The sequence below is a fragment of the Allobosea sp. NPDC055332 genome (assembly GCF_053645455.1).
In genome coordinates this window covers 585,524-642,715 of sequence record NZ_JBSHMO010000005.1, presented here as the reverse complement: position 1 = coordinate 642,715, position 57,192 = coordinate 585,524, and the positions used below count along the sequence as shown (strand labels likewise).

The window sequence follows — 57,192 nt, the reverse complement described above, 5'->3', positions numbered from 1 at the left end:
TACTGGGGTGACGTGATGCATGCCAAGACCATGAAGGCCGGAACCATTCTCGTCGTGGGCGCCCTTGCGCTCGGCGGCTGCACCGGTTCGCAGGAACGTGTCGCCGCGGGCGGCGCGTTGGGCGCCGGCGCCGGTGCGCTGATCGGCGGCGCGGCCGGTGGCTGGCGCGGCGCAGCGATCGGCGCCCTGATCGGCGGCGTGGCCGGCCTCGTCATCGCCGACGCGATCGAGAAGGAGCGCGCTCGCGAGGCGGCCTACATCGCCGCGCGCTCGGGCGGGTCGAACACCCAGCGCTTCCGCAATTCGAGCGGCCAGGACGTCACCGTCCGCGCCCGCACGGTGCGCACCTACAACAACAGCCAGGGCCAGCGCATCCGCGTCGTCGAGCGCAGCGTAACCCGCGAAGGCAAGGCCGCCGGCACGGATACGGTCGAGGTCAACCTGGCGACCAACGAAGCCTCCGGCATCTGAGCCGCTGGCGAAACGCGAACCGGCCCTCCCTCGTCCGCGAGGGAGGGCCCCACGAGTACCGAACCGAGATGACTGCTCAAGCGCTGACGAGACGAATCCTCTGCCTGACGGTTGCCTGCCTTGCGGCAGCATCGCCGGTGGGGGCTACGGCGCAGACGCAGATGATGCCGGGGTTCGATCCGTACAACCCGTTCGGCTCCGCCGCCCAGCTGCTCTGGCAGCGCATCCAGCAGCAATGCCCGCAGCTGAAGCTGCCGGTCACGATCGGCATCGCGTCGCGCCCTGCGACGCGCGATGCCTTCACCACCGATCAGGGCAACAACATCATGCAGCAAATCCGGGCTGCATTCTCGAACATTCCCGGCGTCTCGATGGCGCCCTGGCTCGACCTCGACCCGATCAAGGGCATCGTCGACACCGGCGTTCTCGACAACCCGCTCGCCGGCGACAACAAGGAACAGCTCAGCAAGATCCAGCTTGAGATCCGCGCCTCCGGCCAGAAGGCCGGCGCGGCGGCACGCTTCAATCTGTCGGCGCATGGCTGGAACGGTTACGAGAGCTGCTCGCCGAGCCTCGACCCCTTCACCGTCTCGCAGGATTTCATCGGCGAGGAGTACACCTCGACCGACGAGCTCTTCAACAAGGTCGCCGCCGGCGTCTGGGCGGCCTCGGTCGACACCTCGAACCCGTTGACCCTGTCGGTCCGGATGCTGAGCGGCCTGCCCGTCACCGAAGGGTGGCAGGGGTACTTCTCGGACAAGATGGCGCGGGCGCTCAGCAAGCAGAACGCCGAGGAGAAGGAAACCAAGATCCGAGCCGAGCGCCACGTCACGCTCGTCATCGCGCATGATCCGTCCGGTACCGAGGACAAGCGCTGGGACGGGATGGTCACGGTCGATCCACGCCCGCTGGGCTATCGGATCTCGGTCAGCGTCAATCGCCGGAACACGACGCCGGTCTCCGAGGACGGCCTCGTCACGCTCGACGAATTGCCGACGATGCAGCAGTGGACGGCGCTCGGCCCAACTGCCCAGACGCCGCGGCTCGACCAGACGCCGCTGCGGGTCAATGTGCGGATCGAAGGCGGCAGGGCTCTGCAGCAATATCCCTTCCTGGTCGCGCAGGAATCCTATGTCGAGGTCGACATTCCGACCGGCAGCGTCCGCGGACCTCACCCGGCCGTCCCTGTCGACGTCTTGGGCCGCAACAACGTCGTGCTGAAGACGATCCATATCGCCAATCCGAGCCGCCCGAACCTGCGGCGCTACAAGCTCGGGCCCGGCGAATACACGATCCGGGTCGCCAGCGCCGGCCCTGTCGCACAGGACTTCCAGCTGCGGGCCCGCGCCGTCGACACCAACGACATGCTGATGCCCGAAGCGCCGGGCAGGCTGCTGCGCCGCTTCCAGGACTGGTACGCCAGCGTCTCGGAGGACCCGCGCACCGGCCAGCGCACCTGCTTCGCCTATACCGCCGCACAGGAGGCCGGACCGCGCTACTGGCGCGAACAGGCACCGTTCATCCTGCTGCAGGCCGGCAGCGCCGGCACGGGCGAGCTGCAGCACCTGATCGAGGACAAGCGCTACTACAAGCCGGGCGCCCCGTTCGAGGCGGTGATCAGGGAGGGCGGTGGCATGGTGCGCCGGCTCAATGCAGCCCCGACCACGGCGGGCAACTTCATCCGCCCAATGAAGCAGGGCTCGAACGGCCAGCCGATCCTCGATATGGACGCGGTCGCGGGCTACAACAGAGGCACGACGCTCGAGATCAGGGGCACCGCGCCTGATGGCCGGCCGGCCCATGTGATCTATTCGCTGCAGGGCTATCGCGCCGCCGTCAATGCCATGTCGCTGGAATGCGGCCGGCGCGACCTCGCCAACGCCCTGGTCTGGAAGTAGTCGCCAGCGATGCTTTCAGGCCAGCGCGAGCGCCGCCTGCGCCGGCCCCGTTCCCTCGCCAGCGGTTTCGAACCGGATCAGGCCGCGACGGACATCCTTGGCTGTATCGAGCACGGTGGTGAGGGAGCGCGCCGAGCGCTCCAGCACCTCGAGCAGGGACGGCACGAGGCGCGGATCGCTCCAGACGTCCTGCGCGCGGCGCCCGAAGGGAGCCAGGAAGGGCTCGAGCCCGCTCCAGGCGAAGGCGATCTCGCGGGGACGCGTCGCAGCCACATCGAGTCCGAGCAGGATGCGCTCGATGATCGGCGCCCAGACACCATCGTCATAGCGGCCGGCTGGCAGAAGAATGATCAGCCGATCGGCGCTGGCGAGCGTCGTTTGCGCTTCCGAACCGGCCTGAGACGGCTCGCGGAACAGTCGCGGCAGCGAACGCGGCGCGAGGAAGCTCGCTTCGACCTCATGCATCTCCGTCCCGGAGGCTTCCGACAAGACCAGCCGTCGGCTCGCGACGTCCTCGCCGGCCGTCGCCTGAGCCAGCGCAGCCGGCAGGGCATATGGCAGGGCGGCGAAGCAAATCGTTTCTACCGTCATTGCCCCACGCTCCGTCTCAGCATTTACACCGCCCTCTCCGGCAGGCCGGTCAGGCAGGTTTCGCAAGTCACGACCGACCCGGCGCAAGCTCAGGTCCGCACGACGAAAGTCGAGCTTGGACAATCTCTTGCAAGACGCCGGACCATCGCGCAAGGTCCGCACGCGTCATCCCGCCTCATTCGTCTTTCGCGGAGCCTGCTTTCGTGACTCCTTCCATGGCGCCTGTCGCCGTCATCTGGGACGGATCGCGCCATGTCGCGGCGATCTGGCGACAAAGCGCTCCGATCCGTTTCCTGGCGGCAGAAGAGGCCGGCGGACGCGTCAGCCTGATCGCCGCCGCCGATGCCGGGACCGCAGCGCTTCATGGCAAGCTGCCTGCGGGAAGCCGGGCGCTCCATGCCGTGACGCTGGCCGCCGACGGCAGGCTGACAACGATCCCGATCCAGCTCGACGAAAGGCTCTCGCTCACCGAGACCGACCGGCGCGCCCCCGGGCTTTCGCTGGTGCAGGTGCGCCGCGATGCGAACGGCCCGCTCTCGCTGCAGGATGGCCCGGCTGGCGAGCAAGCCATGGCTTCGCCCCTCGCCTCGGGCTTCAACCAGAGCAGCGGCTCGGAAGCGGATGGTTTTCGCCTGCTCGTCGGGCCCTTCCTGCACCCCGAGGATGAACGGGCCGCGCTGACGCAGATGGCAGCTCAGCGGAGCGGTCCGACCGAGGGGTTGACGCTCTCCTTCAGCGGCGACGATGCCGTAGCTACATCCGAAGGGCTTCTGGTGGCGCATCTGCCGGCGGCGATGCGCGAGGCCAGGCAAGCCTTGAGCGAGATCGATCAGGAGCTCCGGCTCGCCGTCGAAGCCGAGCTCGACCTGCTCGCCGCTTCGCTGACCGACCAGCGTGACATCGACGCGACCGGTCTCGGCCGCCTTGCCGCATTGCGCCGCGGCTTTCGCCTGCTCCGCCCGGCGGCGGAGCCCGGTGGCAGCACCGGACTTACCCTGCCTGATTGGCGCGCGGGCGACGAGATCATCGTCTTCGCCGCACCGCGCCGCCAGCTCGTCTGGTCTGGCGAGGGCGAGGCAATCACAGGTGCACCGATGACGCTGCGCTGGCGGGATGGCGCCTTCACTGCCGTTACCCATCGCGAGGGCTATGCCGCCTCGACGGCAACCGGGCTGACCTTGGGCGGCAATGGCGGCAATGCCCTTGTCGTGGCGGCCGCCGACGCAACTGTACCATTCCATGACGACCTCGCACTCGCTGCCGGCCGCCTGGCGGAAAGGCTCTGGCGCACGACCAGCGCGCTTCGGCCGGCACGTCTCGGTGCCGCACTCGACGAGATCGCCAGCCGCGCCAGCGACACAGCTACCGGGCCGCTCTCGCGACTCGATGCACGCGCCAAGGACGCCGCGCCGGCAAGCCTGCTCGACGCTCTGGCGGCGAGCGCGGGCATCGATCCGGCGCGGACGGACGAGCTTAGCGAGCGCGCGCTCGACGAACAGATCGCCATGCTGCTGCGCGCCATCGCCCAGCCGCAGCTGGCGAGGCGCGCCTGCGCCGTGCGGCTTACTCTGCCCCTGCCGGGATCGCCCGAGAACGAGGCCCGGCTGGAGCGACTGCTCGCCTGGTACGAAGATCCTGCCCTCCCGCAATCCCTCGCCCGCGAGGCGATGGCGCTGGCCGGCCATGACCGGCGGGCGATGCGCCTGCTGCACGACGTCGCCGCCAGCGCCCATCAGAGCTGGCTCGATACCGGCCTCGCGACCGAAGTCGAACAGGCCATGGCGGACGCGGCGACGCGCAGCGGCCAGCGCCGGCTCTCGCCGCTCGATACCTTGCTGCTCGAATTGCGCCGACAGCCGCAACGGCAGCCTGCGCCCGGCTTGGAAGTGGTCGCCCGCATGCGCAGCGAGCTCGCTGACGCCGCGCGACAGGCCAGCCAGCCGGCGGCGATCACCGATGAACTGGCGCGGCGGCTCGGCGAACTGACCCCCGGCGAGATCATCCTCCTGCATGGCCATTTCGCCGCCCTGCGACGCGAAGTCGAGCGGGCAGCGGCCGCCGCCGACCTGATCCGCAACTGGGAGGAGATTGCCGGATATCCGGGCCTCGCCGCGCGGGCGCATCGCGGCGGCGACCCCGTGCGCGGCGCGCAGCGGCTGACGGCAACGAGCCGCCATTTCGCCGACTCGCTGACGCCGATGGAGAGCCTTGCTCCAGCCCTGGCCGGTCTTTCGGCGCAGATCGACGCACTGCTCGGCCCGGCCCGCGAAGCAACGGGCAGGAACCAGACGCTGCGCGCCACGCTCGAAAGCTATAGCCGCCTGCTGCTGGCGCAGATGGTGCTGCGCGAGGCCGATGCCGCCTTCGCCGAGGTGCCGTTCGCCGGTCGCGCGCTGGCCGACCCTCATGATACCGGCTTCGGCGCCGCCTATCGCCGGCTCAGGGCCGGCTCTGGCGACATGCTGCCACGCTATCTCGCTGCCGCCGCCGCACTGACCGGGCTCGATCATCATTGGGGGACCACGCTCGGCGGCAACTCCGGCTACACCGTTTCGAGGCAGGACGCATGACCACTCTGCCCTGCTACAATCTCGAGACCCGGCTCGGGAGCTTCGCCGCGACCATCGCGCTCGACCGCAGCGGCGACCTGATCGACCTCCTCGCCTTCGAAGCGCCGGAGGACATGGTCAAGGCCGTGACGGTCTCGCTGGTCTCGCATGCGCCGAGCCTGACCAGCGGCGTCGACATCGGCTGGCTGCAAGGCGACGCTCTGCTCGACAAGGCTGCGATCCGGGCCGGCGAACGGCTGGTGCTTGGCTTGCGCCGCGAGGCGGTGATGCGCGCGGTCGCGAGCCATCGCGCCCAGGCCGATGTCGACAGCGACGCCAGCCTCGAAATCGCCTTCTCCACCATCGTCGAGACCGGCAGCGGCACCCGCGCCTCGCCGCGGCGCCTCATCAAGATCGCGGCGCTCGCCGGCGCCTCGCAGCCGGAATGGCGGATCGAGCCGGTCGAGATCGACCTTGATTCCCTGCAGGCCGGCAAGCTGCTCGCGGTCGGTCAGGTCGCGATCGACATCCCCAGGGACATCGTGCTCGAAGGCCGGCGCGGCCTGACCATCGAGGCGAGCTGCTTCGGCATCAAGGCCCAGCATCTCTCACTCGGCGTCGCCGCACCGATGGATCATTCGGTCTCGCTCAGACGTTTCCCGGATTCCGGCACCTCGACCAGCCGGCACCTGATCTGGCTCGCCGACGCACCGGCGCTCGCCGGCCAGGAGGTGCGCCTCGACGTAACGCTGACGCGCGACGCCGTGCTCGATTTCGTCGACGAGACGAGCCAGGCTAATCCGAAGGCGCCGCTGCAGGTCAGGCTCACCGCCAAGCTCGGCGGCTGGGTCGGCCAGGATGGCGCCGGCCATGATCCGGACGGCCCGGCCAAGCCCTGGTCGAGCGCGCTCGAATCCCGCTCGGTGCCGATCCTCAGCCAGAACCGCGGCGAGGTCGCGCTGACGATCGCTGGGCAACATTTCGCCTGCCCGCTCGGTGGCACCGCGCAATTCGAGATCACAGGCGGCCTCAACGCCGAGGTCGACCCGGACGACGAGACCTCGATCGTGCGCTGCGACGGGCTGGTTATCGACCTGCGCCGCTGGCCGCTGACCCGGACCGCGCCGCTGACTGTCGAGGTCAGCAGCCGCATGGGTGAGAGCGAGATCGCCGAGCCGCCGACGCCCTTCCCGCTCGAGATCGTGCGCGAGGGCGATTTCGGCCGGCGCGGCCGCGCCGTCGTGCCGATGCAGAACCTGACGACGACACTGTCGCGCGCCGTGCGCACCAGCGGCGCCAATGTGCTGCGCGGTGAGATCACGGTCTCGCTGGCGATCAAGGCCGGCGACGAGGGCGGCAAGGCCTTCGCGCAGGCGAGCCTGCCACTGCGCTATAGCCGCCGCGTCCACCGCCTGCCGATCTGCATAGACCTCGGGGCCTCCGCCACCTCGATCTGGTCGGGCGCGCCGCGCGCCGCCGGCCGGGCGACCGAGATCAAACCGCTGGCGCTCGGCACCTGGCTCGCCGCCCATGTCGATCCGCGCCATGGCGAGGCCGCCCTGCAGGACGCCGGCGCCGCGCCGCTGATCCCGAGCCATGTCGGGCTCGATTCCGGCAACAATCTGCGCGCCGACCACGCGCCGCACAGCCTGCCGGACCTCGCTTTGATCGGCTCCGACCGAGCCAGCGTGGCGCGCCGCCTCAAGGCGTTCGCACGACGTTATGACGTTTCTGCGCCGGCCCCGCCGCCGCAACCCGGGCTGCCCGAGAGCGGCAAGCGGATCGATTCGCTCAAGCACGCGCTGACCTCCGGCGCGGTCTCGCTGACGCTGAACGAGCAGGTGCATCGCTACGATGCCGCCACCGATCGCGTCGTCGCCACCAACACAGTCGAGATCGCGCCTTTGGTCGCCGACGTGCTCGACGAGCTGGTCGACCTCTATGTGCTGCGCCTCGGCGAGGATCGCCTGCGCGTCGAGGACCAGGCGCCGCCACCGGTGGTGCCGCGCATCCTGGTCTCCTGCCCAAGCGGCATCGGCGACGAGATCGCCTCGCGCTATCGCGCCGCACTCGAGCTCTTCGCGCAGCGGCTGGAGCGCCTATTCCCCGGCGCGACCAGCTTCCCGGATGCCGCCGTCACCGTACCCGAGGCGGTCGCGGCGGCGCGCTATGTCGCCAGCCTGCCGGAGGTGCGTGCCGCAGTGCCCGACCAAAGCGAGGCGCTGCTGGTCACGCTCGACATCGGCGGCGGCACCAGCGACGTCGCGCTCGCCTCGCTGCGCCGCGACGGCGACCGGCTGAACCATGCGACGCTCGCCACCTTCGGCTTGCCCGTCGGCGGGGACCTGATCGACGAGGCGCTGACCGGCATCGCCGCAACGCTGATCGACCGGGCGATGGAGGGCCAGGACGCGCATTGGCAGCCGGCTTTCGCCGAGGCCTCGCTCGCCCGCGCCATCCAGCGCGAGGACGCCGCCGCGCTGGCGGCGCGCAGCTGGCTACGCAATGCGGTGAAGCAGGCCAAGGCTGGTCTCGCCACCCGTCTCAGCGAAAAGGCACAGAGCGCCGGCACGCGCTATCGCTGGGATGCGGACGCGCCCGACGAGACCTTCGACCTCGTCCTCGCCGAGGTGAGGTCCGACGGCGAACCGGCGGGCCTCTACGTCGCCCAGAACGAGCCCAAGCTGGCAAACACGACGCAGCGGCCAGGCCTGCAGCTCGCGATCGACGGGCCCGACAAGGCCGGCACGCACCGCCTCATGCTGAAGCTCTCGCGCGCGGCGCTGGAGAAAGGCACCGGCGAAACCTCGCAGCGCCTCGCCGAGATCGGCGCCGTGCTCGGCGGCCTGCTGCCGCGCCTGGCCCGCGCCGCCGGCCCGAACCCGGCGCGAAGGCCGACCGTGATCATGGTGCCGACCGGGCGCGCCGCGCTCTGGCCGCCGATCTTCGAGGCGATCGCGGCCGAAGCGGAAGCCAGCCGCGCCGCCTTCCCGTTCGAGCGGCCGTTCTCGCCGGCGGCGATGAAGAAGGCGGTGATCGCGGGAGCCGCCATCCTCGGCATCGAGGGCGACATGGCCGGCAGCGCCGTGCTGCACAAGAACCCGCTCGGCATCGCCGCAATGGCCGTGCAGATGCGCGATCTCGGCGCCACCGGCCTGCGCACCGAATTCGCGGCCGAGCGCATCCATTATCTCGGCTACGACATCGCTTCGGGCGCGCGCGTCCATGCCGAGCATGACGAGGCGGCACCAAGCCTGGGCGGACGCGCCAATCTCGGCCGCCGCTTCCAGTTCGTGCGCACGATCCCGGGCCTCGATCCGCAGGGCAAGGCGCTGGCACGCCTGCGCCCGCTGCTCGATGGCCAGGATCCGATGGTGCTGCTCGAAGGCGATTCGATCGTCGAAGCCCACCGCGAAGGCCTCGACGGCTTCGGCGTCTGCGAGATCATCAGCGAGGTGCTTTCGCCGGTGAGCCGCAAGGTCACGGTCGTCGCCGCCAATGAGGGCTGGGAAGCCTGCTGGCGGATCGAGCACGACCGCGTCTCGCGCATCTACTGAAGAGGTCGCAGGATCGTCATGGCCCGCACGCGAAAACGGCTCTGGCGTTCACAAGAGCGGGCTCGGCCCGCTTCGTTGCGACCGCATGTCCATCACGCCTTCCCTGCCCGAGTGAGCTGACGCCATGGCCCTGCCCGATCTCATGGACCTGGTGATGCACGACCCGCGGCAGCTGACCTCGCTGCGAGCCGTCGCCGGCGAGCCGGGCGAGGCCATGCCCGGCATCGAGAACCTCTGGCGCAAGCCGGTGTTCAGCCTGACTGCAGGCGGCCAACCGACCAAGGACGGCAAGGCCTCGCTGGAGGATCTGATCGACCGCCATCGCAGCATCGCGCTCACCGATGGTGGCAGCGGCCCGCAGCCGATCGACGTGCCCTTCACCTCGCTGGTGGTGCTGACTGCCGAGGCCCTGCCGGGCGCCCAGGAGCTCGGCCGCTTTCTCGCCGACCGGATCGAGCAGCGCTTCCGCGACGTGATCGACCCCGATATCGGCGTCACCGTTCATGTCGAGCAGAGCCTGCACGCAACCGCGCCGGTCGCGGTCTATCTCGGCCATGGCGTCTACGCCCCGCCGGCCGACAACCGGCTGCCGCATGGCGAGGTGGTGATCCGGCAGGATGCACAGACCGCGATCGGCCAGCCGATCATCGGCGTCAACACGGCGGGCGGGCTCTATTCCGGCCAGGCACGCTTTGCCTTCTCGCGCAGCGAGATGCTGACGCCGGCGGTGCATCCCGATGTGCCGGGCGGCACGATCTTCTTCCTCGGCCGCTATCCGGTCGATGCCTCCGCCCGCGATGCCGGTGGCTTGCCATTACTCACCGCCCTGCCGCAGACGCCCGAAGCGCGGGGCCAGGCGATCCAGGTCGAGACCCTGGCGCTGCCCGGCGGCAATGTCGACGCCCGCTTCGAGATCCTCGGCGTGCGCCCGCAGGTCGGCCGCGTCTCGCTCGGGCTCGTCGACGTCACGCTCGACCGCCGGCCGTCCCGCCTGCAGGCGCAGCCGCCCAAAGGCCCGCATCTTGCCGTCACCGGCCTCGCCATCCCCGAGAATTTCGGCGGACGGCGCATGGCGCGCTACTGGGTCGAGCGGAGCCATGGCGGACGATTGATGTCGTCGGCCATGCTGGCCCAGCGCGACAGCATCGTCGTGCAGGGCCGCGATGCCCGCCGCTACGACCGACGCGAATTGCGCTACAGCCGCGTCGGCGGCGAGTTCCGCGCCGAGAGCATGAGCTTCGACGGCCGCCGCCGTTCGCTGCTGACGCTGGAGGATGGCGAGTTCGGCTATATCGGCCTGCCGCGCGAGCAGACCGCGATCGCCTTCGGCCCGGACCAGTCCTCGCGCGGCTACGGCACCTTCGACTGGCTCGGCGAAGCCGTGCGCGTCCAGTTCGGCTCCGGCGTGGTCGAGCGCCTCGACGATCTCTATGATCACAACCCGGTCGGCTTCATCGCAGCGGCACCGGGCGGCGTCGCCGTGCAGTCGGCCGGCGATATCTGGCTCCTCGGCGGGCGCAAGCCGCAGGCGGCCGGCACCTGCATCATCCCGCCGAACGGCCCGTTCGTGCTCGGGCCGCTGGTGGTCGAGCTCCGGGAGGCGACGCCATGAGCCATCCGCTCTTCCGCGGCCTGAAGCGCAGCGTCACGGCCGTCGCGGTCGGCACCGTCACCATCGTCGGCTTCCTCTGGCTCTCGGGCGGGCTGATCGGCGAGCTCGCCGCCAGCCGCGCCTGGATCAAGCAGCCCGATTTCACCGAGACCAGCCGCTCGAACGAAGACCTGTTCCAGCAAGGCGTCGCGACCGGGCTGATCTGGCTCGATGCCGCCGGCCCGGTCATCCGCTCGCAGCCCTGCGAGGCACTCTATGACGCCTCGCTGACCATGCCGACGCCGCAGGGCACCAAGGAATTCTCGCGCACCCTGCTCGACCGGCTGTGCAACCTGCCGGCCGGCGCGCAGATCCGCTCGGAGATGCTGGCCTGGAACAACTCCTTCCTGATCGCCGGCGCCCGCGACGACCGCGCGCCGGACCGACGCTGCGCCGACGGCACGCCGCTGACGCTGCCGGTGGTGCCGGCCGGCTGCCGGCCGTCGAGCTGGACCGCTCGCGTCGCCCAGACCACCGACCTCGCCGCGCCGCTCAATGTGATGCCCAATGCGGTGCCGCCACCGCGCGACTTCGCCGATTTCGCCAAGCGCCGGGGTAACCAGCTCTCCGACTGGGCCCTATTCGGGCCGTTGCGGGCGCCGGACGACCGGCTCGTGCTCTCGACGCGGCTGCCGGCGGGCAATCGCCGCGTCACCGTCGACATGATCCTGGAACCGGCGCGCGTCGTGGTCGGCAATGAGCGGGTCAACCTCGATCCGAAGCGTGACGAGCAGACCGTGCGCATCGCCGGACTTTCGATCGCGGCCGAACGGGTCTGCTCCGACAGCGACGAATTCGCCACCTGCTCCGAGGAGGCGCAGCAAGGGCTGCCGCATGGTTGGCGCTTCACCATCACTGGTGCGCGCCGCCGCGAGGTCGAGATCGGCTTCGAGGGCCAACCGGTTCGGGCCGTGCCGCCGCGCGCCCGCGAGATCCTCGGTGGACCGGGCGTCCAGAGCGAGGACGGCAAGGTCAAGCTCTGGCGTTCCTCGCATATCGAGGCCGATTGCGAACGCGCCAAGACCAAGCTGGTCTGCGAGCTCGGCTGGCGCGGCGCGGTCACGCAGCGGCGCAGCGGCGCGGCCCGCGCGCTCTACTTCGCCGACGGCACGCCGGTGCTCGACAATAACGGCGTGCCGCTGCCGATCGTCGACGAGCTCGGCCTGACCGCGGTGATCGGCTATGGCGCCGGCGATGTCGGCTCGCTTTCGGCCGCGCTCGGCCGGGCCCGCACCCGCGAGAACCTGACGCTGACGATCGAGCCGCGCCTGCAGAAGCTGGTGCAGGAGGCGGTCTACGAGCATATGGGCGAGCGGCTCGGCCGCGGGAAGCGCCCGCGCAAGCCCGGCCCGCTGCCGGTCAACCTCGCTCCCGAGCAGGAGCCACCGGACCAGGGCGACGGCCGCGCCGTCGTGCTGCTGATGGACGCCGGCGATGAGCCCGGCGCGCTGCTCGGCCTGGCGAGCTGGCCCGATTTCGTGCCCGGCATGCACAGCTGGGACATCCAGGCACTCTCGACCGGGCGCGACAGCGATTCACCGCTCGCCGGCCATGGCTGGCGCGCCGGCGACGTCCACACCATGCCGGGTTCGACCTTCAAGCTGGTCACCGGCCTCGCCAGCATCCTGGGGATCCGCGAGCAGCCTCGCTTCGCCGACATGATCATGGGCCGCACGCCACCGGCGCAGCAGGCGCAGATCTTCGGCATAGCCGGCGGCGGCGGCCTCAATGTCGACGGCGTCGGCATCGCCAACTACGGCGGCGCCGGCTTCAACTATGGCATCCTGGCGCCGGCACAGAGCGGCTGCCCCGATGCCGGCCGCGGCGGGCAGATCGGCTTCTGCGAGGCGCTGATCAAGTCGTCGAACCTGTGGTTCGCCGGCATGGCGCTGACCATGGACGGCCGCAAGGTCGGTGGCCGGCCGACGACGGTGCCGGGCCGTACCGGGACGATCCTGGCCGAGATGACCGAGCATCTCTACCCGATCACCCAGCCGGGCAGCCTCGCCCAGCCCGGCGTCGACCTGACGCGCGGCATCGTGCCGGGCGCACAGCGGCTGACCGGCGAGGCGCTCGACCTCGCCGTCGAGGACAAGCGCAACGCCCGCCGCATCGACCTCGCCACCAACTCCTATGGCCAGGGCGTGCGCGCGACACCGATCGCGATGGCCTCAATCTACGGCTCGCTCGGCGCCCGCAAGGTGATCCGCCCGCGCGTGCTGAAACCGGTGTCGGACGTCGCCGAGACGCCGCAGCCGAACGAAGGCAAGCCGATCATCCCCGGCATGGACCCGCGCCAGGCCGAACCCTTCCTCGACGATGCCCAGCGCGGCCTCTATGGTGTGGTCAACTCGCCGGGTGGCACCGCCGCCGGCGTGATGGCCTCCCTGCCGCCGGATATTCGCCGGCGCATCTTCGGCAAGACCGGCACCGCCGACACCACCGACGGCATGAACTCGGCCTGGTTCGCCGGCTGGATGGACAATGTCGCGGGCAGGAAGCGCGTCGCCTTCACCTGCTTGGTTTCGCATACGCGGGAAACCGGTGGGCGCGCCTGCGGACGGCTGATGGCCGGCCTGCTCGGCAAGGTCGCCGCGCTCGGAGACAAGAAGTGAGCGAGACCACCGCGCTGCGCCAGCTGATGGGCCGCTGGCTGACCTTGCGCCCCTTCCGCCTGCCGCGCATCCGCATCGGCGGCGCCGGCGGGGTCGTGACCGGCCTCGTCCTGCTGGCGCTGTGCCTCGCCGTGCTCGGCTTCTGGTGGCACAATACCACCCATCTGATCGCGAGCGCGCGCCCGGTGGTCAGCCTGGAGCGGCTCGATCTTGCCCTCGCCCGCGGCGAGACCGTGACGATCGGCCGGCGCGAATTGCTGCAGCCGCAGCGCTTCGACGCGGCCGAGGCGCGCCATGTCGCCCTCACCCGCCAGCCGGACGGGCGCGTCACCATCCGCAATGTCGCCAATACGCGCCGGCTCTGGCTCGACTATCTCAACGGCGCCGGCAGCTTCTCGGCGCGCTGGCGCTTCCTGCCAGGCGACCGCATCGCCGCAGGAGCGCTCGCGATCGCGGTCGACGAGGCCCGGCCCGGGCGCCTGGCACTGACCCTGACGGAAGCCGGCAAGCCGGCCCGCAAAATCACCATCGACTCGACCGGCCCGCTCTCGACGCTGCGGCTCGACGGCAACGCGCTCTCCGTCTGCCAGCCGCGCAGCGGCGCCGACCGCATCCGCGAGATCGTCACCGGCCTGATCGCCACCGACGAGCGCGGCGAGGACCGCATCGTCTCGCTTGGCGGCCGCCTGACCTGCTCGGTGCGCGAGGAGGCGCATGTCGGCGCCAGCGCCCTGCCTTTCAAGGCGCTGACCGTCGTCGCGCGCGGCGGCAGCTATTTCCTGGCGCCGGGCGATGCCGTCGATGCGCCGCGCCCGCCGGTGCTGTTTGCGCGCGGCAATCAGCGCATCACCGATTTCACCGACATCGCCTGGGAACTCGATCCCGAAGGGCCGGCGCGGCTCAGCCACATGATCATCGGCCGCACCCGCTATGCGGTCGACATCGGCCAGGAATCGAACGGGCGCCTGCCACTGCGCCTGACGCCGCTGAGCAAGACCCACCGCTTCGCACCCGACGACGCCGAGGCCCTGCGCGCATCCGCGACCACCGACAGTGTCCGGCCTGTAGTGACGCCGCCACGCCAGCCGATGTCGGCCGCCGAGCTCGGGAACCCGCTCGCCTCGCTCAACGGCGTCGAGCGCATCGTGCGCCTGCTGCTGACCCTCGGTGTCGCCGTGTTCGGCGTGCTTGCAGCCATGCACCACGCCACCCTGTTCCGGCGCAGCGCCATTCTGGTCCGGCTCGTTGGCGCGCTCGGCTCCACCGCCTTCATCGGCGCGACCACCATGCTGGTGCTGGCGCCGGAGCTGTCACGACTCGGCGGCGCCTCGATTTCCTATGAGGGGGCGCTGCACGCCACCATCCTCGCCTATGCGATCGCCTGCATCGCGATCATGGTCGGGCCGCGCTTCACCACGCCGCTCAGGTTGACCTGGCTCGGCCTCGTCATGCTCTGCTGCCTGGGCAGCCTGACCCTGCTCGCACTCGGCCTCGACGCCGAGAAGACCGACTTCACCATCCATGCCGAGAAGAACAAGCTCCTGTTCTTCGACCTGATCCCGGTCGTCGCGGTGGTGATCGTCTTCCAGCCGCAGCGCTCGATCGCGGCGCTGCCGCGCTCCTTCTTCATGGGCGTCGGCTTCAAGGACCAATTGCTGCGCGCGGTGCCGGCGATCCTGATCCTCGCCGCCTTCGTCGCCTGGGGCGTGCTCGGCACCGAGACCGGCGTCGCCGGCTTCCAGCCGGTCGAGCTCGGCAAGATCGCGCTCGTCCTGGTGCTGGCGCACATCTTCCTCGGCTTCTCGCGGATCGACTATTTCTACAACCAGCGCCACTACATCTCCTGGCTCACGGTCAGCCTCGCGACCGTGCTGGTCTTCATCCTGTTCCTGACCGCGGTGCCGTTCCTGAAGAGCGACTATTCGCCGGCGCTGATCATCATCATCACCACCGTCGTGCTCGCCTTCGCCTTCCTGCTGCCCAGCACGCTGAAGCGCCTGTTCGAGATCATGCGCGTCTTCCTGCGCCGCGCCGACGCACCGCAGCGCAAAGTCCGCCGGCTCGGCTGGCCGCGCGGCGGCGTGCTGGCACTCGTCCTCGTGATCCTGCTCGGCATCAACGCGGCGCTGATCTACGTCTTCCCCGGCCTCGTCACCTATGCGATCTCGGGCCAGTGGAGCCTGCCGAAGGAACGGCTTGCCGCCATCGACACGCTCGAGAAGGCGCGCGGTGGCCTGTTCCGCGTCCCGGCCGAGCGGCTACTGACCTGGTACGACCTCGACCACGCCACCAAGCGCACGCAGACGGCCGCACAGGATCGCAGCCCGGACGTGATCCACCGCGATCTCGGCTTCCAGCTGCTGCAGTCCAAGGTCGCGCTCGCAGAGATGCCCTGCACGCTGGCCAGGCTCGATCTCGGCCTCGACAAGACACCGGTCGAGGTCCGCCGGGCCCTCGACGAATTGCCACCCTCGCCGGTCTCGCTCTGCGCCATGCTGCCGGGCGCGCGCGTCACGCCGATCGCCGAACGCAAGGGCGAGGAGCAGGACGAGACCGTCAGCCGCTTCACCGTCAGCGATCTCGTCCGGCTGCCGGTGGTGCAGAACGACTTCATCGCCACCTTCCTGATGGTGCGCTTCGGCCTGCCGGCAGGACTCGCGCTGCTGGCAGCGCAAGTGATCACCGTCTTCGGCCTGCTCTCACTGGCGGTCAGCCTGATGCGTGAGCGCGCCATGGGCTCGGCCCAGGAAGGCGCCAACAAGGGCATGGCGATCATCCTCGTCGGCATCGCCACGATCTTCGCGCTGCACTGGAGCATTTCCTGGGGCAACGCGCTCGGCCTCTTGCCAGTGATGGGCCAGCCGATGACCTTCATCGCCGCGGCGACCTCCCATCACATGCTGATGGCGCTGCCCTCCATCGCGATCGCGCTGATCGCCGGCCGCCTCGCGGCAATCCGCCAGCTCTCGCCGACAAGCGACCCGCCGCCCTGGGGCCTGTGGCGCGGGCTGACGCGCGGGGGACTGTGAAGCAGGGCTGCGCGCCGTCGTTCTCGGCCGAAAGAAAGGCCGAGAATCTGGTGAAGGGACGACGGTGGTTCCAGAGCTCATCCGGCCTGAGATGCTCGGGCCAAGCCCGAGCATGACGGCTGGGCCGACTTAGCGTCGCAGGATCTGGATCGAGAGTGCCTTGGGCTCTTCGACCTGGATCACAGGGAAGGCCGTGATGCCGCTGCGGATCGCATTGGGATTGAAGACCACGCGGGTCGGCGTCGACTTGGAGGCGACGACGGCCGGGCCGGTCCCGTTCTGGAACTTCGCCTTGGCCGGCGCGACCGGGTCGAGCGCCAGTCCGCAGATATCCTGGCCATCGATCGCGACGCTCGCCATCTCGCCGACATCGACCGAAGCCTCGCTGTAGCGCGGGCGGAGCTCGTAGATCTGAGCCTCGCAGGTGCTGCCGGCCGGTGGCGACAGGGTAACCAGCCGCGCCAGAGCGGAACCTGACATGACGGCAGGGCCGCCTTGGGCGCCGGCGCTTTGCTGTCCCAGCGAGGGCGCCGTTGCGTTCTGCCGAGTGCTGTTCTGCTGGGCGTTGGGCGGCTGCGTCGTCCCGCTGGTCCCGGGCTGGGTCAGCGTCGGCGGCACCTGATAGGGGTCCTCGGTCGCAGGACCGCGCGTCAGGTACCAGCCGGCACCGGCAGCGCCGGCGAGCAGTACCACCGCCGAGGCGGCGATCAACGGCAGACGGGACGAGGGAGAGCTCGAAGCCGGCTTGTCGCCGAGCACCGCGCGGCGTGGCCGTGGCGCCTGCGGGCTCTTCAGCACATCGGCGATCGAGTGCTCGTCCCCGGCGGGGCGCGGCTGAACGAGGGTCTGCTCCGGCTGCGATGCGCCTGCTTGCGCGGGCTGCGGCTGAGGCGGCTGTTCGGTAGTCTTGGGCTCGAACGGTTTCAGGGCCATCGAAGACGATCCCGGTGCGGCCGGCCGCTCCGGCGCGGACGCCGCGGCCTGCGGTTCGAAGGAGCCGCTGCGCAGGAAAAGGTCGATCGGCGCAGCGATGTCCGCGAGGGAAGAGACCACCACGATATGATGCGGCTGACCACCGAGAATCTTACCGAGGATCGCGACGGCGCGGTCAGCCTCCTCGCCATGCGGCACCAGCGCCAGCACCGGCGTCGCGCCATGCTCGGCGTCGGCGAAGAGGTGGCGGCAGCGGTCGAGCTTGGTGGTGAGGTGGTATTCCTGCCGGGTGACGCGCGCCTCGCTCGCCGTATCGGCGACGGAAAGGTCGATCGCACCGGTGCCCCAGATCACGAGCTTGGCCTCGGCGGCCTTGTGCGTCACCGCCTCGCCATGAGCGAGCGCGCAATGGGCCGCGAGCGTTGGCACCATCCAGCTCTTGCCCTGGTCGATCGAGCCGGACGCAGCGAGGCGATAGCTGCCGCCATCGGGCAGGCCGAGAATCTGGCGCAACGGCTCGCCCGGGCGCAGCAGATTGCTGTACTGCGTGCTCCAGGGCTCGCAGACCTCGGAGCTCTCGGTCGCCAGCACGACACGCGAAACCGGCACGCGCGCCGACCAGGCGAGCTTCTTCAGGATGATCGGCTGGTCGGTCGTCGGCACGACGACGAAGACACCGGAGCGCCTGACGTTCTGATCTCCCGCCATCATCTTTCTCGCAGGCCCTGCCGTCCCTTATGCCGGGCAAAAGCGCAGCTTTCCGCTGCGCTCCCGACCTTAGAGCAGATAAACGCCCGCGAGCGGGTTGGCGAGCATCAATCGCAAGAGGTCGCGCTCGGCGTCCTGGCGCGGCAGATCGATGACGATGTGCTTGTCGACCGGCGCCGGCAGCGGCAGACGGACCACGCCCTCGATCGAGACGACCTCGATCATGGTCGGGGCCGGGTCGGTCTCCGACAGGCACTGGATGACCAGGGCCGGCGGCGCATCGTCCTCCTCGATCACGTCGAGCTCGAACGAGCCGATACGACGATGAGTCGCGCTGCTGTCATAGGCCGCGGCCGCCAATTCGCTACGCGCCACGGCCTGGAAGGAGAGCAAGCGGCGATAAAGCCGCGCAGCCTCCGGGTCGGTACGGATGGCACGCTCGGCCGCGAAGTTGACCGGCTCGCCGCGGACACGGCGGGCATGCGCCCAGAGGTCAGCGCGGCTGATGCTCGCAGCCGCAGCCTCTTCCGGCTCGGCGCTCGCGATTTCCGCGAGGACCAGGCGAGCCGTGGCGCGGCCGACACGCGGGTCGTCCTCGATCGGAACCTGGTTGAGGAAGTCTGTCATGGCCGTTTCGATCGCCCTTGATAGCGCTGCGAGAAGACGTCGGTGAACCGCGCCTCGTCGCTGGCGGCCTGGGCGACCAGGTCCGTCGTTTCTCCGAAGCGCTTCTGTTGCCTGTTGATCCGGTGCAGGGCTGCTGCGACCGTTCTCAGTGCTCCCCCATGCCTTGCGAAGATCAGCGCCAGTTTCGCATCCTCGATCCGGAAGCTGGCACGATCATGACGCCAGCGCCTGAGCAGCTTCTGTCCCTCGGCCGTTGCTGCCTCGCTCTGCGGCCCCTCGATCGCCTCGAGGGCATTGCCGATCAGCAGCAATTCGTCGAGCCGCTTGCCCAGCGCGGCGAGCGCCGCGCCGATGCCGGCATAATCGAACGCCTCCGGGCTCTGGTCGACCTGGCCGCGATTGGAGCCGGCGATGCGGCGGCTCGCCTCGACCAGCCGGTTCTCCCAGGGCGCGACGGCGCGAGAGCGGACCAGCGTCAGGGGCTGCTCATGGGCGAGCGGCAGGATGGCGAGCGCCCGGCCGATCGCTTCGCGCTCTTCCTTGTTGAGGAATTTCGGCTCGGTCGGCAGGCGCATCAGCGCGGCATAGACGCGCTCACGCACGACGCCGTCCTCGTCCTCCTCCTCAGGCTCATCGTCCTCCTCCGGCTCGTCCATTTCGAGCTCGCCGAGGATCGCCTGATGGTCGAGCCAGGCGATCAGGGCTTCCTCGGGGTTCTCGGAGGGCTGACGTGCCATCAGCGTTTCCATCGAGGCCGGCGCCATGAAGTCGCGGCGGCCGACGCTGGAGCGCTCCTCGCGGACGAGCGCGCTGAAGCGCTCGGCGAAACGGGCGAAGCTCCAGGTCTCGCCGTGCAGCAGGGCGAAGCTCCAGAGCGAGATTAGATCGTCCGGATCGAACTCGCGCTGCCGCTCGCGCCGGCCGGAGGCATTGAGGAAGGCCTCGCGCTGACGGATCAGGTCGGCGAAGGCGAGCAGGGGCAAATGGCGCCGGCGCCAGGCGCGCATGAAGCGAGCCGGCTCCTGGACGGCGCGCTTCATGCCGTCCTCATCGAAGGAGGCAAGCGCGAAGACGGCATCGAGCGCGGTGCGCAGCGCGACGAGCCCGCCTTCCGAGCGCTCGTCCGCTTCGGCCGCGAACAGGAAATCGGCGAGGCCGAGTGCGCGCCGGATCCTGCTCCAGGAGAAGGAGCGGCTCTTCGCCTCGCCCTTGCCGCCATAGGACAGGACAACCTCGGCTGCCGAGGCTTCGACGGTGGCCCCGGCGAAGGTCGTGCGGACCGGTCCTTCCTGGCGCAAAGGCCGCAGCAGGATGCCGGTTTCATCAAGCATGCAGCCGATCGCGGCATCGCGCGCCGGCATGCGCGGGTTTGCCGTCAGCGCGCCGAGCGAGAACAGCACCTGCAACATGTCCCAGAGCGGCAGGTCGGCATTCTCCGAACCGCCGCCCGTGATCGCGAGAACGAACTTCTCGGTATCCCGCGCGGAAAACCGCCGCGAAGACGCAATCGTGCTGATCTCCGCGACCCGTGCCGGGTCAATGCCCCAATCCATCTTTCAAATATCCGCATCGAACACCGGCTCAGTTGCGGCGAACGGAACCCCTGCCCATTCCGTTCGCGCCAGGCCGGCGCATATTGCTGCCATAATTAAAGTAACAAGCCGCCCGGTCCGTGTCGACCGGGCGGCAATTTTGCAAGAACGGGCCGGAATTTATGGTTACCCGGCCGTCCAATCCGATCAGCGCGTGGCGACCTTGCTGACCACCAGCCGGTTGCCGGAGAAGGTGACCTGACCGTTCAGACCGACGAGCTCCAGCATCAGGCGGAAATTGCGGGTCAACCGGGCCGAGTCGGCGGACGTGCTGTAGAAGAAGTCGGCCGAGGTCGAGGTCATCTGCGTGGCGCGGTGGGCGCGATAGCAACCCCAGCGGACGAACTCGCTCTCAACCCGGTCGACTTCCGTGGCGGTGAAGTCGCGTAGCTGGATCACGAAGTCGGTCGGCAGGCTGTTGCAGCCATCGGCATTGGCCACGGCAGGCGCTGCACCGCCAGCACCACCACCGAGAACGATACCATCCTTGCCGGCGGCAGCCGCACCACCGCTCGGACGGGCAAAGCCCTCGAGCTTCTGGGCGATCGCCGCGCCGAGATCGGCGGCGAGGATGCGCGACTGGCTGCCGACGGTTTCGAGCAGGCACTCGGCGCTGCAGGGGTTCGGCAAGGCAGGCAGCTGGAAGCCTCCGACCTCGAAGGCCGCGATGAACTGGCCGGAGCGGACATTGAGCACGCGGCCGGCGATGCGGATCTCGGGGAAGCGGATGTCGGCGGCGACGGCGCGACGGGCCGAAGCGTAGATCTGGTAGACGACCATGGCGTCGACCGGCGTCGAGACGGCGCGTGCGATCTCGATCAGCTCGGCGTCGCGGCGGCGGACCCGGGCGGTCTGGGTGATGCCGAGCGCCAGGCTGGTCTCGTCATAGACCTGGAAGCCACGAGTGTTCAGATACTCCGAGAGCTGGAGCTGAACCCGGTTGAAGATGCGGTTGTTGCGCGGAACGGTGTCCGGATCGGCGTCGTCCGACATCACCAGGAGGTTGATGCGGGAATTCGGCGATTGAGCCTGAGCGACGGCTGCGAAGGACATCAGCAACGCGAAGCCGAGCATGAGACGCTTGAAGAAAGCCATGACGGTGCCCCCTGAGGCGAGCGGTTGTTTCGGGAAGACGGTAGAACTCAGCCGGTGATGGCGATGACCTCGACGCGGCGATTGACAGGCGAATAGGGGCTGCGCGGATTGCGCAGCATATCAGGGCCGAAGCCGTGGGCGACAAGGCGGCCTGGCGCGATCTCGCCATAGGAGACCAGCCAGTCGCGCACCGCGGCAGCCCGCTCCTGCGAGAGCTCGACATTGTAGTCGTAGCCCCCTTCGGCGCTGGTGTGGCCGGCGATCAGGAAGCGCTGATCGAGCAGGATCGGATCGCGCAGCGCCAATGCAAGCCGCATCAACGTGGCTTCCGCGCCACGGCGCAGCGAGGCCGAGTCGTTGTCGAAGAAAACCGTGACCTCGACACGTCGGGTCAGGTCGATCACGACATCCGAGCCGTAACCGCGCGGGTGGACGCGACGCGGCACCGGTGCGACGCGGCGCACCACGACCCTGCCGCCACCACTTCCGCCACCGCTCGAGCGGCCCGGCACCCGATCATGCGGCGCCAGCGAGCGCAGGATATTGGTTGCCCCTTGATCGGTCTGCGCCAGCGCAGGAAGAGCGCTCAGCAGCGGCAACGAAAAGACGAATCCACCGAGCGCACGACGAGACATCATCTGCGGAAGCTCGCTATTGTCCTTGCGCTCATCTGCGTTCTTCATAGCCAGACCCCCTGTTTACCCTCTCTTCGCATAGTCCTGTAGCCTCGACAATGCGACGGCCGACTCGGGCGAGACGGGACGCGGCAATGGCGTTGCCCGAGCTTTGCCACCGTTTGCCGCATTTTCGCTGCGAGCTGCATTTTTTGCTGAACAGTGGATGAATGCCCGGCCTTCTACGCGCGCGCGTTCATCATTCAGGCGCCGCCTTTGCGCCGGCATTCGCGAAACCGGCTCAAGGACCGCCAAGGGCCTGACAACGCGCCCAGCGCACACCCGTTCATGAGGAGACCCGCCATGGGCTTCCAGCTCGATCAGACCGTCCGCCAGCGCAGCAACCGTCTGCGTTTCGCCGTCGCCGCGCTCGCGCTCATCGTCTCGTCCGGTGCGGCTTTCGCCCAGGCCGACACCGCTCCCGCGTCCCAGATGGCGCAGGTCAGTGGAGGTAACCCCGATGCGCCGAAGGTTGCCGAGCGGCCGCAGTCGCTGAAGCTGGAATTCTCCGCGCGCACGGTCTCGTTCGGCGTCGCCCAGGCGGCTCGCGAGATCATGACAACGCGCCAGATCCCGTTCGCGCCCGGCAGCTGGGAGGTCACCTCCGATGCCCGCCGCGCCATCACCCAATTGCGCGACGTCTTCCGCGGCAACGCTCCCAAGGGCGCGCCTTTTGCCATCCTGGTTTCGGGCGGCGACGAAGTCGTCAACTATCGCCGGGCTCGCGCTCTGCGCACCCAGCTGATCGAGATGCAGCTCGAGGACGCTGCCAAGGTCGTCATCGCCGCCCGCGCCACCGGCGAGGGCCAGGCCAATGACGATGGCAAGGCGCGCGTCGACCTCGTTCCGCTCGACCCGGCCCGCTGCGGCGGCTGCGGCGACGCTTCCTTCCGCACGCTCGCCCTCGATACCGGCGTCCAGAAGTTGGTGCGTGCGACTGCCGAGGACGTGGTCGTCCCGGCCTCGCAGGTCGCCGGCAAGGACGCGACGGACGTCGCCGCGGCGCCCGTGCCGCCGGTGCGCCAGCAGGCCACCGAAAAGGCCCCGCAGCGGACCCAGGCCACAGCCCAGGCGCCGCGCCCTGCCCAGAAGCCGACCCTCGACCGGGCGGAGCCGCGCTATGACGGCCGCACCGTCTGGGCCGAGCCGGACGATTACGGCCAGCAGCGCCGCCGCATCTCCCGCAGCGCGAGCCGCGGCGGCTGCCAGATGCCGGACATCATCATCGACGACTACTATCCGGGCGGCCCGCTGGTGGGTTGCGACGGCAGCTACGGTCCGCGCCCGCGCTGGTAAGCAGCGGAGCCTCTACGAAACAGGCGCGCTAGCCGACCCGTTCGGCGAAGCGCGCCTTCAGCTTTGGCAAGGCGAAATCGGCGAAGGCGCGGACCTTGGCGACCGAGAGCCTGCCCTCCGGCGCGACGAGATGGACCGGCAGCGGCTCTGGCTCGCAATCGGTCAGCACCAGCCTCAGCCGGCCACTGCGCACCTCGTCGGCGACCTGATAGCAGAGCGGGCGCACCAGCCCTCGCCCCTCGACTGCAGAGGCGATCGCCGCTTCGACCGAATTGGCCATCAGGCGCGGCTTCACCCTGACCTGACGTAGTCGACCGCCCTCCGAAATCGGCGGAAAGCTCCAGAGATCGCCCGCCAGCGCGTGAATCTGCGCGACGCAGCGATGGCCGGCGAGATCGCCCGGCTCCTGCGGCGTACCATGGCGCTCGAGATAGGATGGCGCAGCGCAGACCACATGCCGGACGCTGCCGATGCGCAGCGCGATCAGGCTCGAATCCGGCAGATGCGCGATGCGCAAGGCGAGATCGACGCCCTCGTCGATCAGGCTGACGACGCGATCGAGCAGCAGCATCCTGACCTGAACCTGCGGCTGCTCATCGAGGAAAGCGTCGACCAACGGGCGCAGCAGGCGCGTGCCGGCGACGACCGGAGCGGTCAAAGTGAGGAGGCCACGCGGTGCAGCACGTTCGCCGGCCGCCTGCAGCTCGGCCTCCTCCAGATCGGACAGTACCCGCCGACAGGCGACGGCATAGCGTTCCCCCGCCTCGGTGAGCCGGATCATCCGCGTGGTGCGGTCGAGCAGCCGGGCCCCGACATGGCCTTCGAGCGCGGTGATGGCGCGTGTCACCGCCGGCGCCGAGCGCCCGAGCCGTCGTGCCGCGGCAGCGAGGCTGCCCTCGTCGAGCGCGCTGACGAAGACGCGCATCGCTTCCAACCGATCCATCGTCATTCCATTTTCTGGAAGAATAGCTTTCTCCTGATAGCCATTCTGCCGAGCTCCGTCAGCCCCTAGCTTGGCGTCACGAAATCGGCCGGCCGCTGCCGGGCAAGGCAAGGAGCCTTCAGATGACGCAGGATTCATTCAGCCGCCGCGACGCCTTCGTCGCCCTGTCGGCGACCGCGACCGGCGGAGCCTTCACCGGCCTTGCTGTCCCCGCCGAAGCCCGGACGCCGGCGCGGCCGACGCACCACCGCACCATCAGCATCGACGGCATCGAGATCTTCTACCGTGAGGCCGGCCCGGCCGATGCGCCGGTGCTGCTCCTGCTGCACGGCTTCCCGAGCTCCTCGCGCATGTTCCGCAACCTCATCCCGGCGCTGTCGGATCGCTACCGGGTAATCGCGCCGGACTATCCCGGCTTCGGCCACAGCGCAGTGCCGGACCGGACGGGCTTCAAGTATGGCTTTGCCCGTTTCGCCGAGCTGATCGACGCGTTCCTGACGCAGCTGAAGATCGATCGCTTCGCGCTCTATGTGATGGACTATGGCGCACCGGTCGGCTTCCGCCTGGCGCTGAAGCGCCCCGGCCAGGTAACGGCTCTGATCGCCCAGAATGGCAACGCCTATGAAGAAGGCTTGCGCGACTTCTGGATCCCGGTGAAGGCCTATTGGGCCGATGACACGCCGGCCGGCCGCGACAAGATGCGCGGCGGGCTGACGCTGGAGGCGACGCGCTCGCAATATCTCGACGGCGTCGCCGACAAGAGCCTGGTCGACCCCGACAGCTGGCTGATCGACCAGATGCTGATCGACCGGCCCGGCGTCAGCGAGATCCATCTCGACCTGTTCAAGGACTACCGGACCAATGTCGAGCTCTACCCGCAGTTCCACGCCTTCTTCCGCGAGCGCAAGCCGCCGACGCTGATCGCCTGGGGCAAGAACGACTTCATCTTCCCGCCGGAAGGGGCCCGCGCCTATCTGCGCGACCTGCCCGAAGCTGAGCTCAACCTGATCGACAGCGGCCATTTCGCGCTGGAGGACAAGGGCGAGGAGATCGCAGCGCTGATCCGCGATTTCCTCGGCCGCAAGCTGAAGGCGTAAACACGAAGCGACCTCACCGTCATGGTCGGGCTTGTCCCGACCATCCACGTCTTGGTGTTCAAGACGTGGATGCTCGCCACAAGGGCGAGCATGACGGCGGAGCCTTAGCTGGTCGTTCAGACGACCTGGTTGAGCAACTCGCCTTCGCCGCGCTCCAGCCGGCCGAGATTATCGATGAGGACATCGATGACGTTTTTCTCGTATGCGCGGGTCTCGCCGGCGCTGTGAGGCGTCAGCAGCACCTGCGGCATTCCCCAGAGCGGCGAGGCAGCCGGCAGCGGCTCCTCATAGACGCAGTCGATGCCGGCGCCGGCGATGCGGCCGGCCTCGAGCGCCGCGATCAGCGCCGGCTCGTCGACGACGCGGCCACGCGCGACATTGATCAGATAGGCTGAAGGCTTCATCGCCGCGAGTGCTGCGGCATCGATCAGCCCTTCCGTCTCCGGCGTCAGTGGGCAGGTCAGCGCAACGAAATCAGCTTCGGCAAGCGCCTTGTGTAAATCAGACGGCGGCACGATCCGCTCGACATTCGGCTCCGAGCCCGGCCGGCGGCGCACGCCGATGACGCGCATGCCGAAGGCCGAGGCGATCGCCGCGAGCCTGAGGCCGATGCGGCCGAGCCCGACGATCACCAGCGTGCGGCCGCCGAGCTCATCCTCGCGGCGGGAGCGATCGCCGATCATCGGCCGCCAGTATGCCTTCGCCTGGTTGTCGCGGGCGAGATGAAGCTGGCGCGCCAGCGCCAGGATCAGCGAGATCGCATGCTCAGCCACGGCGCGTTCGTTGGCACCCTGGGCGCTGGCGAGCGGGATGCCCGCCGCAGCCAGCTTCTGCTTGTCGAACTGGTCGGTGCCGGCGCTGATCGACTGGATGAAGCGCAGCTTGCCCAAGCCATCCAGGATCTCGTTGCGCCAGAGGCCGGAGACAACCAGGACGTCGGCCTCCGCCGCGCGGGCCTTGAGATCGTCGACGGTCCGGACCTCGAAGCTCGCCGCCGCGCCATTGCGAGCGAGATACTCGTCGCGCAGTTGATAGGCCGCATGGGCGAAGCCGATGGTGAGGGCGGACTGCTTCGGCCAGGGCTGCATGCGTCTTATCTCCGGATCGCTGGAATTGCCCGACGATAGCGTCGGGGCGCCGCTTCGTCCCGCACTCCCCCGCATGCGCCGGCTGCAGGGATCGCGCAGCAAGGCTCAGGCCGGCGCGAGCGCCCGTGCCAACCGCACCCAGGCCATCTCGTCCCCTGGCAAGCCGAAGCGCAGGCGCGAGCGATCGTGCTGGAAGCGGCGGACATAGATGCCGGCGCGGCCAAGCCGCTCGAACAGGTCCGGCGCCTGCGATGTTTCAAGCAAACGATAGAGCACCGTGCCGCCGATCATCCGGCCAAGCGGGACGAGAAGATCATCGAGACGCCTGCTGTCGGCAGCGCGGGCCTCGCCTGCTGCCGACAGCCACTCCGCATCGCCGAGCGCGACCGCTCCGACATGCAGCGCTGGCCCCGCCACGGCCCAGGGGCCGAGCATCACCTGCAAGGCGTCGGTAAAGTGCGTCTCACCGACCGCGAAGCCGAGCCTGAGGCCCGCCAGCCCATAGGCCTTGCCGAAGGAGCGCAACACCAACGCCCCCTTCGGCAGGATCGGCAACAGGCTCATCTCGGGCGCAAAGTCGGCAAAGGCCTCATCGACCACCAGCAGGCCGCCTTGCGCCGCGAGCGCACCGGCCAGCCTGACCAGCGTTTCCTGTGCAACGATGCGCCCGTCCGGATTGTTCGGGTTGACCAGCACGACGACATTGGCATCGCCGGCTTCGACGAAATCATCGATCTCGCGCACCGTCGCTCCCGCCTTGCGCCAGGCCGGCGCATGCTCGCCATAGGTCGGCCCAAGCACGGCGACATTCGCGGCCGGGACCAGACGCGGCAGCAATTCGATCAGGATCTGCGTGCCGGGCGCCGCGACGATGCCGCTTTCAGCGCGAATCCGGTAGGCCTTGCGGGCCGCTGACAGCAGCGCCGACTCCTCCGCCTTGCCCGGCAGGCGTTGCCACAGGCTTAACGGCAGCTCCGGAAGCGGATAGGGGATCGGGTTGATACCGGTCGAGAGATCGATCCAGGGTTTTGGCGCCTGCGGAAACAGCGCCTGGGCCGTGGCGAGATCGCCGCCATGCCAGATCGCTTCCTTCGTCTCCCCAGCCGCCATGTCGCTCTCCGCAAGCCTGCCGCTCCTCCTCGCCGCCCTCCTGATCGAGGCGGCGATCGGCTATCCGGCGCGCCTGTTCGCATGGATCGGCCATCCCGTCACCTGGATCGGCGCGCTGATCGGCTGGCTGGACCGCAGCCTCAACCGCGAAGCCATGAGCTTCGCGATGCGGCGAATGGCCGGCGTCGCTGCGCTCCTGATTCTGCTTGGGGTGACGCTCGCAGTTTCGCTTGGGCTGGTCGCGCTCTGTCGCCTCGCTGCACCGTTCGCCCTGCTGCCACTGGCATTCCTGGCCTCGTCTCTGCTCGCCCAGCGCAGCCTGCACGAGCATGTCGCCCGCGTCGCTGAGGGACTGGAGCAAGGCGGCCTCACCGGCGGGCGCGAGGCGGTCGCGATGATCGTTGGTCGTGATCCGGAGAGCCTCGACAAAGCCGGCGTCGCCCGCGCCGCGATCGAGAGCCTCTCCGAGAATTTTTCCGACGGCATCGTCGCGCCGGCCTTCTGGCTCGGCCTCGGCGGCCTGCCGGGCGGGGCGCTCTACAAGGCGATCAACACCGCCGATTCGATGATCGGCCACAAATCGCCGCGATACCTCGCCTTCGGCTGGGCGGCGGCGCGGCTCGACGATCTCGTCAATCTGCCGGCTTCGCGGCTGACCGCCTTGCTACTGACTGCCGCCGCGGCGCTCGACCGGCAGGCCGATGCCGGCGCGGCCTGGCGCGCGGTTCGCCGTGATGCCGGACGCCACCGCTCGCCCAATGCCGGCTGGCCGGAAGCGGCGATGGCGGGTGCCCTCGGCCTGCGATTGGCCGGCCCACGCATCTACGGTGCGGTCAGGGTCGAGGATGGCTGGATGGGCGATGGCCGGGCGGAAGCAACCGCCGCAGATATCCGACGGGCGCTCGCCCTCTACCGGCGCGCCTGCCTGCTGCTCTGGGGGCTGGCAGGAATTGGAAGCGCGGCTGCGCTCGCCCTCTAGAACTCGATCCCCTCCTGCGCCTTCACGCCGGCGGCGAAATGATGCTTCACCAGCGTCATCTCGGTGACCAGATCGGCGGCCTCGATCAGCTCCGGCTTGGCGTTGCGGCCAGTGACGACGATGTGGAGGTCGGGTCGGCGGGCCTGCAGCACCGCCACCACCTCGGCCAGCGGCAGGTAATCGTAGCGCAGGGCGATGTTGAGCTCGTCCAGCACCAGGAGCCGGATGCTCTCATCCGCCATCAACTCCCTGGCTTTCTCGAACGCTCGCGTCGCGGCGGCGATGTCGCGGGCCTTGTCCTGCGTCTCCCAGGTGAAGCCCTCGCCCATGGAATGCCAGGAGACCTGGTCGCCGAAGGCGTCCAGCGCCTTGCGCTCGCCGGTCGACCACGCGCCCTTGATGAACTGTACGACGCCGATGCGCCAGCCATGGCCGAGCGCGCGCAGGATCAGGCCGAAGGCGGCGGTCGACTTGCCCTTGCCCGGGCCGGTGTTGACGATCAGCAGGCCCTTTTCCAGCGCCTTGCCGGCGACCTTGGCGTCCTGCACCGCCTTGCGCTTTTCCATCTTCGCCTTGTGGCGGGCGGCGTCCTCGGCCTCGTTCGTCATCGCGTCACTTCACCTGCATCGGCAATCCGGCGACCATGAAGACCACGCGCCCGGCCTGCGCCGCAAGCCGCTGATGCAGGCGGCCGGCCTCGTCGCGAAAGCGCCGGGCGAGCGCATTGTCCGGCACGATGCCGAGGCCGACCTCGTTGGAGACCAGTACCACCGGCGCACTCGCCTCGCGGCAAGCCGCCACGAGCTCGCCGGTCGCGATCGCGATGTCGCGCTCGGCCAGCAGCAGATTGGTCAGCCAGAGCGTCAGACAGTCAACCAGGATGGGTTGCCCGACACGCGCATTGCGGATCGCCTCGGGCAGCGCGACCGGCGCATCGACCGTCAGCCAGTCGCGCGAGCGCCTGGCGCGATGCTCGGCGATGCGGGCGCGCATCTCGTCGTCATAGGCCTGGGCGGTGGCGATATAGGTCCAGGGCGCCGGCAGAGCCTCGATCAGCGCCTCGGCATGACGGCTCTTGCCGGAACGGGCGCCGCCAAGGACGAGGGTGAGCGGAGGGAGGGTCATGTCTACCATTCGCTTTCAAGGATCATCGTGCATTGCACAGCACCGCGCCTGTGGCTAATGATCGTCGATGACGGTGCCTCGACAACGAGGTGAAAAGGGAACGCGGTGAAGGACCGCGGCTGCCCCCGCAACTGTAAGCGGCGCGTCCTGCGCCATCGGCCACTGGGTTTCCCGGGAAGGCGGAGCAGGACACCAAGCCGTGAGCCAGGAGACCTGCCGTCTTTCGATGTCGTCCAGCAGGCTGCCGGTGGGGTGGCCAAGGAGAACCAGATGAATACGGCTACCGTCACCAGCCAGGCCAGCGTTTCGGAGCGGGCGAAAGCCGTCGCTGCCGCGCTGATCCTCGGCTTCGTGCTGATCTACACCGTCGGCTTCGCTGCCTCGTCCACTGTCCACAACGCGGCGCACGACACCCGTCACGGCCTCGCTTTTCCCTGTCATTGAGGGGAAGCACATGGTCACGCGTGTTCTCACGGTCAGCATTCTGGCCGGGCTTCTGGCTGGGCTGCTGATCTCGGCGCTCCAGCACGTCACCACCACCCCGCTGATCCTCAAGGCCGAGACCTATGAGGCGGCTTTGCGTGCGCCGAGCGGGCCGGTGCAGGCCGCGTTCTCGGGCGAGGCCCGCATCCAGCTCGCGCATAACGACCCGAAAGCCGGGGCCGAGCACACCGGCGAGCATGAATGGAAGCCGCAGGACGGCCTGCAGCGCACCGCCTTAACCAGCCTGGTGACGATCGGTACTGCGATCGGCTTCGCCGCCCTGCTTCTTGCCGGGATGATCGCCGCGAACGAACATATCGACCAGCGCCGGGCCTTGGCCTGGGCCGTCTGCGGCTTCCTCGCCTTCGGGCTCGCCCCGGCGATGGGGCTGGCGCCCGAATTGCCGGGCTCCGCCGCGGCCGAACTGCAGCACCGCCAGCTCTGGTGGCTGCTCACGGCGGTGGTCACCGCCGGCGCGCTCTTCGTCTTCCTGCGGGTCGAAGCCTCCTGGGCGCGGGCGCTCGCCGTACTGGCGCTACTGCTGCCGCATCTGATCGGTGCGCCGCATCCGGCCGCGCCGGAGAGCAAGGTGCCGGCCGAGATCGCCGCGCATTTCGCCGCGCTCTCGCTCGCCATCCAGGCCGCGCTCTGGCTCGTCACCGGCTTTGCCGTCGGCGTGCTCTGGCCTTGGGCCACGCGCCGCAGCACCGCCACCGCGGTCGCCTGACGCCTCGCGCGGCCGACCACGGCCGCGCCAGCCCAAGGAGGCGTTTTGATGCTCGAAGGCGATCTCGCTTTCGCGACGCAAGTCCGGCAGGAACCGGGCTGCACCATCCATGTCTGCACCGTCTGCCGGCGCCAGCGCGAGGATCTGCCGGAAGGCTATGACCAACCCGGCATCGGCCTTGCGGCAGCGCTCTCCGAGCGCATGGCCGGCAGCGGCATCGCCGTCATCCCGGTCGAATGCCTCTCCGTCTGCAAGCGGCCCTGCACGATCGCGCTCGCGGCCGAGGGCAAGTGGACCTATCTGATCGGCGATCTCGACGCCGGTCTTCATCTCGACGAGATCGTCAGCGGGGCGGAGAAATTCGCCGCCAGCGCTAACGGCATCGTTCCCTGGAAAGAAAGACCCGCTCCGTTCCGCAAGGGCGTGGTCGCGCGCGTGCCTCCCCTGCCGCGCACACAAGGATCAAACGAATGAACGCTCCCCAGACCACGACGCTCGGCAAGGTGCCGTGCACGATCATCACCGGCTTCCTCGGCGCCGGCAAAACCACCCTCGTCCGGCATCTGCTCGAGAACGCCGGCGGCAAGCGCCTCGCCGTTCTCGTCAACGAGTTCGGCGATCTCGGCTTCGACGGCTCCTTCATCGCCGGCTGCGGCATCGAAGGCTGCACGCAGGACGACATCGTCGAACTGCCGAACGGTTGCATCTGCTGCACCGTCGCCGACGACTTCGTGCCGGCGCTGGAAAAGCTGCTGAACCGGGAAAACCCGCCGCAGCACATCCTGATCGAGACCTCCGGCCTCGCTCTGCCGAAGCCGCTGGTCAAGGCCTTCAACTGGCCGGCGATCCGCTCGCGCGTCACCGTCGACGGCGTCATCGCCGTGGTCGACGGGCCGGCGGTGGCCGAGGGCCAGTTCGCCGACGATCCCGAGGCGCTGAAGGCGCAGGCCGCGCAGGACCAGGCGGTCGATCACGACAACCCGCTGGAGGAGGTGTTCGAGGACCAGATCCTCTGCGCCGACTTGATCCTGCTCAACAAGAGCGACCTCGTCGACGCCGAAGGGCGCGAGCGCGTCAAGGCCGAGATCGCCCAGCACCTGCCCAAGGCGATCAAGGTGGTCGAGACCGCCCATGGCAAGGTCGAGCCGGCGCTGATCATCGGGCTGGGAGCCGCAGCCGAAGCCGATCTGGCGGCGCGTCCCTCGCATCACGGCGAGGGCGAGGATCACGACCACGACGATTTCGACAGCGTCGCGCTGCCGCTGCCGCAGGCCGGCTCGCCGGAGGAACTCGTCGCCCGTGTCGCCAAGGCGGCCGAGGCCGAGGGCGTGCTGCGCCTCAAGGGTTTTGCCGGCATTCCCGGCAAGCCGATGCGGCTCGTGGTGCAGGGCGTCGGCCGGCGCGTTGGCCACCACTACGACCGGGCCTGGGGCGCCAATGAGCCGCGCGACGGCCGGCTCGTGGTGATCGGCCTCAAGGGCTTCGACCGCGCCGCCGTGGAAGCGGCGCTCGCCGGCTGATGCGATGCATCTTCTCCCGACCAGCGAAGTGAGGCTCGACGACGGCGAAGACGCCGTCGACCTCGCTTTGCCGCCGGGAGACCTCGTCGTCCTCTCCTTCAGCGACAGCGACCTCTCGGCACTGGCGGCGGCCGCGCCCGATAGCGGGCTGACCTTGCGCCTCGTGCCGCTCCGGCGCTTCAAGCACCCGCTCTCGATCGACCTGCTGATCGAGAAGACCCTCGCCAGCTCGCGCTTCGTGCTGCTGCGCTGCCTCGGCGGGCTCGACTATCTCCGTTACGGCGTGGAGCAGATCGCCGCCGCCTGCCGGCAGCATGGCGTCGCTCTGGCGGTCTTGCCGGGCGATGACCGGGCGGACGAGCGGCTCGCCGGATATGGCACAGTGCCATCGGAGTTCGCTGCAGACCTGCTCGGCCATTTCCATGCCGGTGGTGGTGCCGAGAACATGCGGCGGTTGCTGGCGCGGGTCGACGGCTATCTCGCCGCGCTGCCCTCATCCGACCCGGCTGCGCTGGGCCACCTTTTCCCCCGAGAGGAGAAGGATCAGCCAACGAAAGGCGAGGCGGCTGCGTCAGCCTCCTTCTCCCTCCGGGGGAGAAGGTCCCGGCAGGGGGATGAGGGCCGGCGCGACCTTGCGCCAGTTGCACTCCCAACGCTCTTCGCCCTCGGCCCAAACGCCGCGCCCCTGCCTTGGCGGGAAGCACTCTCCGCCCTGCCGGCCGACACCTCGCTCGTTCCCATCCTCGTCTACCGCTCCGGCGTCGCTGCCGGAGACACGGCGATGGTCGAGGCTATCGCGTCAGCTCTCGCCGAGTGCGACCTCAGCCCACTCCCGCTCGCTCTGACCAGCTTGAAGGACGCAAGCGTTGCGGCCGAGCTCGCCGCGTTGATAGCGACGCGCAAGCCGGCCCTGATCGTCACCACCACCGCCTTCTCGGCTCGCGACGGCGACGGCTTCGTGCTCGACGCTGCCGATTGCCCGATCCTGCAGGCCGTGCCGGTCGGCAGCGTGCGCGAGGCCTGGGAGGCATCGCCGCGCGGGCTCTCCGCCGCCGACCTTACCATGCAGGCGGCGCTGCCGGAGTTCGACGGAAGGCTGGGAGCCATCCCTGTCGCCTTCAAGGAGGAGATCGCCGATCCGGCAACCAGCCTGACATTGCGGCGGCTCACACCGGATGCCGATTGCATCGCCGCTCTCGCCGACCTCGCAGCGAACTGGGTCGCGCTCGGCAGCAAGCCGCGTGGCGAGCGGCAGCTCGTGCTGGTGATGTCCGACTATCCCGCCCGCGGCGGCCGTGCCGGCTTCGCCGTCGGCCTCGACACGCCAGCGAGCGCGCTGGCTATCCGGGAGTTGCTGGGTGGGGCGGGTTATGATGTCGGCGGCAACGCCGCCACCCCTAACAGCCCTCATCATGAGGAGCCGCGCAGCGGCGTCTCGAAGGATGACCCCGCACGCTCTGGAGCATCCTTCGAGACGCGGCCTTCGGCCGCTCCTCAGGATGAGGGCTGGAAATTGATGCAGGCACTCACCGAAGGCCCGGCTGACTTCACCGTCCCGCTCGCCAGCTACCGCGCCTGGCTCGCCAGCATCCCGGCCGCTGCGCGCGAAGCCCTCATCGCAAGCCAGGGCCAACCCGAAACCGACCCCACCTGCGGCGGCGAGGCTTTCCATTTCCGGCTCGTACGTTTCGGCAAGCTCGCCATCGCGCTGCAGCCGCCGCGCGATGCCTCGCCCGATCGCAAGGCGCGCTATCACGATCCCGACGCGCCGCCGGGCCATGCCTATCTCGCCTTCTATCTCGGCCTGCGCGAGGTATTCGGCGCCGATGCGCTGATCCATCTGGGCACCCATGGCACGACCGAATGGCTGCCCGGCAAGGCCGTGGCGCTCTCGGCTGCCTGCTGGCCGCGGCTCGCGGTCGGCGCGCTGCCGGTGATCTACCCTTATGTCGTCGATGATCCCGGCGAGGCGGCGCCGGCCAAGCGCCGGCTCTCGGCCCTGACGCTCGGCCATCTGCCGCCGCCGCTGGCGAGCCAAGATACCGCCGGCGAGGCGGCACTGCTGCGCGACCTCGTCGAGGAATACTCGCAGGCGCAGGTGCTCGACCCACGCCGGGCCGAGCTGGTGGCGCGCGAGATTCTCGACCGGGCGGAGCGCACCGGCCTCGCCGCAGCGAGCGGCGTCACGCCTGATCAGGACATGGCGAGCGCGCTTGCGGCACTCGACGCTCATCTCTGCGACCTCGCCGAGACCGCCTTTCGCGACGGGCTCCATGTCTTCGGGCATTCCGACGCTGACCCGGCCTCCGCCGTGAACGAGCGAAACAACCTGCTGAAGGCGCTCGATGCCGGCTTTGTGCCGCCGGGCCCGGCCGGCGCGCCGCATCGCGGCCGGCCCGATGTGCTGCCGAGCGGGCGCAATCTCTCGACGCTCGACCCGCGCGCCCTGCCGACCCGCTCGGCCGCCAGGCTCGGCGCCAAGGCTGCCGAGGCCGTGATCGCCCGCCACCTCCAGGACGAGGGCGACTATCCGCGCCGGATCGTCATGGATCTCTGGGCCTCGCCGACCTTGCGCTCGGGCGGCGAGGACATCGCCCATGCCCTGCACCTGATGGGGGCCGAACCGCTCTGGGACCATGGCTCGACCCGCGTCACCGGCTTTGCGATCATCCCACAGGCCAAGCTCGCTGCGCCGCGCGCCGACGTCACCATCCGCATCTCCGGCGCCTTCCGAGACACCTTCCCGGCGCAGATCGCTCTGCTCGATTCAGCCGCGCGCGCCGTCGCCGCGCTCGACGAACCGGATGAGTGGAACGAGCCCGCCGCAGCCCACCGCCGCGGCGAGGCAGGAGCGCGCATCTTCGGCGCGGCGCCCGGCCGCTATGGTGCCGCCATGGCCAACCGGGCGCTCGACGGCGACTGGCAGGCGCGCGCCGAACTGGGCGAGGCCTATCTCGCTGCCACCAGCCACGCCTATGGCGGGCCGGATGGCACAGCCTCGCCCGACGACAGCTTCACCGCCCGGGTCAAGGAGGCTGAGGCCTTCGTCCATGTCAGCGACACCGCCGGCCGCGACATATTGGAAGCGACCAGCGCCGCCGACGTGATCGGCGGCTTCGTCGCGGCGATGCAAGCTGAAGGCGGCAAGGCGGCGCTCTACAGCCTCGACACCTCCGATCCGCAGAAGCCGAAGGCGAGGACGCTGGCCGAGGACGTCTCGCGCATCGTCCATGGCCGGCTTTGTCATCCCCGCTGGATCGCGAGCCATCTCGCCCATGGCTGGCGCGGCGCGGCAGAGCTGGCGGAGGCGGTCGATGCGCTCTTCGTCTATGCGGCTGCTACAGATGCCGTCTCGGACGGCCTTTTCGACGCGGTGTTCCAGGCCTATTGCGGCGATCCCGCCATCTGGCAGGCGCTGGAGCAGGCGAATGCGCCAGCCGCCGCCTCGATCCGCTCCCGCCTCTCCGAAGCGCAGGAGCGTGGGCTCTGGACAAGCCGATCGAACTCGGCAGCGATGCTCTCGGGCCGGGCGGCGGCGGAATGAGCGCCCCGGCTCGCGAGGCGATGCGGCGCGGCTGGTGCCCCGGCACCTTGCGGCCGATGCCGACCGGCGACGGGTTGCTGGTGCGCCTGCATCCGCCGCACAATGCGCTGACGCCGGACCAGCTCGCTTATGTCGCCGAATTGGCGAGCCGCCACGGCAACGGCCAGATCGAGATTTCCGGACGTGGCAATCTGCAATTGCGCGGCATTCGCGAGGAGGCGCATCCGGCGCTGGTCGAGGATCTGCTCGAAGCGGGCCTCGTCGACGAAGCCGAGGGCGACGGCCCGAACCGGCTGGTGCTGTCGTCCCCGCTCGCCGGCCGGGCGGCTGACGAACTGCTCGACGCCGCCGCTCTGGCTGAGGCAGTCGAGCGTGCCGGGCGCAACGTCGTCGGCCTGCCGGCGAAGTTCTTGATCATAGTGGATGGCGGCGGCACATTGGCGCTCGATGGCTTCGCGGCCGATCTCAAGCTGCAAGCCTTCGCGGCCGATGCGGTCGCATTCGCCTTTTCGGGCGGCCACTGGTTCGGGCCCGTTGCGCCTGGGAAGACACCAACACTGACCGCCCGTTTGCTCGACGGCTTCGCCGCCGTGAGCAGGCAGGGCTCAGGACAAATTCGTCGCATGCGCGATCTTAAGCCGGACCAGCTCATTACGCTGGCCGCGTCTTGCGGACTCAGGCCGATGGCGACGCCACCCGGCCGGCCCAAGCCTGCCGCCGTCGGCCTCGTCGTCGAACAAGAGAACACGATTGCCGTGCTGGCCAGCCTGCCTTTTGGCCGGACCGATGCAAAAGGCCTTCGCCGGATCGCCGACCTCGCCAACACCGCCAATATCGAAGAGATCAGAGTATCGCCCTGGCGTGGCCTCGCCTTCTGCGGCCTCCCAGCCGACGCAGCCCGTGTCTTGCAGGAAGCGTTGCGCAGCGAAGGCCTGATCGTCGAGGCGGACGATCAGCGCCTGGCGGTTTCGGCCTGCGCCGGTGCGCCTGCCTGCTCGCGCGGCGAAGCAACGACGCTGGCCGATGCCGCGGTCCTCGCACAAGCGATCGCGCCGCTCCTCGCCGACGGCCTCCGTCTCCACGTCTCCGGCTGCGCCAAGTCCTGTGCCCATCCCGGCAACGCCGACCTCACGCTGGTCGGCCGCGACGGGCGCTATGACGTGATCCTCGCCGGCGGGACCAACGACACCGCGATCGCCCATCTTTCGCTGACGGAACTTGTGCGCCGGCTCGAACCGGGTCAGGACATCCGCGCGCGCCTGGAAGCGGCGCGCCACTAGAAGCAGGTTGGAAGTTGAGCACGCGTCACGCCTATATCCGCGACGGAGCCGCGATCTATGAGCGCTCCTTCGCCATCATCCGAGCCGAATCCGACCTGTCGCGTTTTTCGGGGACGGCCGAGCGCGTCGTCGTCAGGATGATCCATGCCTGCGGCATGACCGACCTGCCCAGGGACGTCGTGATGTCGCCGGATTTCGCCGAAGCCGCCGAGGCGGCGCTGGCGAAGGGCGCGCCAATCCTTTGCGATGCCCGCATGGTCGCCGACGGCGTCACCCGCACGCGCCTGCCGGCGAAGAACGAGGTGATCTGCACGCTGCCCGACGCTTCTGTGCCGAAGCTCGCCGAAGAGATGGGCACGACGCGCTCGGCCGCGGCGATGGAGCTCTGGCGCCCGCACCTGGCCGGTTCCGTGGTCGTGATCGGCAATGCACCGACCTCGCTGTTCCGCCTGCTCGACATGCTTGACGAAGGGGCGCCGAAGCCCGCGGCGGTGATCGGCATCCCCGTCGGCTTCGTCGGTGCAGCCGAATCGAAGGAGGCACTGGCGCAGGATGGGCGCGTGCCTTTCCTCGTCGTGCACGGCCGGCGCGGCGGCTCGGCCATGGCGGCCGCTGCGGTGAACGCGCTGGCGCAGGTGAAGGAATGAGCAGCGTGAGCGTTGAGGCACCCCGCACCCTGCTCTACGGCGTCGGCCTCGGCCCCGGCGATCCCGACTACATGACCGTGCGGGCCCGCGACATCATCCTCAAGGCCGACCGTCTCGTCCATTTCTGCAAGCGCGGCCGGCGCGGCAATGCCCGCGTCACCGCCGATGCCGTCATCGCGCCCGATGCCACCCGCGAGATCGAGCTCGCCTTCCCGGTTACGATCGAGGTGCCGGTCGAGGACGAAGGCTATACCAGCCCGATAGCCGCGTTCTATGACGAGGCTGCCGAGCAGCTCGCCGGCGAGATGGCGGCCGGCCGCAGCGTCGCCGTGCTCTGCGATGGCGACCCCTTCTTCTACGGCTCCTTCATGCATCTGTGGCGGCGTCTCGCCCACCGCTTCCCGACCGAGGTCGTGCCGGGTGTCACTGGCATGGCCGGCGCCTGGGCCCGCGCCGACGCCCCGATCAGCTGGGGCGACGATGTGATGACGGTGGTGCCGGGCACGCTCGCCGAAGGCGAATTGACCCGCCGCCTCGCCGACACCGACGCCGCCGTGATCATGAAGCTCGGCCGCAACCTGCCAAAAGTGCGCCGCGCGCTGCAGGCGGCGGGGCTGATCAACCGCGCCATCTATGTCGAGCGCGCCACCATGGCCGGGCAGGTGGTGACCCGTCTCGCCGAGAAGCCCGACGACGAGGCGCCCTATTTCTCGATGATCCTCGTTCCCGGCGAGGGGCGGCGGCTGTGAGCGGCTCACTCGCCATCATCGGCCTCGGCCCCGGCGAGGCGCGTTATCTCACGCCCTCCGCACTGGCCGCGCTCGAAGCCGCCAGCGACCTGATCGGTTACGGGCCCTATCTCGACCGCGTCCCGGCGCGTGCGGGCCAGACCAAGCACGCTTCCGACAACCGCGTCGAGGTCGAGCGCGCCCGTCATGCGCTGACGCTGGCTGCCGAGGGCAAGGCGGTCGCGGTCGTCTCGGGCGGCGATCCCGGCGTCTTCGCCATGGCGGCGGCAGTGTTCGAGGCGCTGGAAGCGGGTGAAGCGGACTGGCGCAGGCTCCCCATCAGCGTCGAGCCCGGCATCACCGCCATGCTGGCGGCTGCGGCCAAGGCCGGCGCGCCGCTCGGCGGCGATTTCTGCGCGATCTCGCTCTCCGACAATCTCAAGCCCTGGGACGTGATCACGGCGCGGCTCACTGCTGCGCTGTCGGCCGATTTCGTGATCTGCCTCTACAACCCGATCTCGAAGGCGCGGCCCTGGCAGCTCGGCAAGGCGCTGGAGTTGGCGGCGACGATCCGCGCGGCGGAGACGCCGGTGATCTTCGCCCGCGCCGTCGGGCGCCCCGATGAGAGCCTGCGCATCCTGACGCTGGCCGAGGCCATTGCGGCAGCCGAGACCGCCGACATGGCGACCCTGGTGATGATCGGCGCCAGCGCGACGCGCCTGATCGCCCGCGAGGGCGAAAACCCGATCGTCTATACGCCGCGCTCGGTGACGAAAAGCCCCTGCGTCACCAGCCAGGGCAGGACCTGATCGATATGCTCGACGGTCTCGACATCGGGCTTGGGCGGCCGCTCGACCATGATCACCGGCAAGGAGAGCCGACGCGCGGCGACGAGCTTGCCGAGCGTCATCGGCCCGCCGGCATTCTTGCTGACCAGGACCTCGGTGCCCTCCTCCCGCATCAGCTTCTCCTCGGCCTCGGCCTCGAACGGCCCGCGCTGCTGCAGCACCTTGGCATTCGGCAGCGGCAGATCGCTCACAGGCTCGATCACGCGGATCAGGTATTCGTGCTGCGGGGCTGCGAAGAAGTGGGGCAATTCGAGCCGACCGATGGTCAGGAAGACCCGGCGCGGCTCATCGCCGAGCGCCTCGACGGCAGCGTCGATGTCGGGCACGCTCTTCCAGCGGTCGCCGTTCTGCGGCTTCCAGCTTTCGCGCCGGATCGCCAGCAGCGGCACGCCTTCCGCCTTGCAGGCCGCTTCGGCGTGATAGGGCATGATCGCGGCGAAGGGGTGGGTCGCATCGATGACGGCGACGACACCCTCGTCGAGCAGATATTGCCGGAGGCCGGCAATGCCGCCGAAACCGCCGGTGCGGGTCGGCAGGGACAAGGGGCGCGGGTCGGAGGTATGACCCGCGAGCGAGATCACGGCGCGAATTTCGGGTGCCTGTTCGGCCAGGAGCTGATCGAGTGCAGCCGCTTCGCTGGTGCCGCCGAGGATGAGGACCGTCATGGAACAGTTTTCGCCTGAAACGACCAAACTGTCGAGCACGCCGCCCGGACCCTGGCTTTCGCTGGTCGGTCTCGGCGAGGATGGCCGCGCCGGGCTCTGCGCCGAAGCGCTGGCCGCACTGGAGAGTGCCGAGATCGTCTTCGGCGGCGAGCGCCACCTCAAATTGATCGGCGATGTGCCCGGCGAGGCCCGGCCCTGGCCGCAGCCTTTCCGCAACGCGCTACCGGCGATCCTGGCCGAAAAGGGCCGCAATGTCTGCGTGCTCGCGACCAGCGACCCGTTCCATTACGGCATCGGCGCCGGGCTGACCAAAGCGGTGCCGGCGGCGGAAATGCGCGTCATCCCGCAGCTCTCCTCCTTCTCGATGGCCTGCACGCGGATGCGCTGGCCGCAGGAGGAATGCGGGCTGGTCTCGCTGCATGGCCGTGCCCTTCAGAGGATCATCCCTTTTCTCCAGCCGGGCGCGCGGGTGCTGGCACTGTCCTGGGACGATTCGACGCCGCTCGCCGTGGCCCAATTGATGAGCGCCCGCGGCTTCGGCGAAAGCACGATCACCGTGCTGGAAACGATCGGCGGTCCGAACGAGCGTATCCGCGAGGCCCGTGCCGACGCCTTCGCGCTGGATGGCATCGTGCCGCTCAACCTGCTGGCGATCGAGGTTGTCGCCAGCCGCGACGCCCGCATTCTGCCGCTGGCGACCGGGCTCTCCGACGACTGGTTCGAGCATGACGGCCAGCTCACCAAGGCCGACATCCGCGCGATCACGCTGTCGGCGCTGGCGCCACGCGCCGGTGAACTGCTCTGGGACATCGGCGCCGGCTCCGGCTCGATCGGCATCGAGTGGAGCCTGCGCCATCGCCACAACCGCGCCATCGCCTTCGAGGAGCGGCCGGAGCGCGCCGCCCGCATCGCCCGCAACCGGCTGGCGCTCGGCGCGCCGCCGCTCGAAGTCGTCGAAGGCAAGGCGCCAGAGAGCTTCGCCGGAAAAGCCTCGCCGGACGCCGTCTTCATCGGCGGCGGGCTGACCGATCCCGGCGTCTTCGAAGCCGCCTTCGCGGCGTTGAAGCCGCGTGGGCGGCTGGTCGCGAACGCGGTGACGATCGAGGGCGAAGCCAGGCTCGCCGGGCTCTTCTCGGTCCATGGCGGAAACCTGCGCCGCATCGGCGTCTCGCATCTCGACCCGATCGGGACGATGCATGGCTGGCGCGCCGCGATGGCGGTGACGCAGTGGCGGGTGGTGAAGCCGTGAGCGACATCACCGCCGGCATCGGCCTGCGCCCAGGCACGTCGGAGGCCGATATCGAGGCCTGCCTGACGCAGACGCTGGCCGCAGCCAACCTGGCAGCGGATGCGATCAAGCGCCTCGCCACGCTGGCCTCGCGCCGCGACGAACCGGGCCTCGCCGCGGTGGCACAGGCGCATGACCTCATCCTCGTCGCCATTCCCGACGAAGCACTCGCCGGCTTCGAGGCCGCCTGCGCAACGCGCTCGACCCGGATTTCCGGGCTCTATGGCGTCGGCTCGGTGGCGGAGGCAGCAGCGCTGGCGGCAGCCGGGCCAGGCGCCATCCTGATCCAGCCGCGCATCGCCACCGCCCGCGTCACCTGCGCGCTTGCCCGGAGCATGGCGTGACCGTCCATTTCATCGGCGCCGGCCCAGGCGCGGTCGATCTCATCACCCTGCGCGGACGCGAGCTGATCGGCTCATGCCCGGTCTGCCTCTATGCGGGCTCGCTAATCCCCAAGGCGATGCTCGGCTGGTGCCCGCCCGGCGCGCGCATCGTCGACACCGCCCCGCTCGATCTCGACGCGATCGTCGCCGAAATCCAGACCGCCCATGCCGAAGGCAAGGACGTCGCCCGCCTCCATTCCGGTGACATCTCGATCTGGAGCGCCACGGGTGAGCAGATGCGCCGGCTCGATCAGCTCGGCATTCCCTACGAGATCACGCCCGGCGTGCCGGCCTTCGCCGCCGCTGCCGCGGCTCTAAAGCGCGAACTGACGCTGCCCGGCGTCGCGCAATCGCTGGTGCTGACCCGCACCTCCGGTCGCGCTTCGGCCATGCCGGAAAAGGAGAAGCTGGCGACCTTCGCGGCCTCGGGGGCGACGCTCGCCATCCATCTCTCGATCCATGTGATCGAGCAGGTCGTTGCGGGCCTCGCGCCCTTCTACGGCGCGGACTGCCCGGTCGCGATCGTCTTCCGCGCCTCCTGGCCGGACGAGCACATCCTGCGAGGGCGGCTTGCCGACATCGCCGATCAGGTCAAGGCGGCCGAGCTGGAGCGAACCGCTCTGATCCTGGTCGGCCCAGCGCTGGCGGCGCAGGATTTCTCCGAGAGCGCGCTCTATTCGACCGGCTATGACCGCCGCTTCCGGCCGCGCGGAGGCCAGGAATGACGGCCAAGGGCCTGCTCATCGCCGCACCGCGCTCCGGCTCGGGCAAGACCACGATCACGCTCGGCCTGCAGCGAGCACTCACTCGCCGCGGCCTCAAGGTTCGCGGGCTGAAATGCGGACCTGATTATATCGACCCGGCCTTCCACGCCGCCGCGACCGGTGCCTCCAGCGCCAATCTCGACAGCTACGCGATGCCGGATGCGCTGCTCGGCCAGATCGCCAATGCGGCGGCCGCAGCGGCAGACATCATCGTCGCCGAAGGCTCGATGGGGCTGTTCGACGGCGTACCCGGCCTCGACGGGCATACCGGCGCCAGCGCCGACATCGCCGCCCTGCTCGGCTGGCCGGTCGTGCTCGTCATCGACGTCTCCGGGCAGGCGCAATCGGCCGGGGCGGTGGCGCTCGGCTGCATGGCCTATGACGAGCGCATCCGCGTCGCCGGCGTGATCCTCAACAAGGTCGCGAGCGAACGGCATCGAAGGCTCGCTGCAGCCGGCATGGAAAGGATCGGATTGCCCGTGTTCGGCGCCCTGCCGCGCGAGGCGAGCCTGATCCTGCCCGAACGCCATCTCGGCCTCGTCCAGGCCGGCGAGACCGAGGATCTGCACCAGCGCCTCGATGCACTAGCCGACGCCGTCGCGGCGGCAGTCGATCTCGACGCGGTGATCGCGGCTGCCGGTGTGACCTCTTTGCCGGCTTCCAGGCATCAGACGATCCCGCTGCCCACGCCGGGCAGGCGCCTCGCCATCGCCCGCGACGCCGCCTTCAGCTTCGTCTACCCGCATGTCGAGGCGGGTTGGCGGGCGCAAGGGACCGAGCTCGTGCCGTTCTCGCCGCTCGCCCACGAGCCGCCTCCAGAGGGCTGCGACGCCTGCTGGCTGCCGGGCGGCTATCCCGAACTGCATGCCGGGCGACTTGCAGCTGCCTCGCACTTTCTCGACGGGCTGCGCGATTTTGCCCGGACCCGCCCGGTCCATGGCGAGTGCGGCGGCTATATGGTGCTGGGCAAGAGCCTGATCGATGCCGACGGCGTCAGCCATGCCATGGCCGGGCTGCTCTCGGTCGAGACCAGCTTCGCCAGGCGCAAGATGAATCTCGGCTATCGCAACGCGATGCTTGCCGTTGACGGGCCGCTCGGCCACGCCGGCACGCAACTCAGCGGCCACGAGTTCCACTATGCGACTGTGATCTCGCAAGGCGAGGACCCGCCTTTCGCGGAGATCACGGACCCGCACGGCTCGGCTCCGGCACCCGCCGGCAGCCGCCGCGGCCTGACCTCCGGCTCCTTCTTCCACGCGATCGCGGTCCGGGAGGGGACGTGACCGCGCCGCCCGTCTTCGACGACGGTTTTCGCGACAAGCTCGGCGAGCTGATCGCCTGGCGCCGCGATGTCAGGCGCTTCCGGCGTGAGCCGGTGCCGGACAAGCTGCTGACGAAGCTGCTCGATCAGATGCAGCTCTCACCCTCGGTCGGACATTCGCAACCCTGGCGCTGGCTCAGCGTGGACGATCCCGGTCAACGCGCCGCGGTGCAGGAGAGCTTTTCCCGCTGCAATGCCGAGGCGCTCACTGACTACGAAGACGAGCGTGCGGCGCTCTATGCGCGCCTCAAGCTCGAGGGTCTGCGCGAGGCACCGGTGCAGTTCGCGGTGTTCTGCGACCACGGCACGCCGCAGGGCCATGGCCTCGGCCGGCGGACCATGCCGGAGATGCTGGATTATTCGGTCGTGGCCGCGATCACGCAGTTCTGGCTCGCTGCGCGCGCCCATGAGCTCGGCCTCGGCTGGGTCTCGATCCTGGACCCCGCCGAGATCGCGGCCATCGTCGCAGCGCCGCCGGAGTGGAAGCTGATCGGCTATCTCTGCCTCGGCTATCCCGAAGAGGAGCACGAGGTGCCGGAGCTCGTCCGCGCCGGCTGGGAGAGCGATCCGCGGCTCGCCGAGCGCAGCTAAGCGGCCCGCGCACCGCGCAGGCCGAGCGCCGTCAGGATCGCGAGCACGGCCGTACCGCCGACCAGCCCGGCCGCTGAAGGCCAGCCCAAGGCTTCGATGACGCCGCCGATGGCGACGGGGCCGACGACCTGGCCCAGATTGCTGCCCTGCATCAGCAGGCCGATGACCACAGGCGTCAACGCAGCCGTCGGCGCCAGCACCGGTGCCGACGACAGCAGCGTCGCAGGAATGATCCCGCCCACCATCGAGAACAGCACGCAAAGCAGGAAGGTCGCGGTGTCCGGCAGCAGGCCGAGGAAGATGCCGATGGCGCACAACCCCATCACCAGGCTCGCGAAGACGATCAGGCCGACACGCGAGACCCCGCGCACCAGCAGCATGCCTGCGGCGAGGTTGCCGATGATGTTGACGGCACTGGCAAGCGCACTGAGCACGCCTGCCGTCGCGAGCGAAACCTGCATGCGCTGCATCAGCAGCACCGGCAGAAAGCTGAACAGGGCGAAGAACATCAGCGCATAGAGCGCGAAGGTGAGAGCCAGCAACAGCGGCCCGCGCGCACTCAGTACCGCGCCAGCATCGCTGGCAAGAGCCGCCCAGGACGACGAAGCGCCGCTGTCGGACGTCGGCACCACCAGCATCGTCAGCACGATCGCGGCAACCGCGAGTGCGCCGGTGATCTGCCAGATCATGCGCCAATCGGTCAGCCAGAGCCCGGCGAGCATGGCGAGTGCGATGCCGGTCGCCATGAAACAGCTCCATAGCGCCATGGCAATGTCGCGGTGCGCCGGACTGGCGGCTCGCTGGAGGATCGCCGGCCCGGCGATGGTGATCAGCAGGAAGCCGAGCCCCTCGACAACCCGTGAGGCGAGCAGCATCGGGAAGCGCGGCGCCGTCGCGCCGAGGAAGGCGCCGGCAGCCACCGCCAGCAGCCCAAGCAGGAAGACGCGCCGCGCACCGAGGCCGATCGCAAGCGTACCTACCGGGATGCCGCCGACCATGCCGAGTACGGCGAAGATCGAGGCGAGCCAGCCGAGCGTGCCCAGGTCCAGTCCGAACTCGGCCTGGACCAGCGGCATCGCGATCGCGGCCTTGCCGACCTGCAGCGCCGCGACGATGCCGCCCGCGACAACGACCGCGACGGCAAGCCAATCGGTCCTGGCGGCCGGCATTGCAGCGGCCGCCGTCATGGGCGCGATCTCGAGACGATGATCTCAGCGGAATAATCAGCCATGCTCTGTTCCTTGGATGGCGCTACGGCGTCGCCCGGAGATGTGGTTTCCTGCCGATCTCGAAAAGTGAGATAATTGGCATCAAGTCGATCAAGGAAATCGATCATGCTCGATGCACTCACCCTCGACCAGATGCGGACCTTCGTCAGCGTCGCCGAGGCCGGCAGCTTCCGCGCGGCGGCGACACGGCTGTCGCGGGCCCAGTCCGCCATCAGTCACGCCATCGCCAATCTGGAGGCGCAGCTCGGCCTTTCGCTGTTCGACCGGTCCGGCCATCGCCCAGCCCTGACGGCGGAAGGGCGAGCGCTGCTCGCCGATGCAAGGGAAGTCCTGCTGCGCGTCGGCGCGCTGAAAGCCCGCGCGCATGGTCTCAGCAAGGGCGTCGAGATCGAGCTGTCGCTGACGATCGACGTGCTGTTCCCGTTTCCACTGATCGGCGCAGCCCTTGCCGGCCTGCGCGAGCGTTACCCGTCGGTCTCGATCCGGCTCGCCATCGAGCCGCTCGGCGGGCCGATCGCAGCGCTGCTGGAGCGGCGCAGCGCCCTTGCCATCACCGTCGGCGAGAATTTTCGCGATCCGCGCATCGCGATCGAGGCGCTGACTTCTATCGAGATGATCGCGGTGGTCGCGGCGACGCATCCACTCGCGCGAGCCCGCGAAGGACGGCCGCTGACCCGCTCAGAACTCGTCGGACATCTCCAGATCGTGCAGATCGACCCGACGCCGATCTCGGGCGCGCAGGATTTCGGTGTGCTCTCGCCGCAGACCTGCCGCGTTACCGGACAGGACACCAAGCATGCGATGATCCTGGCCGGGCTCGGCTGGGGCCGGCTGCCAAACTGGCTGATCGAACGCGATCTCGCGGAGGGAAGGCTAGTCAGGGTCGCAACCAGGGCGCTCGGCCGGAATGCGCAATTGCCGGCGGAAGCCTATCTCGCCCATCGCCTCGACGAGGCGATGGGCCCGGCCGCGCGCGCCTTCGCCGAAGCGCTGGCGCGGCTCTGCGAGATCAGAGCGCGACCTTGAACGCGGCTTCCGTCTTGGCCTTGATCTCGTCGAGGGTGACGCCCTCGGCGAGCTCGATCAGCGTCATGCCGCCGCCGTTCTCGTCGATCGCGAAGACGCCGAGATCGGTGATCACCATGTCGACGACACCAGCGCCGGTCAGCGGCAGGTCGCAGGCCTTGAGCAGCTTCGGCGATTCCGAGCCGTCCTTGTTCTTGGCGACATGCTCCATCACCACGACGACCTTCTTGACGCCGGCGACGAGGTCCATGGCGCCGCCCATGCCCTTCACCATCTTGCCAGGGATCATCCAGTTGGCGAGGTCGCCATTCTCAGCGACCTGCATGGCACCGAGGATGGAAAGGTCGATATGGCCGCCGCGGATCATGCCGAAGGAGTCGGACGACGAGAAATAGCTCGTGGTCGGCAATTCGGTGATGGTCTGCTTGCCGGCATTGATCAGGTCAGGGTCCTCCTCGCCCTCATAGGGGAAGGGGCCCATGCCGAGCATGCCGTTCTCCGACTGGAGCTGCACGCTCATCCCATCGGGAATGTAGTTCGAGACGAGGGTGGGGATGCCGATGCCGAGATTGACGTAGAAACCGTCCTTCAGCTCCTTGGCTGCGCGAGCGGCGATCTGTTCACGGGTCCAGGCCATGTGCTGATCTCCTCTTTAGGCCGTTTCGCGCTTGCGCACGGTGCGCTGCTCGATGCGCTTTGCCGGATTGGCGACATGCACGATGCGCTTCACGAAGATGCCGGGGGTGTGGATCTGGTCGGGATCGATCTCGCCGGCGGGGACGAGATGCTCGACCTGCGCCACGGTGAGCCGCGAGGCGCTCGCCATCATCGGATTGAAGTTGCGCGCCGTCTTCCGGTAGACGAGGTTGCCCTCGGTATCGCCCTTCCAGGCATGGACGATGGAGATGTCGGCGAAGAGGCCGCGCTCCATGATGTAGCGCTCGCCGTCGAATTCGCGCTCCTCCTTGCCCTCGGCGATCAGCGTGCCGACGCCGGTCTTGGTGAAGAAAGCGGGGATGCCGGCGCCGCCGGCGCGGATGCGCTCGGCCAGCGTGCCCTGTGGGTTGAATTCGAGTTCGAGCTGGCCGGAGAGATACTGCTCAGCGAAGAGCTTGTTCTCGCCGACATAGGACGAGATCATCTTCCTGATCTGCCTGGTCTCGAGCAGGATGCCGAGACCGGCGCCGTCGACACCGGCATTGTTGGAGATGAAGGTCAGGTTCCGGGCGCCGGAGTCGCGGATCGCCTCGATCAGCGTATCGGGAATACCGCAGAGGCCGAAACCGCCGGCCATGATGGTCATGCCGTCCTTGACGACGCCGGCGAGCGCCGCTTTGGCGTCGGGAAAAACCTTCTTCATCGGGATGCCTTCGTCGCTGGATGGGAGGGCTCAAAAACAACTAGCCGAGCGCATGGTGCAGTTGCAACATGCGCCGCTGACGCGCCCTTCGTGCGACGATGCGCAGTCCCGGGCCGCCACGGCGAGACATGACAGCCCGGCCCGGCCGATGCTACCAAACGGCGCGCCCTGCCTTCCGGAGCCACGCCCGTGCCCGCTTCCCGCTCCATCCTGCTGATCATCGGCGGCGGCATCGCCGCCTATAAGTGCCTGGAGCTGATCCGGCGCTTGAAGGATCACGGCATCGCCTGCCGCTGCATCCTGACCAGGGCCGGCGAGCAGTTCGTCACGCCGCTCGCGGTCTCTTCGCTCGCCGGCGAGAAATGCTTCACCGACCTGTTCTCACTGACCGACGAGGCCGATATCGGCCATATCGCCCTGTCGCGCTCGACCGATCTCCTGGTCGTGGCGCCTGCCACTGCCGATCTGATCGCCAAGATGGCGAACGGCCATGCCGATGACCTGGCGTCTACAGCGCTCCTGGCCACCGACAAGCGCATCCTGATTGCCCCGGCGATGAACCCGAAGATGTGGGAGCATCCGGCGACGCGGCGCAACATGGCGACGCTGCAGCAGGACGGTGTCCTCGTCGTCGGCCCCAATTCCGGCGCCATGGCGGAGCGCGGCGAGAGCGGGCCCGGCCGCATGGCCGAGCCGCACGAGCTCCTGGCGGCGATCGAGATGGCGCTCGCCGGCGACGCCCGGCAGCAACCCTCGATCGGCTTCCTCGGCCGTTTGCCCGGCGGTGCGCCTTCCGGCCCCAAGCCGCTTGCTGGCAAGCGCGTGCTCGTCACCTCCGGGCCGACGCATGAGCCGATCGACCCGGTGCGCTATATCGCCAACCGCTCCTCCGGCAAGCAGGGCCACGCCATCGCGGCAGCCGCCGCTGCAGCGGGCGCGCAGGTGACGCTGATCTCCGGGCCAGTGACCATTGCCGACCCGGCCGGCGTCACCACGGTCCATGTCGAGAGTGCCCGCGACATGCTGGCGGCAACCGAGGCAGCACTGCCCGCCGATCTCGCGATCTTCGCCGCCGCCGTCGCCGATTGGCGCACCGCCGACGCCGCCGGCCAGAAGATGAAGAAGGACGGCAGCAAGCCACCTAGCCTCGCTCTGGTCGAGAACCCCGACATTCTCGCGACCATCGCCGCGCGCGAGATCGACCGGCCGGCCCTGGTCGTCGGCTTCGCGGCCGAAACTCAGAACGTCGTCGATTATGCCCGCGCCAAGCTGGCGAAGAAGGGGTGCGACCTGATCGTCGCCAATGATGTCGGCGGCACCGGCGTGATGGGCGGCGACGTCAACACCGTCCACCTCGTCAGTACCGACAGCGTCGAAACCTGGCCGACCTTGCCCAAGGCGGAAGTGGCAACGCGCCTCGTCGCGCATTTCGCCGATCTGCTGACGCAGAAGGGCTGACGAACAATGACGACGCTCCGCATCCGGCGCCTGCCGCACGCCCACGGCCTGCCGCTGCCGGCTTATGAGACAGCCGGCGCCGCCGGGCTCGACCTGCGTGCCGCTCTACCCGACGGACCGCTGCAGCTGGAGCCGGGCGCGCGGCTGCTCGTGCCGACCGGTCTCGTGCTCGAATTGCCTGAGGGCACCGAAGGCCAGGTCAGGCCGCGTTCGGGCCTGGCGCTGCGCCATGGCGTCACCCTGCTCAATACGCCTGGCACGATCGATGCGGACTATCGCGGCGAGGTCAAGGTGATCCTGATCAATCACGGCCAGGAGGTCTTCACCGTCGAGCATGGCGATCGCATCGCCCAGCTCGTCGTCGCCGCGGTGCTGCAGGCGGGAATCGTCGAGGTCGAGGAACTCAGCGACACCACGCGGGGCGCTGGCGGCTTCGGCTCGACAGGCATGAGCGATGCCGCCCCGCGGCAGGTGGCCGGAGGCAAGGCATGATCCAGCTCTCGCGCCGCAGCCTGCTCGCGGTCACCGCGGTGGTCGACATCGCCCTGCATGCCCGGCCCACCCCGGTCGCGGCCAAGGCGCTGGCGGCCCGGCACGAATTACCGCCGCGCCATCTCGAAACCGTATTGCAGGCGCTGGTCAGGGTCGGCATCCTCAAGGGCGTGCGCGGCCCGCGCGGCGGCTACGAGCTCGCCAGGGAACGCCGCCGCATCACCGCCGGCGAGATCGTGCGCGCCGCCATGCAGGCCAATGCCGACGAAACCCTGCCGCCGCTGCCGCGTTCCGCCCTGGTAGATGCTGTGGTCGACCCGATGATGCAGCAGGCCATGGAGGCATGGCTCGCCAGGCTCGATGCCGTCACCGTGGCCGATCTCTGCCGCGAGGCGGAGGAGCGCGCTGCCACCGGGAAGCCGACAGCCGACACAGATTTCACGATTTAGTTCGTTAAATATTTCATTCCTCGACATATTTTGTGATTTGATGCTAGCTTGAACCCAGGTTCTCGATCCAAGACTACCTGCCAGGATCACCAGCAAGGGAGGCCGTCATGGCCGATGCAGCGCAGAAGCCCGCCCATGTTCCCGGCCGCGGCCGCGTCTACAATTCGATCACCGACACGATCGGCGACACCCCGCTGGTGCGCCTGAACCGCCTGCCGGCCGAACGCGGCGTCCAGGCGACGATCCTGGCCAAGCTCGAATTCTTCAACCCGATCTCGAGCGTCAAGGACCGTATCGGCGTCTCGATGATCGACGCGCTCGAGGCTTCGGGCGCGCTCAAGCCGGGTGGGACGCTGATCGAGCCGACATCGGGCAATACCGGCATCGCGCTCGCCTTCGTCGCCGCGGCGCGCGGCTATCGCCTCATCCTGGTCATGCCCGAGACGATGTCGCTCGAGCGCCGCAAGATGCTGGCCTTCCTCGGCGCCGAGCTGGTGCTGACGCCCGGCCCCGGCGGCATGCGCGGTGCCGTCGCCAAGGCCGAGGAGCTCAAGAACGAGATTCCGGGCTCGATCATCCCGCAGCAGTTCGAGAACCCCGCCAACCCCGCGATCCACCGCAAGACCACCGCGGAGGAGATCTGGAACGACACCAATGGCGCCGTCGACATCGTCATCTCCGGCGTCGGCACCGGCGGCACCATCACCGGCGTCGGTCAGGTGCTGAAGGCGAAGAAGGCTTCGGTGAAGATGGTCGCGATTGAGCCGGAGGATTCACCGGTGCTGTCGGGCGGCCAGCCCGGCCCGCACAAGATCCAGGGCATCGGCGCCGGCTTCGTGCCGGGCATCCTCGATCGCGGCGTCATCGACGAGGTCGTCACCGTCGGCAACCAGACCGCCTTCGAGACCGCCCGCGCGCTCGCCAAGGCCGAAGGCATCCCGGCCGGCATCTCCTCGGGCGCGGCCATCGCCGCGGCGCTAGAGGTCGGCGCCCGGCCGGAAAACGCCGGCAAGACGATCGTGGTGATCATCCCTTCCTTCGCCGAGCGCTACATCTCCAGCGCATTGTTCGAGGGTCTGTGATCCCAGCGAACCTGCAGATTGTCCGGGTCAGCGAAGCTCTCCCGGACGATCTGCCTGCCTTGCAGAACGAAGCGGCAGCCGAGGGCTACCGCTTCGTCGAAGGCGTCCTGGAAGAATGGGATGCCGGCCGTTATGCGGTCGAAGACGAGCGCAATACGCTGCTCGCCGTCTATCGCGACGGAATCCTCGCGGCGATCGGAGCGCTGACGCCCGACCCCTATGACCCCGCCTCCGACCTCCTGCGGGTCCGCCATGTTTATGTCCGGCTCGGCAACCGGCGCGAGGGCGTCGGTCGTTTCCTCGCCGGCGCGCTGATCCAGCAGGGCCTCGCGCTCGCGCCACGACTCTCGCTCAACGCCGCCGATGCCGGCGCCTCCGCTTTTTGGGAGGCGATGGGCTTCCGGCCAGATACCGGCGGTACGCGCCGCAGCCATCTGCTGACGCGCTGAGGCGTTCAGCTCCGGAGCACGATCCGGTTGCCCCAGGGGTCGGTCGTGGAGGCAGCATCGCCACCGGAAGCCGCCATGCGCCGGCTCAGCGCTGCACGAGCCTCCTCGTCGCGCGAGACCAGTTCGAAGCTCGCAAGACCCGCCTCATTGTCCCGGCGCGGACCGGCGCCGCGGCTGTGCCAGGTATTGGTCGCGATGTGATGATGGTAGCCGCCGGTCGCCAGGAAGCTCGCGCCGGGATAGTGCACCATCACCTCGAAGCCGAGCGCATCACGATAGAAGCCCTCGGCCTGTGCGACGTCGCCGACGCGCAGATGGATATGGCCCATCACGGTGCCGTCCGGCATGCCGGCATAGGCGTGCCCGTCAGCGTCGCGCAGCAGTGCGTCGAGATCGAGCCGCTCGGTCGCCATCTTGAGCCGGCCGCCGTCGAGCCGCGGCCACTCGGCGCGACTGCGGTCGCGGTAGATCTCGATGCCGTTACCCTCGGGATCGGAGAGATAGAGCGCCTCGCTGACGAGATGGTTCGAGGCGCCTTCCAGCCCGATGCGCGTCTCGGCGGCATGCCGCAGCCAGTTGCCGAGGTCGCTGCGCGAGGGCAGCAGGATCGCCATGTGGAACAGACCGGCGGCCGAGGACGGATGCTGTGCGCCGGCCTCCAGCTTCACCAGCGGTTCACCGCCGGCGCCGAGCACGGCATGATCGGCGTCCTGGCTGATGACCGAGAGCCCGATCGCGTCGCGATAGAATGCCGTCAACCCGGGGAGATCGCGCACGCGCAGGCTCACCGCTCCGATATGGACGGGCGCGTCGAGCGCTTCGTTACGAACAGGTTGGGCCAAGGCATCTGTGGCAGTGGACATGGAATTGCTCCGAACTTGCGGGCGGCCACGCCGCTCTCCGGCAAAATGGGGCTTTCAGCCGCGTTTGTCGTCCCCACACGTGGCAAGTCCGAGATTGCGCTCACGCAATCGAAAACTGCAGATTGATTACTGGGAGCGGCAACAACGCTGCCCTGCTCGATTTCGGGGCAGCCGGATAAGGCTCAGGTGGTGCGGCCGACCTCGCGCGCCACGTCCGAAAACGGCCGCATCGCACTGTCTGGCCGCGTCGCGATCGACAGGAAGCGGGCGGCGAAGGCGAGCGAGTCGCGCTGGCTCGGGCTGAGCTGCTCGCAGCGCTGCCTGTCGGAGAGGCCGGTCTGCTCGGCCTGCGTCAATGCGGCCTTGAGCTCGGCTTCGCTCAGGGCGCCCGAATTCACCAGTGAGCGCAGCACCGCGGTGAAGGCGAGCAGCATGCCTTCGAGCTGGAGATTGGCGACGTTCATCTCGTCCTCCCGACGCTTTTGATCGGGCGGTCGGACGGCCACCGGACAAGCCTGCGCCGGGGGCCGTTCGTCTGCGCCCGGCGCATCTTGGCATGTCGGGCCGGTCAGGGCGACCGGCTTATCCGTTCAGGCTGCCTGCGGCTGCTCGGCCGGCGGCAGATAGGCGCCCTGGAAGGTCGTCATCACATGCGCGACCATCTCGCGGGCGATGTGGAGCTGATCGTCCTCGAAGGCGATCGCCCGCGGCGAGTTGAGCACGATCTCGTAGCTCGGGAAGTAGTCGACATAGTCGAAGCGGCGGAACAGCTCCTCGGCCACGGCGCGCAGCAGCGATTTCGAGGCGCTGTTGGCGACGATCACGTCGGCATCCTTGAAGGTCGCGCCAAACGGCACCGGCGAGACGGTGACGACGAAGCGCATCTCCGGATTACAGTGCTCGCGGATCAGCCCGATGATGTCGAGCATGTCGGCCAAAGTCGCGTCATAGCCATAGTCGACGAAGCGGAAGCGCTCCGGCATGCGCTGCAGCCAGCTCGGCCCGGGATGGGCATTCATGGCGATCCCGGTCTCGGCATCGAGCCAGGTCTCGGTCAGGCCGAGGGTGAAGAAGCAGATCTTCGCCTGCTTGATCGTCGCCGTCGCCTCGGTGAGGCGCTTGCGATTGGCGAAGGCGGTGTCGCGGTCGAGCAGCTTGAGGCCGCTGGCATGCGGATCGAACCATTGCCCCGGCGCAAGCTCGATCAGTCCGTCATTGGGATAGCTCTCGCCGCGCAGCACGCGCTTGAGCTCATGCGTCATCGAGCGGACCGAGTACTTGTTGAGCGCGCCGCGGGAAAGCTGGCCACGATCGGCGCCACCGCCACGGCCGGTCTCCTCGTCCCAGCTCTCGAAATGCTCGGCCGGCACGCCATGGCCGCGCAGCAGCAGCGGCAGGCCGCGCATCATCAGGAGGTTCTCGACCTCGCGCGCGAAGCACGAGCCCATGGTGAAGATCGGCCAGGTCGGGTCAATCTTGAATTTCGGCTTGTGCTGGACAGCGAGATAGTTGCCGGTGGTCAGCCGCTCCTTGGCCATCTTCTCGGGCTTGCCCGAGATCCAGCCACGCACGGGGTTGCCGCGCATGATGGTAAGGGCAGTGCCGGCATCGTATTCGATCTTCATCGATCGTCTCCTGGTTCGTGCAAACCTCTCGGCTCGACGCTGCGGACTTTGGGGAAGTCTCGTAAGCTCGCCGGGCTCGCTGATGGCCCGGTGACCTCCGGGCGTTTCCTCCAACCGGCGCGATCTTAGCCGCGCCGGGTCTGTTCACATGCGGTGGGGAATGCCGTTACGGTCGAGGAAGCCGCGCATCCGGTCGTAGGAGGCGGCATAGCTCTTCGCGAGGTTGTTCAGCGCCGCTTCCTGATAGACGGCGCGCCAGCCGCCTTCGGCCAGCGCCGCCTCCGGCACGACCGGGATCTTCAGCGTCTCCGCCAGCTCCTGGCTGCGCGTGTCATAGGCGACCAGCACGCCGGGCACGCCATGCGCGACCGCCGGCAGCACGCCGTGCACGCGGTAGCCGACGGCAAGATCGATCGAGCGGGCGAACTCGTCATAGCGCTCGACATCGAAGAAGGAGAACAGCTGCTTCTCGTAGATGCGTCGCATCGGCGCATCGTCCGGGCCGTCCCACCACTTCGTCTTGACGAACTCCGCGACCGCCTTTTCCTTGGCGGCGCCGTCGCGCAGGAAGAACGCCTTCTCCTCCTGCTCGCCATGCGAGGACATCACCATCTCGCTCTGGGCGTCGACCTTGAGCAGCGCGGCCTTCTGGTTGCGCAGATAGGCCTCGGGATCGGCGGTGTAGCTCTTGTCGGCCTCGCGGCGCAGGCTGAAGGCGACCTTGCGGATCTCGCGCTGGTCGGGAATGCGGATTTTGAGGTCGCGGTTGCGGGTGCGGAAGATCGAGGGGCAGCCGACGACCTCGACATTGCGGATGCCGTTCTGGCGCAGGGTCTCGGCGCTGAAGGCGCCGCGCACGCCGATCGAGGCGCAGCGCTCGGCGACGATCGACCAGAAGCGCTTCGAAGGCTCGGGTAGCTCGATCTTGCGGTTCTGGCTCGCCTGCGCGCCGACGCCGATGGCGTAGACCGGCAGCTTGACCCGCTCCAGCACCTCGACGGCGCGGAACCACTCCATGTTCTCGTGAATGAAGTTCGAGCCGCGCACGAAAACGAAGTCGAATTCGCTGGCATAGCGCTCGATGTCGGCTTCGGTCGGCGACATGATCTTCATCGGCTCCAGATGCGCATAGCGCAGGAGCTTCAGCGTCGAATCGTAGACGATCATGTCGCCGATGTTGAAGTAGTCGGAGAGCAGCTTCTCCATTGGCGCGCGGTACCAGCGCACCTTGTCGTGCTCATGCACCTCGCCGGCCGGATAGATCACCAGCGCGCGCAATTTGGTCTCGGTCGCGATCGGGCGCAGATTCGAGCCCGGGGCGAGCGTGCCTGTGGCTGCGTCGGCGATCGCGACCGAGTGGGGGCGCCCATTGGGCATAGCTGGAAGCGGGATCGTCAGCTCGGCGACATCGGCGTCGCTGGTGATGATCGCGCCGGGATGGATGGTGGCGTAGTCCTGCCCGTCGAGCAGCAGCTTGAGGGCCGGCCAGCTCCGGTCGGGCCGGCGCCCGATCGCGACGACGACCTCGCCGGTGGTAGCGCGCAGGATCTTGATGGCGTTCTCGGCCGAGACCACGGAGCCGAGATTGAGCACGGGCGCGTTCATGGCCCCTCCTTCACAAACTGAACCTTGAGGCGGACCAGGTCACGGTCGGGACCGAGCTTGCAGTCGGCGACCTTCATCCTGGTCATGAAGAGGTAGGCCTCGTCGCCGGTCGTCTCGAAATTGCGCGAGCGCGAGGCGGGGTCGGCGAGGGCGCCATAGCCGTAGCGCAGCCGGTCGCTGCAGTTCTTGCTCCACATCGTCGGCTGCACCATCAGGGTCTGCAGCGGCGACCAGCGGATCAGGTCGTCGGACCAGCTATAGGCGACGCGGCCGCCGGCGATGTTCTGGCTCGGATCGGGGCCGAGATGGAGGAGCGCGAGCCATTTCCCGCTCGGCTCGTGCCGGGTCAGCGAGCCCACGGTGGTCGGCAGGGGCTTGAGCGTCTGGCAGGGCCGCGCCTGGCTGAGGTCGTCGCGATAGGGGTCGACGGCGCGGATCGTGAAATCCTGCCCGTCATAGGCGCGCCAGGAGGTCGGGTCCTTGATGTTGGTCGAGCGGAACAGGCAGACGCCGTTCTTCTGGCCCTCGCCGCCAGTGGTCATGATCAGCGCATACCAGGCGCCGTCCTTCTGGACGATGTTGGAGGGGTTGAAGAAGCCGCGATGCCGGCCCTGGCCGACCTCCTGAGGGAAGCCGGGAGCCGCCACCAGCGGGCGCGGCTCGTCGGTCTTGAAGCTGAGGCCGCCATCGCTGGAATGGGCAGCGGTGACGACATTGTACCAGCAGCTCATCGCATCCTTGAAGCGGCAGGCGCCGGGATGCTTGTCGGCATGGTACTCGGCGTGCACGAGCGCCTCGACAGTGCGGCCATCGCCGGTCCAGGTCGCGGCGATCCAGCTCTTGTCACTGAACTGGCTGGGATCGGCGCTGCTCTTCGCCTCGAAGGAGACGGCGCAGCTCTTGCGGATCGCGCCGAGATTGCCGCCGATCAGCGGCCGGCTGCGATAATGGCTGGCGAAGGCGACGACCTCGCCCTTGTTGTCGCGGAAGGCGCGCAAGGGCGCATCCGGCAGGTCCCATTCCTCGCAGCGCTCCCGCGCCCAGGAGACGACCGTCTCCTCCCTCGCGTCTGGAGCGATCTCCAGCCGGTATCCGGGCCCTTTCGGACCCGGCGCCTGTTGAGCGAGGCCGGCGACG

50 protein-coding genes and 1 riboswitch (2 of these 51 only partly in view) are annotated in these 57,192 nt (G+C 68.9%); of the genes, 30 read left to right on the top strand and 20 right to left on the bottom strand.

All coding sequences use genetic code 11. From position 1 onward, the window contains the following. On the top strand, positions 1–471 hold the 3' portion of the coding sequence (locus ACWIGM_RS28545) for a glycine zipper domain-containing protein (RefSeq protein ID WP_454029346.1). 21 nt of this gene lie to the left of the window's left edge; 471 of the gene's 492 nt are visible here — the last part of the coding sequence; its start codon lies off the left edge, out of view; it ends in the stop codon at positions 469–471. Positions 472–632: 161 nt separating this feature from the next. Continuing rightward, on the top strand, positions 633–2,369 hold the full coding sequence (locus ACWIGM_RS28540; protein WP_454029345.1) for a hypothetical protein: 1,737 nt from the start codon (positions 633–635) through the stop codon (positions 2,367–2,369). Positions 2,370–2,384: 15 nt separating this feature from the next. Here the strand turns inward: ACWIGM_RS28540 and ACWIGM_RS28535 are convergent, their stop codons facing one another. Then, positions 2,385–2,960: a hypothetical protein gene (locus tag ACWIGM_RS28535; protein WP_454029344.1), complete on the bottom strand. Its 576-nt coding sequence runs from the start codon at positions 2,958–2,960 to the stop codon at positions 2,385–2,387. A 203-nt stretch (positions 2,961–3,163) separates the two neighbouring features. Between ACWIGM_RS28535 and ACWIGM_RS28530 the strand changes: the two genes are divergently transcribed. From ACWIGM_RS28530 to ACWIGM_RS28510, 5 genes are all read left to right on the top strand, one after another. Further along, a complete protein-coding gene (locus ACWIGM_RS28530; protein WP_454029343.1) occupies positions 3,164–5,530 on the top strand; it encodes a hypothetical protein in 2,367 nt (788 codons plus the stop codon). Continuing rightward, entirely contained in the window at positions 5,527–9,066 is a 3,540-nt protein-coding gene (locus ACWIGM_RS28525; RefSeq protein WP_454029342.1) for a hypothetical protein, read from the top strand. The genes ACWIGM_RS28530 and ACWIGM_RS28525 overlap by 4 nt, the downstream gene beginning before the upstream one ends. A 124-nt stretch (positions 9,067–9,190) precedes the next feature. Then, entirely contained in the window at positions 9,191–10,678 is a 1,488-nt protein-coding gene (locus tag ACWIGM_RS28520; RefSeq protein ID WP_454029341.1) for a hypothetical protein, read from the top strand. Beyond that, positions 10,675–13,332, top strand: a complete 2,658-nt coding sequence (locus tag ACWIGM_RS28515; protein ID WP_454029340.1) for a penicillin-binding transpeptidase domain-containing protein — start codon at positions 10,675–10,677, stop codon at positions 13,330–13,332. Before ACWIGM_RS28520 ends, ACWIGM_RS28515 begins: the two co-directional genes overlap by 4 nt. Next, entirely contained in the window at positions 13,329–16,361 is a 3,033-nt protein-coding gene (locus ACWIGM_RS28510; protein WP_454029339.1) for a hypothetical protein, read from the top strand. Before ACWIGM_RS28515 ends, ACWIGM_RS28510 begins: the two co-directional genes overlap by 4 nt. A gap of 129 nt (positions 16,362–16,490) precedes the next feature. On the opposite strand, the gene ACWIGM_RS28505 is transcribed toward ACWIGM_RS28510, so the two are convergent. From ACWIGM_RS28505 to ACWIGM_RS28485, 5 genes are all read right to left on the bottom strand, one after another. Continuing rightward, complete coding sequence (locus tag ACWIGM_RS28505) at positions 16,491–18,002, bottom strand: hypothetical protein (RefSeq protein ID WP_454029338.1); 1,512 nt, start codon at positions 18,000–18,002, stop codon at positions 16,491–16,493. 69 nt (positions 18,003–18,071) lie between these two features. Further along, a complete protein-coding gene (locus tag ACWIGM_RS28500) occupies positions 18,072–18,629 on the bottom strand; it encodes a hypothetical protein (protein ID WP_454029337.1) in 558 nt (185 codons plus the stop codon). Next, complete coding sequence (locus tag ACWIGM_RS28495) at positions 18,626–20,182, bottom strand: hypothetical protein (RefSeq protein WP_454029336.1); 1,557 nt, start codon at positions 20,180–20,182, stop codon at positions 18,626–18,628. The genes ACWIGM_RS28500 and ACWIGM_RS28495 overlap by 4 nt, the downstream gene beginning before the upstream one ends. Positions 20,183–20,368: 186 nt before the next feature. Beyond that, positions 20,369–21,316 (bottom strand): hypothetical protein, encoded by a 948-nt coding sequence (locus ACWIGM_RS28490; protein ID WP_454029335.1) that lies wholly within the window; start codon positions 21,314–21,316, stop codon positions 20,369–20,371. 47 nt (positions 21,317–21,363) lie between these two features. Next, on the bottom strand, positions 21,364–21,999 hold the full coding sequence (locus tag ACWIGM_RS28485) for an OmpA family protein (protein ID WP_454029334.1): 636 nt from the start codon (positions 21,997–21,999) through the stop codon (positions 21,364–21,366). Between the two features lie 294 nt (positions 22,000–22,293). Between ACWIGM_RS28485 and ACWIGM_RS28480 the strand changes: the two genes are divergently transcribed. Beyond that, complete coding sequence (locus ACWIGM_RS28480; protein WP_454029333.1) at positions 22,294–23,286, top strand: hypothetical protein; 993 nt, start codon at positions 22,294–22,296, stop codon at positions 23,284–23,286. Between the two features lie 28 nt (positions 23,287–23,314). Here the strand turns inward: ACWIGM_RS28480 and ACWIGM_RS28475 are convergent, their stop codons facing one another. After that, the gene (locus tag ACWIGM_RS28475) at positions 23,315–24,229 is read right to left on the bottom strand and encodes a LysR family transcriptional regulator (RefSeq protein WP_454029332.1); all 915 of its coding nucleotides are present in this window, start codon (positions 24,227–24,229) and stop codon (positions 23,315–23,317) included. A gap of 122 nt (positions 24,230–24,351) precedes the next feature. Here ACWIGM_RS28475 and ACWIGM_RS28470 point away from each other — a divergent pair, with 122 nt between their 5' ends. Next, positions 24,352–25,326, top strand: coding sequence for an alpha/beta fold hydrolase (locus tag ACWIGM_RS28470; RefSeq protein ID WP_454029331.1), 975 nt, complete (start codon positions 24,352–24,354; stop codon positions 25,324–25,326). Positions 25,327–25,442: 116 nt separating this feature from the next. Here the strand turns inward: ACWIGM_RS28470 and ACWIGM_RS28465 are convergent, their stop codons facing one another. Together ACWIGM_RS28465 and cobD are read right to left on the bottom strand one after the other, a co-directional pair. After that, entirely contained in the window at positions 25,443–26,414 is a 972-nt protein-coding gene (locus ACWIGM_RS28465; RefSeq protein WP_454029330.1) for a D-2-hydroxyacid dehydrogenase, read from the bottom strand. A gap of 105 nt (positions 26,415–26,519) precedes the next feature. Further along, entirely contained in the window at positions 26,520–27,524 is a 1,005-nt protein-coding gene (cobD, locus tag ACWIGM_RS28460; RefSeq protein WP_454029329.1) for a threonine-phosphate decarboxylase CobD, read from the bottom strand. On the opposite strand from cobD, the gene cbiB reads away from it, so the two are divergent. Continuing rightward, positions 27,523–28,503 carry an adenosylcobinamide-phosphate synthase CbiB gene (gene cbiB, locus ACWIGM_RS28455; protein WP_454029328.1) on the top strand — a complete coding sequence of 327 codons (981 nt, stop codon included), beginning with the start codon at positions 27,523–27,525 and terminating at the stop codon, positions 28,501–28,503. The two genes, cobD and cbiB, sit on opposite strands and share 2 nt — an antisense overlap. Here cbiB and cobO read toward each other — a convergent pair. Both cobO and cobU read right to left on the bottom strand, forming a co-directional pair. After that, positions 28,500–29,111 carry a cob(I)yrinic acid a,c-diamide adenosyltransferase gene (cobO, locus tag ACWIGM_RS28450; RefSeq protein ID WP_454029327.1) on the bottom strand — a complete coding sequence of 204 codons (612 nt, stop codon included), beginning with the start codon at positions 29,109–29,111 and terminating at the stop codon, positions 28,500–28,502. The two genes, cbiB and cobO, sit on opposite strands and share 4 nt — an antisense overlap. A gap of 4 nt (positions 29,112–29,115) precedes the next feature. After that, positions 29,116–29,628, bottom strand: a complete 513-nt coding sequence (gene cobU / locus ACWIGM_RS28445) for a bifunctional adenosylcobinamide kinase/adenosylcobinamide-phosphate guanylyltransferase (protein ID WP_454029326.1) — start codon at positions 29,626–29,628, stop codon at positions 29,116–29,118. A gap of 55 nt (positions 29,629–29,683) precedes the next feature. Next, positions 29,684–29,863, top strand: a riboswitch (cobalamin riboswitch). 35 nt (positions 29,864–29,898) lie between these two features. Here cobU and ACWIGM_RS28440 point away from each other — a divergent pair. The 9 genes from ACWIGM_RS28440 to cobJ are packed head-to-tail and all read left to right on the top strand — an operon-like array spanning position 29,899 to position 39,366. Then, positions 29,899–30,072: a CbtB domain-containing protein gene (locus tag ACWIGM_RS28440; RefSeq protein ID WP_082613285.1), complete on the top strand. Its 174-nt coding sequence runs from the start codon at positions 29,899–29,901 to the stop codon at positions 30,070–30,072. A gap of 10 nt (positions 30,073–30,082) precedes the next feature. After that, the gene (locus tag ACWIGM_RS28435; RefSeq protein ID WP_454029325.1) at positions 30,083–30,838 is read left to right on the top strand and encodes a CbtA family protein; all 756 of its coding nucleotides are present in this window, start codon (positions 30,083–30,085) and stop codon (positions 30,836–30,838) included. Between the two features lie 48 nt (positions 30,839–30,886). Continuing rightward, positions 30,887–31,312, top strand: a complete 426-nt coding sequence (locus ACWIGM_RS28430) for a DUF1636 family protein (RefSeq protein ID WP_454029324.1) — start codon at positions 30,887–30,889, stop codon at positions 31,310–31,312. Then, positions 31,309–32,358 carry a cobalamin biosynthesis protein CobW gene (gene cobW / locus ACWIGM_RS28425; protein WP_454029323.1) on the top strand — a complete coding sequence of 350 codons (1,050 nt, stop codon included), beginning with the start codon at positions 31,309–31,311 and terminating at the stop codon, positions 32,356–32,358. Before ACWIGM_RS28430 ends, cobW begins: the two co-directional genes overlap by 4 nt. Positions 32,359–32,362: 4 nt before the next feature. Then, positions 32,363–35,902: a cobaltochelatase subunit CobN gene (gene cobN, locus ACWIGM_RS28420; RefSeq protein ID WP_454029322.1), complete on the top strand. Its 3,540-nt coding sequence runs from the start codon at positions 32,363–32,365 to the stop codon at positions 35,900–35,902. Further along, a complete protein-coding gene (gene cobG / locus ACWIGM_RS28415) occupies positions 35,899–37,182 on the top strand; it encodes a precorrin-3B synthase (protein ID WP_454029321.1) in 1,284 nt (427 codons plus the stop codon). The genes cobN and cobG overlap by 4 nt, the downstream gene beginning before the upstream one ends. Positions 37,183–37,196: 14 nt before the next feature. Next, positions 37,197–37,829 (top strand): precorrin-8X methylmutase, encoded by a 633-nt coding sequence (locus ACWIGM_RS28410; protein WP_454029320.1) that lies wholly within the window; start codon positions 37,197–37,199, stop codon positions 37,827–37,829. After that, the gene (locus ACWIGM_RS28405) at positions 37,826–38,578 is read left to right on the top strand and encodes a precorrin-2 C(20)-methyltransferase (protein ID WP_454029319.1); all 753 of its coding nucleotides are present in this window, start codon (positions 37,826–37,828) and stop codon (positions 38,576–38,578) included. Before ACWIGM_RS28410 ends, ACWIGM_RS28405 begins: the two co-directional genes overlap by 4 nt. Further along, positions 38,575–39,366, top strand: coding sequence for a precorrin-3B C(17)-methyltransferase (gene cobJ, locus ACWIGM_RS28400; RefSeq protein ID WP_454029318.1), 792 nt, complete (start codon positions 38,575–38,577; stop codon positions 39,364–39,366). The genes ACWIGM_RS28405 and cobJ overlap by 4 nt, the downstream gene beginning before the upstream one ends. On the opposite strand, the gene ACWIGM_RS28395 is transcribed toward cobJ, so the two are convergent. Further along, positions 39,309–40,070 (bottom strand): cobalt-precorrin-6A reductase, encoded by a 762-nt coding sequence (locus tag ACWIGM_RS28395; RefSeq protein ID WP_454029317.1) that lies wholly within the window; start codon positions 40,068–40,070, stop codon positions 39,309–39,311. The two genes, cobJ and ACWIGM_RS28395, sit on opposite strands and share 58 nt — an antisense overlap. Between ACWIGM_RS28395 and cbiE the strand changes: the two genes are divergently transcribed. Genes cbiE through bluB form a run of 5 tightly spaced genes read left to right on the top strand, consistent with a single transcriptional unit; the run spans position 40,069 to position 44,417 of the window. After that, on the top strand, positions 40,069–41,319 hold the full coding sequence (gene cbiE / locus ACWIGM_RS28390) for a precorrin-6y C5,15-methyltransferase (decarboxylating) subunit CbiE (protein WP_454029316.1): 1,251 nt from the start codon (positions 40,069–40,071) through the stop codon (positions 41,317–41,319). The two genes, ACWIGM_RS28395 and cbiE, sit on opposite strands and share 2 nt — an antisense overlap. Further along, positions 41,316–41,702 carry a cobalamin biosynthesis protein gene (locus tag ACWIGM_RS28385; protein ID WP_454029315.1) on the top strand — a complete coding sequence of 129 codons (387 nt, stop codon included), beginning with the start codon at positions 41,316–41,318 and terminating at the stop codon, positions 41,700–41,702. Before cbiE ends, ACWIGM_RS28385 begins: the two co-directional genes overlap by 4 nt. Further along, positions 41,699–42,466, top strand: coding sequence for a precorrin-4 C(11)-methyltransferase (cobM, locus tag ACWIGM_RS28380; RefSeq protein WP_454029314.1), 768 nt, complete (start codon positions 41,699–41,701; stop codon positions 42,464–42,466). The genes ACWIGM_RS28385 and cobM overlap by 4 nt, the downstream gene beginning before the upstream one ends. Beyond that, positions 42,463–43,788, top strand: a complete 1,326-nt coding sequence (locus tag ACWIGM_RS28375) for a cobyrinate a,c-diamide synthase (protein ID WP_454029313.1) — start codon at positions 42,463–42,465, stop codon at positions 43,786–43,788. Before cobM ends, ACWIGM_RS28375 begins: the two co-directional genes overlap by 4 nt. Further along, positions 43,785–44,417, top strand: coding sequence for a 5,6-dimethylbenzimidazole synthase (bluB, locus tag ACWIGM_RS28370; protein ID WP_454029312.1), 633 nt, complete (start codon positions 43,785–43,787; stop codon positions 44,415–44,417). Before ACWIGM_RS28375 ends, bluB begins: the two co-directional genes overlap by 4 nt. Here bluB and ACWIGM_RS28365 read toward each other — a convergent pair. Next, on the bottom strand, positions 44,414–45,604 hold the full coding sequence (locus tag ACWIGM_RS28365) for an MFS transporter (protein WP_454029311.1): 1,191 nt from the start codon (positions 45,602–45,604) through the stop codon (positions 44,414–44,416). The two genes, bluB and ACWIGM_RS28365, sit on opposite strands and share 4 nt — an antisense overlap. A gap of 147 nt (positions 45,605–45,751) precedes the next feature. On the opposite strand from ACWIGM_RS28365, the gene ACWIGM_RS28360 reads away from it, so the two are divergent. After that, entirely contained in the window at positions 45,752–46,672 is a 921-nt protein-coding gene (locus ACWIGM_RS28360; protein ID WP_454029310.1) for a LysR family transcriptional regulator, read from the top strand. On the opposite strand, the gene ACWIGM_RS28355 is transcribed toward ACWIGM_RS28360, so the two are convergent. Both ACWIGM_RS28355 and ACWIGM_RS28350 read right to left on the bottom strand, forming a co-directional pair. Then, positions 46,656–47,309, bottom strand: a complete 654-nt coding sequence (locus tag ACWIGM_RS28355; RefSeq protein WP_454029309.1) for a CoA transferase subunit B — start codon at positions 47,307–47,309, stop codon at positions 46,656–46,658. The genes ACWIGM_RS28360 and ACWIGM_RS28355 overlap by 17 nt on opposite strands. Before the next feature lie 15 nt (positions 47,310–47,324). Continuing rightward, positions 47,325–48,032: a CoA transferase subunit A gene (locus ACWIGM_RS28350; protein ID WP_454029308.1), complete on the bottom strand. Its 708-nt coding sequence runs from the start codon at positions 48,030–48,032 to the stop codon at positions 47,325–47,327. Between the two features lie 189 nt (positions 48,033–48,221). On the opposite strand from ACWIGM_RS28350, the gene ACWIGM_RS28345 reads away from it, so the two are divergent. From ACWIGM_RS28345 to ACWIGM_RS28325, 5 genes are all read left to right on the top strand, one after another. Beyond that, positions 48,222–49,490, top strand: coding sequence for a phosphopantothenoylcysteine decarboxylase domain-containing protein (locus tag ACWIGM_RS28345; protein ID WP_454029307.1), 1,269 nt, complete (start codon positions 48,222–48,224; stop codon positions 49,488–49,490). A gap of 6 nt (positions 49,491–49,496) precedes the next feature. Beyond that, positions 49,497–49,982, top strand: coding sequence for a dUTP diphosphatase (gene dut, locus ACWIGM_RS28340; protein ID WP_454029306.1), 486 nt, complete (start codon positions 49,497–49,499; stop codon positions 49,980–49,982). Further along, entirely contained in the window at positions 49,979–50,431 is a 453-nt protein-coding gene (locus tag ACWIGM_RS28335) for an RrF2 family transcriptional regulator (protein WP_092157356.1), read from the top strand. Before dut ends, ACWIGM_RS28335 begins: the two co-directional genes overlap by 4 nt. Positions 50,432–50,538: 107 nt before the next feature. Then, positions 50,539–51,513, top strand: coding sequence for a cysteine synthase A (cysK, locus tag ACWIGM_RS28330; protein ID WP_454029305.1), 975 nt, complete (start codon positions 50,539–50,541; stop codon positions 51,511–51,513). Further along, positions 51,510–51,962, top strand: coding sequence for a GNAT family N-acetyltransferase (locus ACWIGM_RS28325; protein WP_454029304.1), 453 nt, complete (start codon positions 51,510–51,512; stop codon positions 51,960–51,962). The genes cysK and ACWIGM_RS28325 overlap by 4 nt, the downstream gene beginning before the upstream one ends. Before the next feature lie 5 nt (positions 51,963–51,967). On the opposite strand, the gene ACWIGM_RS28320 is transcribed toward ACWIGM_RS28325, so the two are convergent. The 5 genes from ACWIGM_RS28320 to ACWIGM_RS28300 all read right to left on the bottom strand — a co-directional run. Continuing rightward, the gene (locus ACWIGM_RS28320) at positions 51,968–52,825 is read right to left on the bottom strand and encodes a VOC family protein (RefSeq protein ID WP_454029303.1); all 858 of its coding nucleotides are present in this window, start codon (positions 52,823–52,825) and stop codon (positions 51,968–51,970) included. Positions 52,826–53,007: 182 nt separating this feature from the next. After that, on the bottom strand, positions 53,008–53,289 hold the full coding sequence (locus ACWIGM_RS28315) for a hypothetical protein (RefSeq protein WP_454029302.1): 282 nt from the start codon (positions 53,287–53,289) through the stop codon (positions 53,008–53,010). A 126-nt stretch (positions 53,290–53,415) separates the two neighbouring features. Continuing rightward, positions 53,416–54,450, bottom strand: coding sequence for a GSCFA domain-containing protein (locus tag ACWIGM_RS28310; protein ID WP_454029301.1), 1,035 nt, complete (start codon positions 54,448–54,450; stop codon positions 53,416–53,418). Between the two features lie 144 nt (positions 54,451–54,594). Beyond that, positions 54,595–56,055 (bottom strand): polysaccharide pyruvyl transferase family protein, encoded by a 1,461-nt coding sequence (locus ACWIGM_RS28305; protein WP_454029300.1) that lies wholly within the window; start codon positions 56,053–56,055, stop codon positions 54,595–54,597. Continuing rightward, a protein-coding gene (locus ACWIGM_RS28300; protein WP_454029299.1) for a hypothetical protein crosses the window boundary here: on the bottom strand, positions 56,052–57,192 show its 3' portion. It continues 62 nt past the right edge of the window; 1,141 of the gene's 1,203 nt are visible here — the last part of the coding sequence; the start codon falls outside the window, past its right edge — the gene reads right to left on this strand; its stop codon occupies positions 56,052–56,054. Before ACWIGM_RS28300 ends, ACWIGM_RS28305 begins: the two co-directional genes overlap by 4 nt.

Coding starts and splice junctions, on each gene's coding strand:
- ACWIGM_RS28540 (WP_454029345.1), top strand. CDS start 633: ATGATGCCGGGGTTCGATCCGTACAACCCGTTCGGCTCCGCCGCCCAG.
- ACWIGM_RS28535 (WP_454029344.1), bottom strand. CDS start 2,960: ATGACGGTAGAAACGATTTGCTTCGCCGCCCTGCCATATGCCCTGCCG.
- ACWIGM_RS28525 (WP_454029342.1), top strand. CDS start 5,527: ATGACCACTCTGCCCTGCTACAATCTCGAGACCCGGCTCGGGAGCTTC.
- ACWIGM_RS28520 (WP_454029341.1), top strand. CDS start 9,191: ATGGCCCTGCCCGATCTCATGGACCTGGTGATGCACGACCCGCGGCAG.
- ACWIGM_RS28515 (WP_454029340.1), top strand. CDS start 10,675: ATGAGCCATCCGCTCTTCCGCGGCCTGAAGCGCAGCGTCACGGCCGTC.
- ACWIGM_RS28505 (WP_454029338.1), bottom strand. CDS start 18,002: ATGGCGGGAGATCAGAACGTCAGGCGCTCCGGTGTCTTCGTCGTCGTG.
- ACWIGM_RS28500 (WP_454029337.1), bottom strand. CDS start 18,629: ATGACAGACTTCCTCAACCAGGTTCCGATCGAGGACGACCCGCGTGTC.
- ACWIGM_RS28495 (WP_454029336.1), bottom strand. CDS start 20,182: ATGGATTGGGGCATTGACCCGGCACGGGTCGCGGAGATCAGCACGATT.
- ACWIGM_RS28490 (WP_454029335.1), bottom strand. CDS start 21,316: ATGGCTTTCTTCAAGCGTCTCATGCTCGGCTTCGCGTTGCTGATGTCC.
- ACWIGM_RS28485 (WP_454029334.1), bottom strand. CDS start 21,999: ATGAAGAACGCAGATGAGCGCAAGGACAATAGCGAGCTTCCGCAGATG.
- ACWIGM_RS28480 (WP_454029333.1), top strand. CDS start 22,294: ATGGGCTTCCAGCTCGATCAGACCGTCCGCCAGCGCAGCAACCGTCTG.
- ACWIGM_RS28475 (WP_454029332.1), bottom strand. CDS start 24,229: ATGGATCGGTTGGAAGCGATGCGCGTCTTCGTCAGCGCGCTCGACGAG.
- ACWIGM_RS28470 (WP_454029331.1), top strand. CDS start 24,352: ATGACGCAGGATTCATTCAGCCGCCGCGACGCCTTCGTCGCCCTGTCG.
- ACWIGM_RS28465 (WP_454029330.1), bottom strand. CDS start 26,414: ATGCAGCCCTGGCCGAAGCAGTCCGCCCTCACCATCGGCTTCGCCCAT.
- cbiB (WP_454029328.1), top strand. CDS start 27,523: ATGTCGCTCTCCGCAAGCCTGCCGCTCCTCCTCGCCGCCCTCCTGATC.
- cobD (WP_454029329.1), bottom strand. CDS start 27,524: ATGGCGGCTGGGGAGACGAAGGAAGCGATCTGGCATGGCGGCGATCTC.
- cobO (WP_454029327.1), bottom strand. CDS start 29,111: ATGACGAACGAGGCCGAGGACGCCGCCCGCCACAAGGCGAAGATGGAA.
- cobU (WP_454029326.1), bottom strand. CDS start 29,628: ATGACCCTCCCTCCGCTCACCCTCGTCCTTGGCGGCGCCCGTTCCGGC.
- ACWIGM_RS28440 (WP_082613285.1), top strand. CDS start 29,899: ATGAATACGGCTACCGTCACCAGCCAGGCCAGCGTTTCGGAGCGGGCG.
- ACWIGM_RS28435 (WP_454029325.1), top strand. CDS start 30,083: ATGGTCACGCGTGTTCTCACGGTCAGCATTCTGGCCGGGCTTCTGGCT.
- ACWIGM_RS28430 (WP_454029324.1), top strand. CDS start 30,887: ATGCTCGAAGGCGATCTCGCTTTCGCGACGCAAGTCCGGCAGGAACCG.
- cobW (WP_454029323.1), top strand. CDS start 31,309: ATGAACGCTCCCCAGACCACGACGCTCGGCAAGGTGCCGTGCACGATC.
- cobN (WP_454029322.1), top strand. CDS start 32,363: ATGCATCTTCTCCCGACCAGCGAAGTGAGGCTCGACGACGGCGAAGAC.
- cobG (WP_454029321.1), top strand. CDS start 35,899: ATGAGCGCCCCGGCTCGCGAGGCGATGCGGCGCGGCTGGTGCCCCGGC.
- ACWIGM_RS28405 (WP_454029319.1), top strand. CDS start 37,826: ATGAGCAGCGTGAGCGTTGAGGCACCCCGCACCCTGCTCTACGGCGTC.
- cbiE (WP_454029316.1), top strand. CDS start 40,069: ATGGAACAGTTTTCGCCTGAAACGACCAAACTGTCGAGCACGCCGCCC.
- ACWIGM_RS28395 (WP_454029317.1), bottom strand. CDS start 40,070: ATGACGGTCCTCATCCTCGGCGGCACCAGCGAAGCGGCTGCACTCGAT.
- ACWIGM_RS28375 (WP_454029313.1), top strand. CDS start 42,463: ATGACGGCCAAGGGCCTGCTCATCGCCGCACCGCGCTCCGGCTCGGGC.
- ACWIGM_RS28365 (WP_454029311.1), bottom strand. CDS start 45,604: ATGACGGCGGCCGCTGCAATGCCGGCCGCCAGGACCGATTGGCTTGCC.
- ACWIGM_RS28360 (WP_454029310.1), top strand. CDS start 45,752: ATGCTCGATGCACTCACCCTCGACCAGATGCGGACCTTCGTCAGCGTC.
- ACWIGM_RS28355 (WP_454029309.1), bottom strand. CDS start 47,309: ATGGCCTGGACCCGTGAACAGATCGCCGCTCGCGCAGCCAAGGAGCTG.
- ACWIGM_RS28350 (WP_454029308.1), bottom strand. CDS start 48,032: ATGAAGAAGGTTTTTCCCGACGCCAAAGCGGCGCTCGCCGGCGTCGTC.
- dut (WP_454029306.1), top strand. CDS start 49,497: ATGACGACGCTCCGCATCCGGCGCCTGCCGCACGCCCACGGCCTGCCG.
- ACWIGM_RS28335 (WP_092157356.1), top strand. CDS start 49,979: ATGATCCAGCTCTCGCGCCGCAGCCTGCTCGCGGTCACCGCGGTGGTC.
- cysK (WP_454029305.1), top strand. CDS start 50,539: ATGGCCGATGCAGCGCAGAAGCCCGCCCATGTTCCCGGCCGCGGCCGC.
- ACWIGM_RS28320 (WP_454029303.1), bottom strand. CDS start 52,825: ATGTCCACTGCCACAGATGCCTTGGCCCAACCTGTTCGTAACGAAGCG.
- ACWIGM_RS28315 (WP_454029302.1), bottom strand. CDS start 53,289: ATGAACGTCGCCAATCTCCAGCTCGAAGGCATGCTGCTCGCCTTCACC.
- ACWIGM_RS28310 (WP_454029301.1), bottom strand. CDS start 54,450: ATGAAGATCGAATACGATGCCGGCACTGCCCTTACCATCATGCGCGGC.
- ACWIGM_RS28305 (WP_454029300.1), bottom strand. CDS start 56,055: ATGAACGCGCCCGTGCTCAATCTCGGCTCCGTGGTCTCGGCCGAGAAC.